This is a genomic window from Sphingomonas sp. BK345 (assembly GCF_014193845.1).
GTDB lineage: Bacteria > Pseudomonadota > Alphaproteobacteria > Sphingomonadales > Sphingomonadaceae > Sphingomonas.
Map to the genome: position 1 here is coordinate 793,763 of NZ_JACHZX010000003.1, position 55,353 is coordinate 849,115.

General features: G+C 70.4%; 55 protein-coding genes, 1 tRNA gene and 1 pseudogene (2 of these 57 only partly in view). 32 read left to right on the forward strand and 25 right to left on the reverse strand.

The annotated features are described in order from the left end of the window. The 3 genes in view from FHY03_RS12945 to FHY03_RS12955 are tightly spaced (each overlapping or abutting the next) and all read left to right on the forward strand, a layout consistent with a single transcriptional unit that may run on beyond the window. Positions 1–1,410 carry the 3' portion of a heme lyase CcmF/NrfE family subunit gene (locus tag FHY03_RS12945; RefSeq protein ID WP_183931225.1) on the forward strand. 546 nt of this gene lie to the left of the window's left edge, so 1,410 of the gene's 1,956 nt are visible here — the last part of the coding sequence; the start codon falls outside the window, past its left edge; its stop codon occupies positions 1,408–1,410. After that, complete coding sequence (locus FHY03_RS12950) at positions 1,407–2,000, forward strand: DsbE family thiol:disulfide interchange protein (protein WP_183931227.1); 594 nt, start codon at positions 1,407–1,409, stop codon at positions 1,998–2,000. Before FHY03_RS12945 ends, FHY03_RS12950 begins: the two co-directional genes overlap by 4 nt. Further along, the gene (locus tag FHY03_RS12955) at positions 1,997–2,395 is read left to right on the forward strand and encodes a cytochrome c-type biogenesis protein (protein WP_183924878.1); all 399 of its coding nucleotides are present in this window, start codon (positions 1,997–1,999) and stop codon (positions 2,393–2,395) included. Before FHY03_RS12950 ends, FHY03_RS12955 begins: the two co-directional genes overlap by 4 nt. Before the next feature lie 225 nt (positions 2,396–2,620). Here FHY03_RS12955 and FHY03_RS12960 read toward each other — a convergent pair whose 3' ends face one another. After that, entirely contained in the window at positions 2,621–3,331 is a 711-nt protein-coding gene (locus FHY03_RS12960; RefSeq protein ID WP_183931229.1) for a hypothetical protein, read from the reverse strand. A gap of 26 nt (positions 3,332–3,357) precedes the next feature. Continuing rightward, positions 3,358–3,783 carry a hypothetical protein gene (locus FHY03_RS12965; protein WP_183931231.1) on the reverse strand — a complete coding sequence of 142 codons (426 nt, stop codon included), beginning with the start codon at positions 3,781–3,783 and terminating at the stop codon, positions 3,358–3,360. A gap of 309 nt (positions 3,784–4,092) precedes the next feature. Between FHY03_RS12965 and cysQ the strand changes: the two genes are divergently transcribed. From cysQ to cysN, 3 genes are all read left to right on the forward strand, one after another. Further along, entirely contained in the window at positions 4,093–4,911 is an 819-nt protein-coding gene (gene cysQ / locus FHY03_RS12970) for a 3'(2'),5'-bisphosphate nucleotidase CysQ (protein ID WP_183924872.1), read from the forward strand. A 13-nt stretch (positions 4,912–4,924) separates the two neighbouring features. Continuing rightward, a complete protein-coding gene (gene cysD / locus FHY03_RS12975) occupies positions 4,925–5,821 on the forward strand; it encodes a sulfate adenylyltransferase subunit CysD (protein WP_219748009.1) in 897 nt (298 codons plus the stop codon). Positions 5,822–6,116: 295 nt separating this feature from the next. Continuing rightward, positions 6,117–8,024, forward strand: a complete 1,908-nt coding sequence (gene cysN, locus FHY03_RS12980) for a sulfate adenylyltransferase subunit CysN (protein ID WP_183924870.1) — start codon at positions 6,117–6,119, stop codon at positions 8,022–8,024. Here the strand turns inward: cysN and FHY03_RS21105 are convergent. Continuing rightward, positions 7,916–8,812, reverse strand: coding sequence for a TonB-dependent receptor plug domain-containing protein (locus FHY03_RS21105; RefSeq protein WP_183931235.1), 897 nt, complete (start codon positions 8,810–8,812; stop codon positions 7,916–7,918). The genes cysN and FHY03_RS21105 overlap by 109 nt on opposite strands. A 145-nt stretch (positions 8,813–8,957) precedes the next feature. Here FHY03_RS21105 and FHY03_RS12990 point away from each other — a divergent pair, with 145 nt between their 5' ends. Continuing rightward, on the forward strand, positions 8,958–11,018 hold the full coding sequence (locus tag FHY03_RS12990; RefSeq protein ID WP_183931237.1) for a TonB-dependent receptor: 2,061 nt from the start codon (positions 8,958–8,960) through the stop codon (positions 11,016–11,018). A 186-nt stretch (positions 11,019–11,204) separates the two neighbouring features. On the opposite strand, the gene FHY03_RS12995 is transcribed toward FHY03_RS12990, so the two are convergent. From FHY03_RS12995 to hppD, 3 genes are all read right to left on the reverse strand, one after another. Beyond that, entirely contained in the window at positions 11,205–11,573 is a 369-nt protein-coding gene (locus FHY03_RS12995; protein ID WP_183924866.1) for a Rieske (2Fe-2S) protein, read from the reverse strand. After that, positions 11,570–12,856 (reverse strand): homogentisate 1,2-dioxygenase, encoded by a 1,287-nt coding sequence (hmgA, locus tag FHY03_RS13000; RefSeq protein ID WP_183931239.1) that lies wholly within the window; start codon positions 12,854–12,856, stop codon positions 11,570–11,572. Before hmgA ends, FHY03_RS12995 begins: the two co-directional genes overlap by 4 nt. Positions 12,857–13,244: 388 nt before the next feature. After that, entirely contained in the window at positions 13,245–14,309 is a 1,065-nt protein-coding gene (hppD, locus tag FHY03_RS13005; RefSeq protein ID WP_183924862.1) for a 4-hydroxyphenylpyruvate dioxygenase, read from the reverse strand. A 457-nt stretch (positions 14,310–14,766) separates the two neighbouring features. Between hppD and FHY03_RS13010 the strand changes: the two genes are divergently transcribed. Both FHY03_RS13010 and FHY03_RS13015 read left to right on the forward strand, forming a co-directional pair. Beyond that, positions 14,767–15,882, forward strand: coding sequence for a mechanosensitive ion channel family protein (locus tag FHY03_RS13010; RefSeq protein ID WP_260158902.1), 1,116 nt, complete (start codon positions 14,767–14,769; stop codon positions 15,880–15,882). 206 nt (positions 15,883–16,088) lie between these two features. Continuing rightward, positions 16,089–16,376, forward strand: coding sequence for a hypothetical protein (locus tag FHY03_RS13015; protein ID WP_183931241.1), 288 nt, complete (start codon positions 16,089–16,091; stop codon positions 16,374–16,376). Between the two features lie 84 nt (positions 16,377–16,460). On the opposite strand, the gene FHY03_RS13020 is transcribed toward FHY03_RS13015, so the two are convergent. Further along, positions 16,461–16,534 (reverse strand) — tRNA-Gly (locus FHY03_RS13020). 125 nt (positions 16,535–16,659) lie between these two features. On the opposite strand from FHY03_RS13020, the gene FHY03_RS13025 reads away from it, so the two are divergent. Then, entirely contained in the window at positions 16,660–16,968 is a 309-nt protein-coding gene (locus tag FHY03_RS13025; RefSeq protein WP_183924858.1) for a chorismate mutase, read from the forward strand. A gap of 4 nt (positions 16,969–16,972) precedes the next feature. Here FHY03_RS13025 and FHY03_RS13030 read toward each other — a convergent pair whose 3' ends face one another. Then, positions 16,973–17,734, reverse strand: coding sequence for a murein L,D-transpeptidase catalytic domain family protein (locus tag FHY03_RS13030; RefSeq protein WP_260158903.1), 762 nt, complete (start codon positions 17,732–17,734; stop codon positions 16,973–16,975). A 220-nt stretch (positions 17,735–17,954) separates the two neighbouring features. Between FHY03_RS13030 and FHY03_RS13035 the strand changes: the two genes are divergently transcribed. Next, the gene (locus tag FHY03_RS13035) at positions 17,955–18,512 is read left to right on the forward strand and encodes a L,D-transpeptidase family protein (protein ID WP_183924856.1); all 558 of its coding nucleotides are present in this window, start codon (positions 17,955–17,957) and stop codon (positions 18,510–18,512) included. Positions 18,513–18,585: 73 nt separating this feature from the next. Here FHY03_RS13035 and FHY03_RS13040 read toward each other — a convergent pair whose 3' ends face one another. Together FHY03_RS13040 and FHY03_RS13045 are read right to left on the reverse strand one after the other, a co-directional pair. Then, the gene (locus FHY03_RS13040; RefSeq protein ID WP_183924854.1) at positions 18,586–19,332 is read right to left on the reverse strand and encodes an energy transducer TonB; all 747 of its coding nucleotides are present in this window, start codon (positions 19,330–19,332) and stop codon (positions 18,586–18,588) included. A 206-nt stretch (positions 19,333–19,538) separates the two neighbouring features. Then, entirely contained in the window at positions 19,539–20,429 is an 891-nt protein-coding gene (locus FHY03_RS13045) for a MipA/OmpV family protein (RefSeq protein ID WP_183924852.1), read from the reverse strand. 126 nt (positions 20,430–20,555) lie between these two features. Here FHY03_RS13045 and FHY03_RS13050 point away from each other — a divergent pair, with 126 nt between their 5' ends. The 6 genes from FHY03_RS13050 to tatC all read left to right on the forward strand — a co-directional run bounded on the left by FHY03_RS13050 (position 20,556) and on the right by tatC (position 24,592). Further along, positions 20,556–21,557 (forward strand): glycoside hydrolase family 3 protein, encoded by a 1,002-nt coding sequence (locus FHY03_RS13050; RefSeq protein WP_183931243.1) that lies wholly within the window; start codon positions 20,556–20,558, stop codon positions 21,555–21,557. A gap of 219 nt (positions 21,558–21,776) precedes the next feature. After that, positions 21,777–22,511, forward strand: a complete 735-nt coding sequence (locus FHY03_RS13055) for a ScpA family protein (RefSeq protein WP_311721578.1) — start codon at positions 21,777–21,779, stop codon at positions 22,509–22,511. After that, entirely contained in the window at positions 22,508–23,089 is a 582-nt protein-coding gene (scpB, locus tag FHY03_RS13060; protein ID WP_183924846.1) for an SMC-Scp complex subunit ScpB, read from the forward strand. The genes FHY03_RS13055 and scpB overlap by 4 nt, the downstream gene beginning before the upstream one ends. A gap of 26 nt (positions 23,090–23,115) precedes the next feature. Then, positions 23,116–23,355: a twin-arginine translocase TatA/TatE family subunit gene (locus FHY03_RS13065; RefSeq protein WP_132910323.1), complete on the forward strand. Its 240-nt coding sequence runs from the start codon at positions 23,116–23,118 to the stop codon at positions 23,353–23,355. A gap of 26 nt (positions 23,356–23,381) precedes the next feature. After that, positions 23,382–23,816 carry a Sec-independent protein translocase protein TatB gene (tatB, locus tag FHY03_RS13070; protein WP_183931245.1) on the forward strand — a complete coding sequence of 145 codons (435 nt, stop codon included), beginning with the start codon at positions 23,382–23,384 and terminating at the stop codon, positions 23,814–23,816. After that, positions 23,813–24,592 carry a twin-arginine translocase subunit TatC gene (gene tatC / locus FHY03_RS13075; RefSeq protein ID WP_183924842.1) on the forward strand — a complete coding sequence of 260 codons (780 nt, stop codon included), beginning with the start codon at positions 23,813–23,815 and terminating at the stop codon, positions 24,590–24,592. Before tatB ends, tatC begins: the two co-directional genes overlap by 4 nt. Before the next feature lie 268 nt (positions 24,593–24,860). Here tatC and FHY03_RS13080 read toward each other — a convergent pair whose 3' ends face one another. The 3 genes from FHY03_RS13080 to FHY03_RS21110 all read right to left on the reverse strand — a co-directional run bounded on the left by FHY03_RS13080 (position 24,861) and on the right by FHY03_RS21110 (position 27,041). Next, on the reverse strand, positions 24,861–24,995 hold the full coding sequence (locus FHY03_RS13080) for an entericidin A/B family lipoprotein (RefSeq protein ID WP_183924839.1): 135 nt from the start codon (positions 24,993–24,995) through the stop codon (positions 24,861–24,863). Positions 24,996–25,266: 271 nt separating this feature from the next. Beyond that, entirely contained in the window at positions 25,267–26,877 is a 1,611-nt protein-coding gene (locus FHY03_RS13085) for a sensor histidine kinase (RefSeq protein WP_183931247.1), read from the reverse strand. A gap of 5 nt (positions 26,878–26,882) precedes the next feature. After that, positions 26,883–27,041 carry a NepR family anti-sigma factor gene (locus FHY03_RS21110; RefSeq protein WP_258047785.1) on the reverse strand — a complete coding sequence of 53 codons (159 nt, stop codon included), beginning with the start codon at positions 27,039–27,041 and terminating at the stop codon, positions 26,883–26,885. Between the two features lie 258 nt (positions 27,042–27,299). Here FHY03_RS21110 and FHY03_RS13095 point away from each other — a divergent pair, with 258 nt between their 5' ends. The 3 genes from FHY03_RS13095 (at position 27,300) to FHY03_RS13105 (ending at position 29,311) form a co-directional block, all read left to right on the forward strand. Then, the gene (locus FHY03_RS13095) at positions 27,300–28,094 is read left to right on the forward strand and encodes a response regulator (protein ID WP_183924835.1); all 795 of its coding nucleotides are present in this window, start codon (positions 27,300–27,302) and stop codon (positions 28,092–28,094) included. A gap of 319 nt (positions 28,095–28,413) precedes the next feature. Next, positions 28,414–28,551: a hypothetical protein gene (locus tag FHY03_RS13100; protein WP_183924834.1), complete on the forward strand. Its 138-nt coding sequence runs from the start codon at positions 28,414–28,416 to the stop codon at positions 28,549–28,551. A gap of 112 nt (positions 28,552–28,663) precedes the next feature. Continuing rightward, a complete protein-coding gene (locus FHY03_RS13105) occupies positions 28,664–29,311 on the forward strand; it encodes a sigma-70 family RNA polymerase sigma factor (protein ID WP_183924975.1) in 648 nt (215 codons plus the stop codon). Positions 29,312–29,549: 238 nt separating this feature from the next. Here the strand turns inward: FHY03_RS13105 and FHY03_RS13110 are convergent, their stop codons facing one another. Continuing rightward, positions 29,550–29,723: a hypothetical protein gene (locus tag FHY03_RS13110; protein ID WP_183924833.1), complete on the reverse strand. Its 174-nt coding sequence runs from the start codon at positions 29,721–29,723 to the stop codon at positions 29,550–29,552. Positions 29,724–29,759: 36 nt separating this feature from the next. On the opposite strand from FHY03_RS13110, the gene FHY03_RS13115 reads away from it, so the two are divergent. From FHY03_RS13115 to FHY03_RS13140, 6 genes are all read left to right on the forward strand, one after another. Then, entirely contained in the window at positions 29,760–32,414 is a 2,655-nt protein-coding gene (locus tag FHY03_RS13115; RefSeq protein ID WP_260158904.1) for a bifunctional [glutamine synthetase] adenylyltransferase/[glutamine synthetase]-adenylyl-L-tyrosine phosphorylase, read from the forward strand. Next, a complete protein-coding gene (locus tag FHY03_RS13120) occupies positions 32,387–32,836 on the forward strand; it encodes a peroxiredoxin (RefSeq protein ID WP_311721588.1) in 450 nt (149 codons plus the stop codon). Before FHY03_RS13115 ends, FHY03_RS13120 begins: the two co-directional genes overlap by 28 nt. 466 nt (positions 32,837–33,302) lie before the next feature. Beyond that, entirely contained in the window at positions 33,303–34,436 is a 1,134-nt protein-coding gene (locus tag FHY03_RS13125; RefSeq protein ID WP_183924827.1) for a M23 family metallopeptidase, read from the forward strand. A gap of 388 nt (positions 34,437–34,824) precedes the next feature. Continuing rightward, positions 34,825–35,163, forward strand: coding sequence for an iron-sulfur cluster insertion protein ErpA (gene erpA, locus FHY03_RS13130; protein ID WP_183924825.1), 339 nt, complete (start codon positions 34,825–34,827; stop codon positions 35,161–35,163). Positions 35,164–35,213: 50 nt separating this feature from the next. Further along, the gene (xth, locus tag FHY03_RS13135; RefSeq protein WP_183924823.1) at positions 35,214–35,984 is read left to right on the forward strand and encodes an exodeoxyribonuclease III; all 771 of its coding nucleotides are present in this window, start codon (positions 35,214–35,216) and stop codon (positions 35,982–35,984) included. After that, entirely contained in the window at positions 35,981–36,790 is an 810-nt protein-coding gene (locus FHY03_RS13140; RefSeq protein WP_183931251.1) for a transporter, read from the forward strand. Before xth ends, FHY03_RS13140 begins: the two co-directional genes overlap by 4 nt. Before the next feature lie 281 nt (positions 36,791–37,071). Here the strand turns inward: FHY03_RS13140 and FHY03_RS13145 are convergent, their stop codons facing one another. Continuing rightward, complete coding sequence (locus FHY03_RS13145; protein WP_183924819.1) at positions 37,072–37,347, reverse strand: hypothetical protein; 276 nt, start codon at positions 37,345–37,347, stop codon at positions 37,072–37,074. Next, entirely contained in the window at positions 37,344–37,520 is a 177-nt protein-coding gene (locus FHY03_RS13150) for a hypothetical protein (RefSeq protein ID WP_183924817.1), read from the reverse strand. Before FHY03_RS13150 ends, FHY03_RS13145 begins: the two co-directional genes overlap by 4 nt. Before the next feature lie 275 nt (positions 37,521–37,795). Here FHY03_RS13150 and FHY03_RS13155 point away from each other — a divergent pair, with 275 nt between their 5' ends. Beyond that, positions 37,796–38,059 (forward strand): hypothetical protein, encoded by a 264-nt coding sequence (locus FHY03_RS13155; protein WP_183931253.1) that lies wholly within the window; start codon positions 37,796–37,798, stop codon positions 38,057–38,059. Between the two features lie 75 nt (positions 38,060–38,134). Here FHY03_RS13155 and FHY03_RS13160 read toward each other — a convergent pair whose 3' ends face one another. Beyond that, positions 38,135–39,286: an N-acetyltransferase gene (locus FHY03_RS13160; RefSeq protein WP_183931255.1), complete on the reverse strand. Its 1,152-nt coding sequence runs from the start codon at positions 39,284–39,286 to the stop codon at positions 38,135–38,137. Between the two features lie 108 nt (positions 39,287–39,394). Here FHY03_RS13160 and FHY03_RS13165 point away from each other — a divergent pair, with 108 nt between their 5' ends. Further along, a complete protein-coding gene (locus FHY03_RS13165) occupies positions 39,395–40,498 on the forward strand; it encodes a fatty acid desaturase (RefSeq protein WP_260158905.1) in 1,104 nt (367 codons plus the stop codon). Positions 40,499–40,771: 273 nt separating this feature from the next. On the opposite strand, the gene lptG is transcribed toward FHY03_RS13165, so the two are convergent. The 6 genes and pseudogenes from lptG to FHY03_RS13195 form a co-directional block, all read right to left on the reverse strand. Further along, complete coding sequence (gene lptG / locus FHY03_RS13170; protein WP_183931377.1) at positions 40,772–41,827, reverse strand: LPS export ABC transporter permease LptG; 1,056 nt, start codon at positions 41,825–41,827, stop codon at positions 40,772–40,774. Between the two features lie 35 nt (positions 41,828–41,862). Then, positions 41,863–43,041 carry an LPS export ABC transporter permease LptF gene (lptF, locus tag FHY03_RS13175; protein ID WP_183924969.1) on the reverse strand — a complete coding sequence of 393 codons (1,179 nt, stop codon included), beginning with the start codon at positions 43,039–43,041 and terminating at the stop codon, positions 41,863–41,865. Between the two features lie 303 nt (positions 43,042–43,344). Then, complete coding sequence (locus tag FHY03_RS13180) at positions 43,345–43,950, reverse strand: transposase (protein WP_183931257.1); 606 nt, start codon at positions 43,948–43,950, stop codon at positions 43,345–43,347. 31 nt (positions 43,951–43,981) lie between these two features. Next, positions 43,982–44,251, reverse strand: a pseudogene (locus FHY03_RS21425) (transposase); the annotation flags it as partial. 105 nt (positions 44,252–44,356) lie between these two features. Next, positions 44,357–45,535 carry an acetyl-CoA C-acyltransferase gene (locus FHY03_RS13190; protein WP_183931259.1) on the reverse strand — a complete coding sequence of 393 codons (1,179 nt, stop codon included), beginning with the start codon at positions 45,533–45,535 and terminating at the stop codon, positions 44,357–44,359. A 186-nt stretch (positions 45,536–45,721) separates the two neighbouring features. After that, positions 45,722–46,156 carry a MaoC family dehydratase gene (locus tag FHY03_RS13195; RefSeq protein ID WP_183924807.1) on the reverse strand — a complete coding sequence of 145 codons (435 nt, stop codon included), beginning with the start codon at positions 46,154–46,156 and terminating at the stop codon, positions 45,722–45,724. A gap of 113 nt (positions 46,157–46,269) precedes the next feature. Between FHY03_RS13195 and FHY03_RS13200 the strand changes: the two genes are divergently transcribed. Then, the gene (locus FHY03_RS13200; RefSeq protein WP_183931261.1) at positions 46,270–49,239 is read left to right on the forward strand and encodes an L-glutamate gamma-semialdehyde dehydrogenase; all 2,970 of its coding nucleotides are present in this window, start codon (positions 46,270–46,272) and stop codon (positions 49,237–49,239) included. A gap of 170 nt (positions 49,240–49,409) precedes the next feature. On the opposite strand, the gene FHY03_RS13205 is transcribed toward FHY03_RS13200, so the two are convergent. Beyond that, positions 49,410–49,796 carry a glycine zipper 2TM domain-containing protein gene (locus FHY03_RS13205; RefSeq protein ID WP_183924803.1) on the reverse strand — a complete coding sequence of 129 codons (387 nt, stop codon included), beginning with the start codon at positions 49,794–49,796 and terminating at the stop codon, positions 49,410–49,412. A gap of 58 nt (positions 49,797–49,854) precedes the next feature. Beyond that, entirely contained in the window at positions 49,855–51,135 is a 1,281-nt protein-coding gene (locus tag FHY03_RS13210) for a dicarboxylate/amino acid:cation symporter (protein WP_183924801.1), read from the reverse strand. A 138-nt stretch (positions 51,136–51,273) separates the two neighbouring features. Here FHY03_RS13210 and ptsP point away from each other — a divergent pair, with 138 nt between their 5' ends. The 3 genes from ptsP to FHY03_RS13225 all read left to right on the forward strand — a co-directional run. Beyond that, entirely contained in the window at positions 51,274–53,541 is a 2,268-nt protein-coding gene (ptsP, locus tag FHY03_RS13215; RefSeq protein ID WP_183924799.1) for a phosphoenolpyruvate--protein phosphotransferase, read from the forward strand. A 114-nt stretch (positions 53,542–53,655) separates the two neighbouring features. Continuing rightward, positions 53,656–54,537 (forward strand): helix-turn-helix domain-containing protein, encoded by an 882-nt coding sequence (locus FHY03_RS13220; protein ID WP_183931263.1) that lies wholly within the window; start codon positions 53,656–53,658, stop codon positions 54,535–54,537. A gap of 292 nt (positions 54,538–54,829) precedes the next feature. Continuing rightward, a protein-coding gene (locus FHY03_RS13225) for a YbgF trimerization domain-containing protein (RefSeq protein WP_183924795.1) crosses the window boundary here: on the forward strand, positions 54,830–55,353 show its 5' portion. 337 nt of this gene lie beyond the right edge of the window; only the first 524 of its 861 coding nucleotides appear in the window; its start codon is at positions 54,830–54,832; its stop codon lies beyond the right edge, outside the window.

The window sequence follows — 55,353 nt, forward strand, 5'->3', positions numbered from 1 at the left end:
GTCGGCCTCTCGGTCGCCTTCTCCTTCGCGGTGGGCGCGCTGGTGACGCGCGACGTCGGCGCCGCCTTCGCGCGCGCGATGCGCCCCTGGGTGCTCGGTGCCTGGATCTTCCTGACGCTCGGCATCACCGCGGGCAGCTACTGGGCCTATTACGAGCTCGGCTGGGGCGGCTGGTGGTTCTGGGACCCGGTTGAGAACGCCAGCCTCATGCCGTGGCTCGCCGCGACCGCGCTGCTCCACTCGGTGAGCGTACTGGCGACGCGCGACGGGCTGCGCGCCTGGACCGTGATGCTCGCGGTGGTGGCCTTCTCGATGAGCATGATCGGCACCTTCCTGGTGCGATCGGGCATCCTCACCAGCGTCCACGCCTTCGCGGTCGACCCGCGCCGCGGCGCCTTCATCCTGGCGCTGCTGGTGATCTATATCGGCGGTGCGCTGCTGCTGTTCGGCCTGCGGATCGGCACGGTGCGGCAGGGCAAGCTCTTCGAGGCGGTCAGCCGCGAGGGCTCGCTGGTGGCGAACAACCTGCTCCTCACCGTCATCCTCGGCATCGTGCTGATCGGCACCTTCTACCCGATCGTCGCCGCGGCGATGGGGGTGCAGCTCTCGGTCGGGCCGCCCTTCTTCGATTCGACCGCGGGGCCGGTGGCGCTGCTGCTCGTCGCGGTGCTCGCCGCCGGGCCGGTGATGCGCTGGCGCCGCGACGACCCCGGCGAGGTGGCGCAGCGGCTGTTCCCCGCGATCGCCGCCACCCTGTTCGCGGGAGTCGGCGCCTTCGTGCTGGGCGGCCCGATCGCGCCGCTGCCGCTGCTCGGCATCGCGCTCGGCGTCGGGCTGGCGGTGGCGAGCGTCGCGCCGCTGGCGAAGCGCAACCTGCGCCGCGCCCCGCTCCAGCTCTGGGGCATGGTGGTGGCGCATCTCGGCGTCGCGGTGTCGCTGATCGGCATGGCGGCGAGCACCGCCTATACGCAGGAGCGGCTGGTCGCGGTCGGCACCGGCGACCCCGCGCGCGTGGCGGGCTTCACCGTGCGGCTGGCGGGCGTGCGCCCGCTGGTGGGGGACAATTGGACCGCGCTAGAGGGTCGGCTGAACGTCACGCTCGACGACGAGGCGATCGCGGTGCTGCGCCCGCAGGTGCGCTACTTCACCACGCCGGTGACCACCACAAACGAGAGCGCGATCCTGACGCGCTGGGACGGGCAGCTCTACGCGGTGCTCGGCACGCTGGGCGAGGACGGGCGCTGGCAGCTGCGGCTGTGGTGGAAGCCGATGGTGACGCTGATCTGGTTCGGCGGCTTCCTGATCGCGCTGGGCGGCGCGCTCGCGCTGGTCGGGCACCAGTGGCGGCTGTGGCACCAGCGCCGTCGCGCCGACGCGCACGCCGAGACCGCCGCCTGGGGCGTGGCGTGAGCGCGGACACGGACGGGCAGGGCGCGGCCGGCGCCGGGCCGCGCCACGCGCGCTGGCTGCTGTGGCTGCCGCTCTGCGCCTTCGGCATCGTGCTGGCGGTGGTGCTGTGGGGCTTGTGGCGCCCGGCCGACCGCACCGTCTACTCGGCGATGGTCGGCAAGCCGCTGCCCGCGTTCACGCTGCCCGCGATCGCGCCGGGCAAGCCGGGGGTGACCGACGCCGACTTCCGGCGCGGCGCGCCGCGGCTGCTCAACGTGTTCGCCAGCTGGTGCGTGCCCTGCGTCGCGGAGGCGCCGCAGCTGCTGACGCTCAAGGCAGCGGGCGTGCCGATCGACGCGGTGGCGATCAAGGACACGCCCGCCGACGTCGCCGCCTTCCTCCAGCGCCACGGCGACCCTTATGCCAGCGTCGGCAGCGACCCGCACAGCCGGCTCCAGCTCGCGCTCGGCTCGTCGGGCGTGCCCGAGACCTTCGTGGTCGACGGGCAGGGCATCATCCGGCTCCAGCATGTCGGCGACATCCGCGCCGAGGACGTACCCGAGCTGCTCCAGGCGCTCGCGGCGGCGCGCACGCCGGGGACGGCGCGGTGAGGCGCGGCGCGGCGCTGCTGGCGCTGTGGTGCGCGGTGCCGGCGGTGGCACAGACCGCGCTGCCCCCGTTGGCTTACACCCAGCTGCGCGACCCCGAGCAGGAGCGCCAGGCGCGCGCGCTGATGGAGACGCTGCGCTGCCTCGTCTGCCAGGGCCAGTCGATCGCGGACAGCGACGCCGACATGGCGGGCGAGATGCGGGCGCTGGTGCGCCAGCGTGTCGCTTCCGGGGAGTCGCCGCGCGCGGTGCGCGACTGGCTGATCGCACGCTACGGCGACTACGTCAGCTACGACCCGCCGGTGTCGCGCGCGACGCTGCCGCTGTGGCTGGCGCCGCTGCTGCTGCTCGTCGTCGGCGTGGTGGTGGCGCGCGGCTCGTTCCGGCGGGGGCGATAGCGGCGAGGCGAGGCTGCGGGCAGCCGAGGAGGGCAAAAGTCGGCCACTTCGCATGGGTCGTGCATGTGAGCGCGCGCACGACATCGACGCCCTTCATCGTGTTCCCGCGCACGCGGGAACCCAGAGCCATGATGAACAACGGATCGATATGTCCATGACCCTGGTCTCCCGCGTGCGCGGGAGACCAGGGTCATGCAGCGGTGGGCCGTTCGGCCGCTGCCGTGATCACACCGAGATCGAGCGGCGCACCGCGGCGGGGCGGTGCGTGTCGCGCTCGCGGACATGCGCCAGCCCGCATTTCAGCCACTCCTCGGGGAACGGTTTGCCGTTCTTCTCGAAATCCTTGAACACGCCGCGCAAGTAGCTCTCGGTGATGTCGCCGACCAGAAGGCCGAGCGAACGATCGGTCTCGATGCGGTCGGCCAGCTTCATTATTATCTTAGAGACTTCATAAGGCGGTGGGTTGCCGTCATCGTCGAGGACCGTGGTTGTTCCATCCATGACGACGAAATTGTAGCCGGTGGCCGCCTTGATCGTGTCGATATCGTCCTGAGTGAAGCCGTTGAGAAAGCCGCGCCCAGTGGGCTGCAGGGGGTGAGAGATGGCTGCTTTCATGTGTTTCGCCATCCACTGCTCTTCGGTGAGAGGCGGGTTGGTGCCAGTGGGGACATCGATATTGAGAAAGCGCAGGAGCCGGGGCGCGTCCTGGGGGATCAGCAGATTGCCGAGCCGCCCCGCGCGTTCCTCCACGGGGGTTGTGAGGTTTCTCGCTGCCGAAGCGGCATCTTCTCTCTGACGTGCGAGCACGACGGGCGCAACTATCAGATTGGTTTTTTGATGTGAGGTGTCGTAAAGTCGGAGCGAAAGAGGCATAATTTGCATCGAAAACTCTTCCTTACTTTCCTTAGGGAATGTCATGCCGCGGGAAATAACCATCCCGCGGCATGATATAACAGAATAGATCAGTAGTAGATTTCAATGTGAGTACTTTGTCTGGATGTGTAGTTAGTCTGAAAACGCTGATAGGTGTCGGTCACTATCTGTATCTTAAGGTAGAACTTCGTTGTTGGTCTCCATCCGGCGAAAACGCTGGTATTTCCCTTATACCCAGTGTTATATGGAGAGCACTGCTCCTGCCCGTTGTCTTTGCTGCAAAGCTTCGCTTTGATTGAGTCGCTGCTTAGTCCGTAATTTCCAATGGACCAAGTCACGTGATCAATTGAGCCACTGCTTGGCACGCCACTTGGCGCGCTGGTGGTCTCGGTATCGAAATCGTCGTTCGAATCTCCGATAGGTGGTGTGCTAACATCCGAACCATAGCTGGCGGAGATACTTGCCATGGCCGGCGTCGCCGCCAGGGACAGGGCCGCTGCCATAACGATCATCATGCTGTGCTTCACGTGCGCCTTCGTTGCGAGAAGGGTGTGACATCGAGCGGGAGCGGCGGTGCCTCGTCCCACTCAGTCTCATTTTAGGGCGGGCGCGCGGTTCAGGGGGGGGCGCTCTTGAGAATAGCTCTCAGATCGGCGTAATCGACCTAACCCTCTGGCGCGAAGAGAGATCGCGCGCCGTCACTCGCGTGACTTCCCAAACGGCGTACCCCGCCCGCCCTATCGCGCGCGCCCAACCCCAACTTGCGGAGGATCGCGCTTATTCTTGCTGGTCGCGGCGCGCGCGCCACGCCACATAAGGCGCCCATGACCGACATCACCGACCGTCCCGCGCTGCTCGCCGCGATCGTCGCGCTCGCCGAGGCGGGGGGCGATATCGTATGGCGTCACTTCACCGCCGGCTGCGCGGTAATGCACAAGAGCGACGAGAGCCCCGTCACCGCCGCCGACCGTGACGCCGAGGCAGCGATCCTCGCCGGGCTCGCGACCGTCGCCCCCGCCATCCCGGTGGTGGCCGAGGAGCAGGCCGCGGCGGGTGACATCCCCGCGGTGGCGGACGCCTTCTTCCTGGTCGACCCGCTCGACGGCACCAAGGAGTTCGTCCGCCGCGGCGACGACTTCACGGTCAATATCGCGCTGGTCGAGCGCGGCGTGCCGACGATGGGCGTGGTCTATGCTCCCGCGCGCGACACGCTCTACTGGGGCGACGTCGCGCAGGGCGCCGCCTGGACCGCGACGCGCGCGCCGGGCGGCGACCGCGGCGCGGCACAGCCAATCCGCGTCCGCCGCTGCGGCGGCAAGCCCTGCGCGGTGGCGTCCAAGAGCCACGCCATGCCGGGGCTCGACGAGTGGCTCGACGCCGGCGGGGTGAGCGAGCGCGTCGCGGTGGGCTCCAGCCTCAAGTTCGCGCTGGTGGCGTGCGGCGAGGCCGACGTCTATCCGCGCACCGGGCCGACGATGGAATGGGACACCGCCGCGGGCGACGCGGTGCTGCGCGCCGCGGGCGGGCGCACGCTCGACGTCGACGGCGCGCCCTTCACTTATGGCAAGCCGGGCTATCGCAACGCCGGCTTCGTCGCCACCGGCGGCTATCAGCCCGCGCCGCTGCGCCCTTACCTCCGCTGAGAGCCGCCCGACGATGACGCTGACCCACCTCGACCGGCTCGAGGCCGAGAGCATCCATATCCTGCGCGAGGTGGTCGCGGTCGCGGAGCGGCCGGTGATGCTCTACTCGATCGGCAAGGACAGCGCGGTGATGCTCCATCTCGCGCGCAAGGCTTTCTATCCCGCGCCGCCGCCGTTCCCGCTGCTCCACGTCGACACGACGTGGAAGTTCCAGGCGATGTACGCGCTGCGCGACCGTGCCGCGCGCGAGGCGGGGATGGAGCTGATCGTCCACCGCAACCCCGAGGCGCTGGCGCGCGGGATCAACCCGTTCGATCACGGCGCGCTCCACACCGAATTGTGGAAGACCGAGGGGCTCAAGCAGGCGCTCGACCTCCACCGCTTCGACGCCGCGTTCGGCGGCGCGCGCCGCGACGAGGAGAAGAGCCGCGCCAAGGAGCGCATCTTCTCGTTCCGCAGCGCGACCCACCGCTGGGATCCGAAGGCGCAGCGTCCCGAACTCTGGCAGCTCTACAATGCGCGCCACGCCAAGGGGGAGAGCATGCGCGTCTTCCCGATCTCCAACTGGACCGAGCTCGACGTGTGGCAATATATCGCGCGCGAGAAGATCGAGATCGTGCCGCTCTATTTCGCCGCGCCGCGCCCGACGGTGGAGCGCGACGGGCTGCTGCTGATGGTCGACGACGAGCGCTTCCCGCTGGCGCCGGGCGAGGTGCCGGTGGAGCGCTCGATCCGCTTCCGCACGCTCGGCTGCTATCCGCTGAGCGGCGCGGTGGAGAGCGAGGCGGCGACGCTGCACGACGTGATCCGCGAGATGCTGCTCACCACCACCAGCGAGCGCCAGGGCCGCGCCATCGACCAGGACGCCGGCGCGAGCATGGAGCAGAAGAAGCAGCAGGGGTATTTCTGATGGGGCACGCCGAGATCTTCCCCGGAACGGGGAGGGGGCGTGCGGGCGAGATCGTGTCCCCCGGACACGATCTTGGCTTGCCGGGGGCAAGCCAAAGCCCGCGCGCCGCGCGAAGCGCGGTGGTGGAGGGGGGGCGCCACGAAGCGCTCGCTGCAAGGAAAGGTGAACAAGCGCGGCGCCCGTCTCTACTTCTCGTAGGCCACCGCCTGCGGAGGCCCCCCTCCACCACCCGGCTTCGCCGGGCGGTCCCCCTCCCCGTGCCGGGGAGGATCTTAGGCTCACCGGAACCCCGCGCATGACCAGCTACCAGCCCGACGCGCTGATCCGCGCCGACGTCGCCGCCTATCTCGCGCGGCACGAGGAGAAGTCGCTGCTGCGCTTCCTCACCTGCGGCTCGGTCGACGACGGCAAGTCGACGCTGATCGGCCGACTGCTCTACGATAGCAAGCACGTCTTCGAGGACCAGCTCGCCGCGCTCGAGGACGATTCGAGGCGCGTCGGCACGCAGGGCGGCAACATCGACTTCGCGCTGCTGGTGGACGGGCTCGCCGCCGAGCGCGAGCAGGGCATCACGATCGACGTCGCCTATCGCTTCTTCGCCACCGAAACGCGCAAGTTCATCGTCGCCGACACGCCCGGACACGAGCAGTACACGCGCAACATGGTCACCGGTGCCTCCACCGCCGATCTCGCGGTGATCCTGGTCGACGCGCGCAAGGGCGTGCTGACGCAGACGCGGCGCCACTCCTATCTCGCGCAGCTGCTCGGCATCCGCCACGTCGTGCTGGCGATCAACAAGATGGACCTGGTCCATTACGACCAGGGCGCGTTCGACCGCATCCGCCTGGCGTATCGCGCCTTCGCCAGCGAGATCGGCATCACCGATTTTCGCGCCATCCCGGTCTCGGGGCTGGGCGGCGACAATATCGCGACGCGCAGCACGCACATGGATTGGTATGACGGCCCGACGCTGATCGAGCACCTCGAGCAGGTGCCGGTCGACGCCGACCGCGCCGCGCGCGCGCCGTTCCGCCTGCCGGTGCAATGGGTCAACCGCCCCGACCTCGACTTCCGCGGCTTCGCGGGCACGATCGCGGGCGGCGCGGTGCGCCCCGGCGACGCGGTGCGGATCGTCCCGTCGGGGCGCACCACCACGGTCAAGCGCATCGTCGCGCTGGGCGGAGACCGCGACCGCGCCGAGGCGGGCGAGGCGGTGACGCTGACGCTCGCTGACGAGGTCGACTGCTCGCGCGGCGACGTCATCGCCGCCGCGGACGATCCCCCCGAAGTGGCGGACCAGTTCGAGGCGACCCTGGTGTGGATGGCGGAGGAGGCGATGCTGCCGGGACGCAGCTACGCCTTCCAGCTCGCCACGCAGGCCGCCTCGGCGGTGCTGCGCCAGCCCAAATACCAGGTCAACGTCAACACGCTGGAGCAGACCGCGGCGCGCACGCTCGAGCTCAACGCGATCGGCGTGGCGACCTTGTCGCTCGACCGGCCGATCGTGTTCCAGCCCTACGAGCAGAGCCGCGAGCTGGGCGGCTTCATCCTGATCGACAAGGCCACCAACGCCACCGTCGCGGCGGGGATGATCCGCTTCGCGCTGCGCCGCGCCAGCAACGTCCACCGCCAGCCGACCGACGTGACGCGCGAGAAGCGCGCGGCGCTCAAGAACCAGCGCCCCGCGGTGCTGTGGTTCACCGGCCTGTCCGGGGCGGGCAAGTCGACCATCGCCAATCTCGTCGAGAAGCGGCTGGCGCGGATGAACCGCCACACCTTCCTGCTCGACGGCGACAATGTGCGCCACGGGCTCAACCGCGACCTCGGCTTCACCGACGCCGACCGGGTGGAGAACATCCGCCGCATCGGCGAGGTGGCACGGCTGATGACCGACGCCGGGCTGATCGTGCTGACCGCCTTCATCTCGCCGTTCCGCGCCGAGCGCGACATGGTGCGCGCGATGCTGCCGGAGGGTGAGTTCGTCGAGGTCCATGTCGACACGTCGCTGGCGGCGGCGGAGGCGCGCGACGTCAAGGGGCTCTACGCCAAGGCGCGCGCCGGCCAGCTGGCCAACTTCACCGGGATCGACAGTCCCTATGAGCCGCCCGAGGCGCCCGAGCTGCGCGTCGACACCGCGGCGGAGAGCGCCGAAGCCGCGGCCGAGCGGATCGTGGCGTGGCTGCTGGAGCGCGAGGAGGCGTAGACGTACCTCGATCTCACCCCGTGATGCGTAGCGCCACACGGACGGTGCGCGGCGCGCCGGGGTAGATCCACACGCGGCTGTACGAGCTGGGGGCGTAGCGTGCGTCTAACAGATTGTCCGCCTCGGCGCGCACGCTCCACCGCGGCGACAACGCATATTCCGCCGCCGCCTTGGCCTTCACATAGGCCGGCAGCACGACATAGTCGCGCTCGAAACGAGCCAACCCCGAGGGTGGCGGAGGCGGCCGGGGAGAACGCCGGCGTCTTGCTGACGAGGTTGACGCGACCCGCGGGATCGATGTCGCCGAACAGCGCGCCGGCCGGGCCCTTGAGCAGTTCGACCCGCTCGGTAGTGGCGGGATCGCGGGGCGGCGCCATGCCGCGGTTGGCGAGGAAGCCGTCGACGTAATATTCGGCGCCGCCGTCGGGCGTGCCGAGGAAACCCCGGATCGCGAAATTGTCCATCACGCCGCCGCAGTTGTTCTGCTGGCTGACGCCGCTGACCAGCTCCAGCGCGTCGGACAGGCGGTAGGTGCCCGCCGCGGTGAGCAGGTCGCGCTCGATCGCGCGGCTGGCGGGCGACAGCCGCTCGGTCGCGGCGCCGGAGGAGAGCGCCGCGTCGGCGGGCGCGCGGCGCGTGCCGAGGACGACGATGTCGCCGGCGGGGGCATCCTCGGAGTCGTCGCGCTCGGCGTCGATCACTGCCGGCGGCTCGACGGCAGGTTCGGCGGTGGCGGGAGTGACGACGAGCAGGGCGGAGGAGAGGAGGGCGGCGGGACGAAAGGTCAAAGAACTGTCCCAATATGTTGTATCATATTCGTTACGGAAGCGGCCGCGGGTGTTAACCGGCCACCGCGAGACCCTGCCGCCGAACGATCCCGATCAACCAATACGCCCTCGCGCCCCACTGCTTGCTCCGCTACGTCCGGCGCCCATGCGCAAGCTCCTGATCCCCGCCGCCTTTCTCGCCTCCGTCCCGGCCGCGGCGCAGGATGCCCCCGCCGACGCTACTCCCGACGTGGTCGTTACCGGTCGCGGGCTCGACGAGCGCGCCGGCGACCGCGCCTTCTCGATCGTCACGATCAACCAGGACCGGCTCCGCGCCAACGCCAGCGACCGGCTCGAGAGCGTGCTCGCCGACGTCGCCGGTCTCCAGCAGTTCCGCCGCTCCGACTCGCGCTCGGCCAACCCGACCAGCCAAGGGATCAGCCTGCGCGGGATCGGCGGTAACGCCTCGAGCCGCGCGCTGCTGCTGCTCGACGGCGTGCCGCAGACCGACCCGTTCGGCGGCTGGGTGCCGTTCCCGGCCTATGCCACCGACCGGCTCGGCCGCGTGCGTGTGACGCGCGGCGGCGGCAGCGGCTATCTCGGCGCGGGCGCGCTGGCGGGGACGGTCGAGCTGGAGAGCGCCGACCCGCGCCAGCTCGCCCCGGTGATGGCGTCGGTCGCTTATGGCAGCCGCGATTCAGTCGACGCCAGCGCCTCGGCGACGCTCACCAGCGGCGTGGGCTTCGCCACGATCTCGGGCGCGTACCAGCGCGGCGATGGCTTCACCCCGACGGTACGCGAAGACCGCGGAGCGGCCGACCGGCCCGCGCCCTATGAGCAGGCCTCCGGTGCGGTGCGCGGCGTGATCGCGCTGGCGCCCGCGATCGAGCTCCAGGCCAATGTCTCCGCCTTCACCGACACGCGCGAGCGCGGCACCGCCTTCACCGACAATCGCAGCGAGGGCGCCGACGCCAGCCTGCGCCTGGTCGGGCGTGGGCGATGGGGCTTCACCGCGCTGGCCTATCTCCAGACGCGCGCCTTTGCCTCGCGCTTCGCCAGCGTCGACGCCGCGCGCACCCGCGCCACCGAGACGCTCAACCAATATAATACGCCCGCGACCGGCACCGGCGCGCGGCTCGAGATCGTGCCGCCGGTGGGCGAGGGGCGCGAGCTGCGGCTCGGCGCGGAGTGGCGCGACGTCAGCGGGCGGACGCAGGAGCTGTACACCTTCGTCAACGCCGCGCCGACGCGCCGCCGCGTCGCCGGCGGCGACCAGCGCACGCTCGGCGCCTTCGCCGACGCCAGCGCGACGCTCGGCACGCTGACGCTCACCGCTGGCGGGCGGGTCGACTGGTGGACGATCGACAATGGCTTCCTGCGCGAGACCCCGCTGGCGGCGGGCGCGGCGCTGACCGACGCGCGCTTCGCCGACCGCAGCGGCAGCGAGGCCACCGGGCGCGTCGGCGCCGCCTGGGCGCCGGTGAGCGCGGTGACGTTCCGCGCGGCGGGCTATCGTGGCTGGCGGCTGCCGACGCTCAACGAACTCTACCGCCCGTTCCGCGTCGGCGCCGACGCCACCGCGGCCAATGCCGCGCTGTCGCCCGAGACGCTCACCGGCGTCGACGGCGGCGTGACGGTGACGCCGCTCGGCGGCGTGGCGCTGACCGCCACCGTCTTCTGGAACCGGCTCGACGACGCCATCGCCAACGTCACCGCTGGCAACGGCCCGGGGACCTTCCCCGGGGTCGGCTTCGTCGCGGGAGCGTATCGCGTGCGCCAGAACCTCGACTCGATCCGCTCGCGCGGGGTGGAGCTCGACGCGCGCTGGACGCTCGGTGAGGTGACCGCCTCGGGCTCATGGAGCCACGTCGACCCGCGCGTGTCGGCGAGCGGCGCAGCGGCCGCGCTCGACGGGCTGCGCCCGGCACAGACGCCGCTCGACCAGCTTTCCGCGACGCTCGGCTGGCGGCGCGACCGGCTCGCCGCGTCGGCGACACTACGCCATGTCGCGCGCCAGTTCGAGGACGACCAGAACCTGCGCGCGCTGGCGCCGGCGACCACGCTCGACGGCTATCTCGCGCTGCCGCTGACGCGGGCGATCGCGGTGGAGGCGCGCGCGGAGAACCTCTTCGACGAGCGTGTCGAGGCCGGGATCAGCGGCGCCGACGTGGTCGAGCGTGCGGCGCCGCGGACCTTATGGCTGGGGCTGCGCTTCCGCGGGGGATGAGGCGGTTCTCCGAGGAGCAGGTGACGCAATCCTCGCGCCGTGTCCTCGGACAGGACCCATTTTCACGCTCCCCTTCCCTTCAGGGGAAGGGCTGGAGGTGGGGCCTACCCGCGGACGGTCGCTCGCGGCGACGCCCCCCGACTCTCCCCTGAAGGGGAGGAAGAGCAATCCCCCTCCGCGCACGCCTCACCCCGTCACGATCATCCCGTCGCGCACCGTCACCGGCCAGGTGGCCAGCCGCGCGCCCACGCACGGCCCCGCGACGCAGACGCCGTCCTCCACGCCGAACAGCGCGCCGTGCCACGCACAGCGCACGTGTCCCGCGGCGACATAATCGTCGAGCCGCTGCGCCAGCGGCAGCCCGGCATGCGGGCAACGGTCGACATAGCCGAACACCGCGTCGCCGCGTCGCACCACGAAGCCGTGGAACCGCCCCGCGCGCAGCTGGAGCACGAAGTTGCGCGCGGCGCCGTCCTTGATCGCGGTGAGCGGCGCGAGCGTCACCCCCGGCGGCGTCGCCTCTACGCGCGCGCCCGCTGGCGCTCCCTCGCTCATCCGCGCGGCGGCACCTGCGCCTTGGGGAAGTCCTTCCACACCGCGTCATAGTCGAGCTGCGCGTGCGCCAGCGCGTGCGACGTCGGACGGTACGGCCAGCAGCTCTCCAGCATGAACGCCATCGTGCCCTCGATCCTGTGCGGTCTGAGGTCGGCCTCGGAGGCGCCGCGCCAGCTCGCCAGATCGGGGCCGTGGCCCGCCATCATGTTGTGGAGCGAGAGGCCGCCGGGCCGGAAGCCCTCCGCCTTGGCGTCATAGGCGCCGGTGATCAGCCCCATCGCCTCGCTCATCACGTTGCGGTGGAACCATGGCGGGCGGAACGTGTCCTCCGCCACCATCCAGCGCGGCGGGAAGATCACGAAGTCGGCGTTGGCGCGGCCGGGCACGTCGCTCGGGCTGGTGAGGACGGTGAAGATCGACGGATCGGGATGGTCGAAGCTGACCGTGTTGATCGTCATGAACCGCGCGAGGTCGTAGCGCCAGGGCGCGAGGTTGCCGTGCCATGCCACCACGTCGAGCGGGCTGTGGTCGAGCGTGGTGGTCCACAACGTGCCGAGGAACTTCTGCACCACCTCGGTCGGCCGATCCTCGTCCTCGTAGCGCGCCACCGGCGTCTCGACGTCGCGCGGGTTGGCGAGGCCGTTGGCACCGATCGGGCCGAGATCGGGCAGGCGGAAGAGGGCGCCGTGATTCTCCGCGACATAGCCGCTGGCCCGGCCGTCGGGCAGCATCGCGCGGAAGCGCACCCCGCGCGGTACCAGCGCGACCTGCCCGGGCGCGACCTCGACGCGGCCGAGCTCGGTGTCGAGCCGCAGCCGCCCGCTCTGCGGGATGAACAGCAGCTCGCCATCCGAGTCCATGAAGACGCGGTCGGTCATGTCGCGGTTCGCGGCATAGACGTGGAGCGCGACCCCCTCCAGCTCGGCGGGGTCGCGGTTGGCGAGCATCGTCATCATGCCGTCGACGAGGTCGGTCGGTGCGTCGGGGGCGGGGAGCGGGTCCCAGCGCAGCCGGTTGGGCGCGAGCGGCGCGGCCTCGGTGCCGGCGGCGAACAGTGCCGCGCCATGGTAGCGCTGATAGGGCGGGTGCTCGGCGGTGGGGCGAAGCCGGTACAGCCAGGAGCGGCGGTTCTCATGGCGCGGCGCGGTGAAGGCGGTGCCGGAGAGCTGCTCGGCATAGAGGCCGAAGGCGGGCTTCTGCGGCGAGTTGCGCCCGATCGGCAGCGCGCCGGGCACCGCCTCGGTCGAGACGTGATTGCCGAAGCCGGGAATGTAGTCGCTCATGCGCCGCTCTCCTGTCGAACTTGGTCGCCGCGTGATGGGCGGGGCCGATCGCCGTCGACGACGTTGGTCATGGCGCACGGCTCGGCCTTCCGCATCCTTCGTCGCTCGATCACGATGTTCCTCTTTGCACCGTCATCTCGCCTTCCACCGTCGTCTTCCCCTTTTCTCCGTCATCCCCCACTTTCTCCGTCATCCCGCGGAGGCGGGGATCCATAAACGCTGACATCGGTGTAAGAGGGGCCACGTCAGCGCGTCTGGATCCCCGCCTTCGCGGGGATGACGGAAGAGAGATGGGTCGTGGCGACGATGCAGGGGGCCGTTCCGTTGCTCGCCAGTTCGTTGCCCGCCTGCCGCCTGCCGCCTGCCGCCACCCGCGCGGTGCTCGCGCTCACGCGTCCACGGTGATCACCCCGCGGCGGATCTGGTCGAGCTCGATCGACTCGTACAGCGCCTGGAAATTGCCGTTGCCGAAGCCCTGGTTGCCCTTGCGCTGGATGATCTCGAAGAAAATCGGCCCCACCATCGTCTCGGTGAAGATCTGGAGCAGCAGCCCCTCCTCGCCGACGTTGCCGTCGATCAGGATGCGGTTCTTGCGCAGCCGCTCGAGGTCCTCGCCGTGGTTCGGCACGCGCTGGTCGACCAGCTCGTAATAGGTCTCGATCGTGTCCTGCAGCTTCACGCCGCGCGCACGCAGCTTCTCGACCGTCGCGTAGATGTCGTCGGTGGTGAGCGCGAGATGCTGGATGCCCTCGCCGTTGTAATCGCGGATGAACTCCTCGATCTGGCTTTTGTCGTCCTGGCTCTCGTTAAGCGGGATGCGGATCGCGCGATCGGGCGCGATCATCGCCTGGCTGAACAGCCCGGTCGCCTTGCCCTTGATGTCGAAGTACTTCTGCTCCTCGAAGCCGAAGATCTGGCCGTAGAACTCGGCCCAGACGCGCATCTGCCCACGACGGACATTGTGGGTGAGATGATCGAGCAGGTCGAGCCCGACGTCGTTCGCCGCCATCGCCGCGGCGGCGCCGGGGACCTGGTCCCAGCCGTCGTAGATCGAGCCCGCCGCGCCGTGGCGGTCGACGAGGTACAGCAGCGAGCCGCCGATCCCCTCCAGCGCGGGGAGCTCGTCGAGCGCCTGGCCCGCCGGCGCCGGTTTGGCGCCGCGCGCGATCGCGGCGTCATAGGCGGCGCGCGCGTCGTGGACGCGGAACGCCATCGCGCTCGCCGAGGGGCCGTGCGCGGCGCGGAAGTCGGCGGCGTGGCCGCTGGCCTCGCGGTTGATCAGCAGCGTGATGCGACCCTGCTGATAGCGCGTCAGCGCGCGCGTGGGATGGGTCGCGGTGGCGACGAAGCCGAGCGCCTCGAACTGCGCCGCCAGCGCGTCCGCGTCGGGCGCGGTGAACTCGCAGAACTCGAAGCCGTCGAGGCCCATCGGATTGACGTCGATATGCTGCATGATCGGCCTCGTTATGGTATCGAGTGAGACGATATCAGGTGAGACCAGGTGCGGTCAACGCGGTCGCGGCGATAGGGCGTTCCCGCGTCGTGCCCCGGCGAAGGCCGAAGCCTCGCTGGATGACGTCGATCGGAGCCACGCCAGCCTTCCCACCTGGGGCCCCGCCTTCGCCGGGGCACGGAACAGGAGGAACCTTGGCGCTACCTCCCTCACCAAGCTGGCGTCATCCTGAGCTTGTCTCAGGATCCACCCCGCCGCGCACCCCAACCGGGCGCGGAGGCTACGGATCGGTGCATCCTGAAACGAGTTCAGGATGACGCCAAGTGGAGGGCACAGCGCGCTGCCTCTGTGCCCCGCCTCGACCGCGTCGGTCGACAGCTCAGCGCGACGACAAGGGAACGTCGGCCCATGCGCCCTCGTTGCGCCGCCGGAACACGACGCATCTCAGGGAGCACCGATGACTGCGCTGACCCGAACGCTGCGCGCGTGGACGCGCGAGATGCCGGACTGGCTGCTCGGTCTCTCCTATGTCGTGGGTGCGGTGGCGCTGGCGCTGGTGGCGCATCGCGTGATCGTCTGGGTGGCCCGGCGCGCCACCCGCGCGCGCCCCGAGAGCACCGCGGCGGTGTTCGTCGAACGGGTGCGCAAGCTGCTGCGCTGGCTGCTGATCGCGATCGCGCTGGCAGCGGTGCAGCCCGCGCTCGACCTGACGCGCGGCGCCGCGACCCTGTGGGCGCGGCTCTCCGCGCTGCTCGTCCCTGGCCTGATGGGCTGGTGCGCGATCGTCGCGATCGGGACGGTGATCGACGTGATGATGCGCCGCGCCGACATCAGCGTGGAGGACAATCTGCGCGCGCGGCGGCGCCGTACCCGGCTCGGCATCCTGCGCCAGATCATCGTCTCGCTTATCCTGCTGGTGACGATCTGCACGATGCTGATGACGATTCCGAGCGTGCGCAGCCTGGGCGTGACGCTGGCGGCCTCGGCGGGGCTCGCCGGTCTGGCGGTGGGCGCCGCCGCGCAGCCGGCGCTGAAGAATCTGATCGCGGGCTTCCAGATGATCTTCACCGAGCCGATCCGCATCGACGACGTGGTGATCATGGACGGCGAATGGGGGCGGATCGAGGAGATCCGGCTGACTTATGTCGTCGTCAAGATCTGGGACGAGCGCCGGCTGGTGGTGCCCGTCTCCAAGTTCCTCGAGCAGAGCTTTCAAAACTGGACGCGCCAGTCGAGCGCGCTATTGGGGAGCGTGTTCTGGTATCTCGACCCGGCGGTGGACGTCGAGCGGCTGCGCGGGAAGCTCGGCGAGATCGTCACGGGCAATCCGCGCTGGGACAAGCGCTTCTGGAACCTGCAGGTGACCGACACCAAGCCCGACGGCTCGATCGAGTTGCGCGGGCTGATGACCGCGCGCGACGCCTCCACCGCGTTCGACCTGCGCTGCGACGTGCGCGAGGCGCTGCTCGCCTACATCCGCGCCGAGATGCCCGAGGCGCTGCTGCGGCGTCGGGTGCTGGTGGAGGGCGAGACAGCAGCCGTGCCTGACCCGGAACGGCTGCCAGGGCGCTAAGGCCCTGTCGAAAGGCGGTTCAATAGAGAACAGATCGCCCGCGTGCCGACCTGCAATGAGGGTCCACGCTCGCAGGGCCGATGTTCTCAGACTAGAGTGCAGCATCAGTCCGCGACGCTGCGCTCGCCCTAGAAGAATGCTCTTAGTGAATATGTTGTCGTTAGCTGTGATCGGCAAAGTATTGAGCTTGCTAGCTGCGTGTAGCGGTGAACCAAGTCCGACGCGGGCTCAAGGACGTGGCGGGGGCGGCACACGAGCGGCGTACCCAGGCACGTGTGATGGCCGCGACAATGATCGTCGACGGTGCGCTGGCGCGCTACGAGGTGCTGTCGAGCGACGAGCTGCCCGCTTCGATGGGCGAGGAGACCGATTCGCGCCCGCTCGCACGGATGCGCGGCGAGCTGCGCGCGTCGGGCGTGACCTACTCCGACGATCGACGCGGCGCCGCGGGGTGGTGCGGTGACGTTCGACCCGCACTTCCGCTTCTACGCTGACGACCGGGCGCTGCTCACGGCGATTCCAAGTCGCCAGAGTTGGAATGGAGGTCGCCCGCGAAGCGGAAAGCCGAGCGATTACAATGGAGCGGGTGAAGGGAATCGAACCCTCGTCGTAAGCTTGGGAAGCTTCTGCTCTACCATTGAGCTACACCCGCATCCCGGCGCGCCGGAAGGCCCAGCGCGCCTAACCGATTCGTGACGCGCGGGCAAGCGTCATCCCCGCTGCCACGGCAGAGCGCCGCTCTGGACAGCATCGCCCCACGCGGGCAGGCAGCGCGGCATGACCGAGATCCTGGCAGGCCCCGATTGCACCAACATGGCGGAGGTGCGCGCGGGCGTCGACTCGCTCGACCGCGAGCTGGTCGCGCTACTGCGCCGCCGCTTCGATTACATGGACGCCGCGGCGCGCATCAAACCCGAGCGCGGTCACGTCCGCGACGAGGCGCGCAAGGCGCAGGTGATCGCGCAGGCGCGCGCAGCGGCGGAAGCGCAGGGGCTGCCCGGCGACGTGATCGCGGCGCTGTGGGAGCGATTGGTCGAGGCGTCGATCGCCTATGAGCTGGCCGCGTTCGACCGCCGGGGCGCGTGACGCCTCACACCTTGGCGGCGTAGATCATCCGGCCTGGCCCGAGCCGCTCGAACACCTCCGCCAGCTCACTCTCGCCCACCGCGAAACAGCCCTGGCTGCGCCCCAACATGCCGCGCTGCCGGATCATCTCGGGGTTGGCGTACCAAGCGGCGTGCACCACGATCGCGCGCGACAGCGCATTGTCGTTGGTGCGGTCGAGACCGATCAGCCGCTGCGACTTGCCGTGCTTGCCGACATAATAGTCGGCCGCGAGGAAGGCGCCCTCGCACGAGGCGTTCGAACCGTCGGTATTGGAGAAATGCTGGAGATAACCGGTGTGCGTCGGGTCTGAGCCGCTGCCGTGCGCGACGAGCTTGGAGACGGTGCGACCGCTCTCCAGGTTGATCAGGTGGAAGCGCGGCTCGCTGGAGCCCGTGCTGAAGTCGGCCACGGCGATACGATCGCGCTGGGCGATCCGGTCGCCATGACGCTCGAGCGCCGCCATCGCGCGCTGCAGCAGCCGCGGGTTGACCCCGGGCGCCGAGATCGCCGTCGGCCGTGCCGGCGCGGCCATCACCGGGCGCGGTGCCGGGGCGTGCGGCGTCTGGAAGAAATCATGCGGTACCAGGCTTTCAGGGTTGCCACGCGCGCGATCGCGCATCCCTGCCGACACCGCGCCCGGGATCATCAGAGCACCCGCGAACAGTCCGCCGGTCTTCAACAAAGCACGGCGCGAATGCACCCGGTCGTGCGTGTCCATCATCACTTCGGTTAATCCCCGCTCCATTGGCTGGGGTATAGCATGGACCTGGTTAACGATTGTCAACGTTTGCGGCGTGTCGTGCGCTCGTTCCGATCACTTGCCGTGAAAGCGCAACGCTTCGTCGCTGGCACCAAAAGGCTAACGGCGCGTTTGTTGCAGCGACTGGCCCGGGCGCGAGCGCGTGACGGGCGATAATTCGATCGTGATGGAGGCCTTGATGCGGCGATTCGCTGCTCGTGGAACCATGAGTTCCGTGCTGCCGCTGGTCGGTGCGATCGCGCTTGTCGTCGGTGCGACGCCGGCCGCGCGGGCGGAGACGATGGACGACCGCGCGATCACCGAGGCGGCGGCGGTGATGGCGCCCGGCCGTTACCTCTGGGCCGACGACGCCGCTGCCACCGGCCCGGTGAGCGTGCTGATCTCTCTGCCCGACCAGCGCGCCTATGTGTTTCGCGGGAGCAAGATGATCGCGGCCTCGTCGGTGTCGACCGGCTCGGACGAGAAGCCGACGCCGCTCGGCCGCTTCACGATCCTCGAGAAGAAAGCGATGCATCGCTCGAACCTCTACGACGACGCACCGATGCCGTTCATGCAGCGGCTGACCTGGGACGGCGTCGCGCTCCATGCCGGACGCAACCCCGGTTTCCCGGCGTCGCACGGCTGTGTGCGATTGCCTGCCGCCTTCGCCAAGAAGCTGTTCGCCGCGACCGCGCTGGGCGCCACGGTCGAGGTGACCGACGAGGCGTATGTCGCCGGCGCCATGATGGAGCCGGGCGGCGGACGCGAACTCGCGCGGCGGTAGCGTCACCGCCGATACGCTTCACGAGGAGCGCGCGCCGAGGGGGCGCCGCGCGGGCAGCACGTCGCGACGACGGTCAGCGCGTCGCGGGTTCCGCCTCGATCACCCACTCGTGATTCTCAAGGATCCACGCCGGCACCGGCCGGCCGGCCGCGTCACGCGAGGGGTCGTAGCGGAAGCGGCGCTGGATCAGGCGGCAGGTCGTCGCGTCGAGCGCCGCGCTGCCGCTCGATCGCATCACCTCGCAGTCGCGGACGCGCCCGTCGGTCCACACCAGGAACTTGACCGTGACGGTGCCCTGGAAGCCCGCCTCGCCGACCTCCCGGGGATAATCGGCGTCGGTCAGCCGGCCGCGCTTCCACAGCGGGGCACGATCACCGCCGCCGCCGCCGTCCCCGTCACCCCAGCCACCGCTGCCGGTCCCGTCGCCCGCCCCGCCCGCGCCGGTGCCGGGGCCGACCCGCTCGGTCGCGCCCTGCGTCGGCGCGCTGCCGGCGAACGGCTGGAGCGCGACGGTGATCGGCGGGGGCGGCACCGGCACGACCACGATCGGGCGCGGCGCCGCCACCTGGGTCGCCTGGCTGCGGATGTTGGGCGGGGCAGCGCGGCCCGAGCGGCGCGGGCTCGTCGCGCGCTGCGGCGCCACCTTGGTCTCGGGGCGCGGCGGCGGTGGCGTGGGCTGGAACAAGGCGAGTCCCTGGTCGACCCGCTCGCGCGCCGCGCCGCCGGCGAGCCCGACCAGCAGCGCCCAGCCGAGCAGCAGCGTCAGCGCCGCCGAGGCGAGCGCCGCGCCGTACCGATCCTGCCGAGCTGCCGCGTACATAGGCGCTATATAGAGCGTCCGCGATGAATTGCGCGTGAGCGGGTGAGGCGCGCACGGCGGTCGTCGCGGCATCCCACGACGGCGCCGGGCACTACACTGTCATTTTAACCAGTATCATCAGGTCGACCCCCTTGAAGTAAAAGGACAGAAGATGGTCACTCCGACGGGTAAGGCGCGCGCGACACCTCACCGAGCGCGCCCCAGCATCACCGTCGGATCGAGAAGGTATAGGTAAGCGCGATCCCCGCCGAGAGCTGGTCCTGCGAGTTCACTCGCCGGATCACCGGCGAGCGCGCGGCGTCGTCGATCAGCCGCTGGTACACCGCCTGTGCCTGCACGCCCCAGCGCGGCGTCAGCGCGTAGATCACGCGGCTGGTCGCGCCCAACGACTGGATCCCGCCTCCGGGGGAGTAGGCCGCCAGTCCGGTCCGCCCCGCCGCCTCGGGGGAGACGCCGAACCAGGCGCGCTGGTAGCGTGAGTCGGTCACCACCACGCGCGGGCCGAGCGAGACGAGCCAGGCGTCACGGTCGCGGCGGACGTAATCGACCCCGAGCTGGCTGATCCAGCCCTCGTGCCCGCCCAGGCCCTTGCGTACCTCGCCGTGCCAGCGCCAGCGGTCGTCGGTCCAGGTCTGCGCATAGCCGCCCAGCTCGACGGTGCGGCCGACCGCGGGGAGGCCGGGCACGATGTCGTCGGTACGGCGCCGGCCCTGCAGCTCCACCGTCGGGCCGAACTCGGTGCGGCCGCGCCGGATCAGCGCGATCGTCGTGCCGTCGTCGGGCGCGCCATAGCCGAACGGCGTGTCGCCGCGCGCGCGTGCGACGCTGATCATCGGGGTAAGCCGCAGCGCGTCGTTGCCCGGAAAGCCGGGTACCAGCTGCGGCCCAAGCCCGAGGCGCACGCGCAGCGGCTCGCGTCGCTTTTCCTGCCCCGGCTCGGTCGGGATCAGCGGCTGGTCGGCGAGCACGTCGGGGGTGGCCTGCTTGGGCGCGGTACCGTCCGGCGGTCCGGCGGGCTGTTGCGCGACGGCGCGCGGCGCGTCGATCGCTGCTACCGTCGTAGCGAGAACGAGCCCGGCCAGTGTGCGGTACGACATGCGACCCCCCTCAGCGCCGCGGTTGACCCCGATCAACGCGCGATCGGCGCGCCGGCTCCGGCGCCAGCCGCGCCTGCCTATCATAGAGGATTTCCCACGTCCGCCCGCGCGCTCTACAAGCCGCGCATGAAGCCCGTCATCTTCGGCCTGTCCGGCCTCGAGCTCAGCGCGTCCGAGCGCGACTTCTTCCGCGCCGCGCGCCCCGCGGGCTATATCCTGTTCAAGCGCAACGTGGCGGATCGTGCCCAGCTGCGCGCGCTGACCGACTCGCTGCGCGCGCTCGAGGGGCGCGACGACGTGCCGATCCTGGTCGATCAGGAGGGCGGGCGCGTGGCGCGGCTGGGGCCGCCCGAGTGGCCCGCTTTTCCCGCCGGCCCCGCGTTCGACCGGCTGTACGATCTCGCCCCGATCTCCGCGATCGAGGCGGCACGCGCCAACGCGCACGCGTTGGGGCTGATGCTCGCCGAGGTGGGGATCACGGTCGATTGCCATCCGATTGTCGACGTGGCGCGCCCCGACACGACCGAGGCGATCGCGTCGCGCGCCTTCGGGGGCGAGCCGATGCGAGTCGCCGCCATGGGACGGGCCACGCTGGAGGGGCTGGCCGCGGGCGGCGTCGTCGGCGTGGTCAAGCACATGCCGGGGCACGGCCGCGCGCTGCTCGACACGCACTACCACCTGCCGACCGTCACCGCCTCGGCCGAGGAACTGGAGGACGATCTCGCCCCCTTCCGCGCGCTGGCGCACGCGCCGATGGGGATGACGAGCCATATCGTCTTCGAGGCCTGGGATCGCGAGCGGCCGGCGACGCTGTCGCCGGTGGTGATCGAGCAGGTGATCCGCGGGCGGATCGGCTTCGACGGGCTGCTGATGACCGACGACATCGACATGAAGGCGCTCTCGGGCACCGCGGGCGAGAAAGCGGCAGGCGCGATCGCGGCGGGCTGCGACCTGGTGCTCGACTGCTGGGCGCGCATGCCCGAGATGGAGGAGATCGTCGCGCGGCTCGACGACATCGCGCCGGTGTCGCTGGCGCGGCTGGAGCGCGCGATGGCGACGCTGACCCCACCCGCGGGCGACATGGCGGCGCTGCTCGACACGCGCGACCGGTTGCTGGCGCTGGTGTAGGCTTCGGCGGGGGGCTGAGCCGCTCGATGCGGCTGTTCCCCGGCGAAAGCCGGGGTCCAGTTGGGAAGGCCGTCGTGGGTCTCACCATCGTCCCCAACTGGGCTCCGGCTTCCGCCGGGGAACAGGAGTGTGGCCCCTCTAGCCCCGGTCCGAGTGACGTGCCACGGTATGGCGCATGTGCCGCGTCAGCACCTTGCCCTCTCGCGTCGGCCGCACCCGGTGAGCGACGCGCCCGAGCAGCTGACGCTCGATCTCGAGGGCTGGGAAGGTCCGCTCGACCTGCTGCTGTCGCTCGCGCGCGCGCAGAAGGTGGACCTGCGCGAGATCTCGATCCTCGCGCTCGTCGAGCAGTATCTGCGCTACGTCGAGCGCGCGCGCGTGCTCCAGCTCGAGCTCGCCGCCGACTATCTCGTGATGGCGGCGTGGCTGGCCTATCTCAAATCGGCGCTGCTGCTGCCGCGCGACCCCGAGGTGGAGCCCGACGCCGACGAGCTGGCGATGCGGCTGCAGCTGCGGCTCGAGCGGCTCGACGCGATGCGCGACGCCGGCGCGCGGCTGATGGCGCGCGACCGGCTGGGGCGCGACGTGTTCCGTCGCGCGGCACCCGAAGGATTGCGGGTGGTGCGCAAGGCGCAGTGGACCGCCGATCTGTACGAGCTGATGACCGCATACGGCCGCGTTTCGGCGCGCTCGCGCCCGGTCATGCACGTCGTCCACGACCGCGAGGTGATGACGCTGGAGGCGGCGATCGCGCGAGTCGCGGCGCTGGTCGGCAGCGCGATCGACTGGCGCGCGATCGAGGCCTTCCTGCCCGAGCAGGCGAGCATCGCGCTGCGCCGCTCGGCGCTGGCGTCGAGCTTCCTCGCCGCGCTGGAGCTGGCGCGGCAGGGGCGGGTCGAGCTGCGGCAGGAGGCGCCGTTCGCGCCGCTCTACCTGCGGCGGCCGGCGGCGTGAGCGCGGCGATCGAGCGCGCGGTCGAGGCGGTGCTGTTCGCCAGCGCCGAGCCGCTGTCGATCGACTCGCTGCGCGCCTATGTCGGCGACGGTGACGGCAGCAGCGACCTGCGCGCCGCGCTCGCCGCGGTGGCGGCGCGCTACCGCGGCGGCGGGGTCGAGCTGGTCGAGCGCGGCGGGCGCTGGCATTTCCAGACCGCGCCCGATCTCGCCCACCTGCTGCGGCGCGATCGCGAGGAGGTGCGCCGGCTCAGCCGCGCCGGGATCGAGACGCTCGCGATCATCGCCTATCACGAGCCGGTCAGCCGCGCCGAGATCGAGGCGATCCGCGGCGTCCAGGTCGCCAAGGGGACGCTCGACGTGCTGATGGAGGCGGGCTGGGTGCGCCCCGCCGGGCGGCGCGAGGTGCCGGGGCGCCCGCTCACCTATGCGACCACCCCCGAGTTCCTGTCCCATTTCGGGTTGGCGAGCCGGCGCGACCTGCCCGGGCTCGACGATCTGCGCGCCGCCGGGCTGCTCGATCCGGTCGATCTCGCCTTCGAGCAACTCGCGGTGGAAAAAGACGCCGACGACGACTAGATGACACGTAATTAGGAGATTCCGTGATGGGCAGCTTCAGTCTTCCGCATATCCTCATCCTCGCGATCGTCGCGGTCCTGCTGCTCGGTGGCGGGCGCTTCTCGAACCTGATGGGGGACGTCGCCAAGGGCGTGAAGAACTTCAAGAAGGGCATGGCCGAGGAGGACGCCGAGGATCGTGCGCCCAAGCCGCGCATCGAGGCGCAGTCGAGCGCCGAGCCTGCGTTCGATCGCGACGCCGACCGAGTCCGCGAGGAGCGGCGCTGATCCCTCGCATCCGGCCGGCACGCTGAATGTTCAACATCGATTCGTCCGAGTTCCTGCTGGTCGCGCTGGTCGCGCTGGTGGTGATCGGCCCCAAGGACCTGCCCAAGGCGATGCGGGTGGTCGGCTATTGGGTCGGCCGCGCGCGCGCGGTCGGGCGCCAGTTCCGCGCCGGCTTCGACGAGATGGTGCGCGAGGCCGAGCTGGAGGAGATGGAGAAGAAGTGGAAGGCGGAGAACGAGCGGATCATGCGTGAGCACCCGATGATCCCGCCGCCCCCACCCGAGCCAGCGTCCGGCGAGCACGCGCCCGCGCAGATCGAGCACGCGCCCTCTGACGCGTCGCTGGCGCCGTCGTACGATCACGCGCAGGACGATCACCCGCCGGTGATGGTGGAGCAGCCGCGCGTCGTGCCGGGCGGGCCGCACGAGGCTCCGGCGGCCGACAGCAAGGCGCCGTCGTGAGCGAGGTCGTGGACGAGCTGGAAGATAGCCGCGCGCCGCTGCTCGACCATCTGCTCGAGCTGCGCCGCCGCCTCCTCTACTGCATCGCCGCGGTGGTGCTGTCGTTCGGCGTCTGCTGGTATTTCGCCGAGGATATCTTCGCCTTTCTTGTCCAGCCGCTGCTGAGCGCGGGGCAGAAGACGCTGATCTACACCCAGCTGTTCGAGGCGTTCTTCGTTCAGGTGAAGGTCGCCTTCTTCGCCGCGATGATGATCTCCTTCCCGGTGATCGCGATGCAGCTGTGGCAGTTCGTCGCGCCCGGCCTGTACCGCAAGGAGAAGCGTGCGCTGCTGCCCTTCCTGCTGGCGACGCCGCTGCTGTTCCTGCTGGGCGCGTCGATGGCCTATTACGTCGCCATCCCGATGGCACTGCACTTCCTGCTCGGCTTCTCCGGCACGGTCGGCGGCGTGCACCAGCAGGCACTGCCGGCGATGGGCTATTACCTCAGCTTCGTCATGCAGTTCCTGTTCGGCTTCGGCGCGGCCTTCCTGCTGCCGGTATTGCTGATGCTGCTGGAGCGGGCCGGGATCGTCACCCGCAAGCAGCTGATCGGTGCGCGGCGCTACGCGATCGTCGGCGCCTTCGCCATCGCCGCGGTGCTGACCCCGCCCGATGTCGGCTCGCAGCTGCTGCTCGCGATCCCGCTCGTCATCCTCTACGAGCTGGCGATCGTCGGCATCTGGTTCACCGAGCGAAAGCGCGCGCGTGAGACGGCGGCCGCGCTCGAGGCGGAGTAGGGCGGTCTAAAAGCCTCCCCTGCAAGGAGTAGTCGCGGCGCGTAGCGCCGACGGAGGGATGTCGCGGGTGGTGAGTTCACTGACCCTGACGGGCCGGGTCACCCCTCCGTCAGGTCCGTGGCCTGCCACCTCGCCTCCCATGGAAGGAAGAGGCACGAGCATCGCCGCCGCACCATGCCGCCCCGCGACTGCACCCTACGCCACCCCATAGCAAAAGGCGGGCCGCGTCGCCGCGACCCGCCTCCCGTGCGACCCCGAAGGGATCCCGTTACTTCGACTTATCCGCCGCGGTGCTGACCGCGTCGCCGGCGGACGAGACGTCCTTGCCGACGCCACCGACCGTGTTGCACGCCGCCACCAGCATCACACCGGCCAGTGCCGCGACCGTCATCACCTTACGCATCGAACCGCCTCCTAGAAGATCATGCCAACAATGCGCGGCCGCCACGATCGTTCCGCCGCTGCAATAGCTTGCGGGCGAGATCGGCGATGTCGGTGAGACGATAAAGGCCCGGAAGCGTCACCGGGGGGGGAGGGGTGGACGCTTCCGGGCCTATGTCGCGGACAGCGAGAGCGGGGGGGCATAAGGTCGCTGTCCGATCTGCTCAACGGACCTTCCCTTGAACGGTTCCGCTGCCTCGGCATTATTTTCCAAAGCGATGCGGATCGCGGATTCACTCGCTGCCGGTCACCGCCACCGCAATCTCATAGGCACCTGAAAGCGGGTCGTGCTGCAGCGACGAGCGCAGCTGGCGGGTCAGCCCCTCGATCACGCGGCCGTAGCGGTGGCCGAGCCCGTCGCGCAGGATGTCGCTGTCGACGAGTGCGCGCGAGGAAAGCCGCAGCATCGCCTTCTCCGCCGTGCCCGCGACGGGCTTGAGCGAGATGCGCAACTGCGCCTCGGGCGCGCAGGTCATCGCCAATTCTACCAACTCGGTGACGAGGAAGGCGACGGCCACTGCCACGTCCTGTGTGACGTAGAAGGGGTCGATGTCGAGCACGATGCCGATCCGCGTGCCCTCGGGCGCTGTGGCGCGGATGCTCGAGGCCAGCTCACCCAACACCGAGCGCAGCCCGACCCCGCGATTCTCCTCCATCTCGGCGAAGTGATACCGGTGGACCACCGCGAGCGCGTCGACGCGGCGCTGGATCGAGGCATAGGCCTGGGTCGCCTCCGCGCTGCGCGCGCCGCGCGCGTGGAAGTTGATCAGGCTCGAGATCACCTGGAGGTTGTTCTTGACGCGATGGTGCACCTCGCGCGTCAGCTTGGTCTGGCGCACCAACCCCTCGGCGAGGCCGGCCTCGTGCAGCGCCACGGTGCGGCTGAGCGCGCGGAACGTGTCGCCGAGGTCGCGGATCTCCTGCGCCGGCAGCGCGCGCAGCATCGCGGGGTCGGGCTGGTCGCCGGGCGCGTAGGCGGCGATGCTGCCGCGCAGGGCGCGCAGCGGCGCGATCAGCAGGCGATCGACCACGAACCAGCTGATCGCCGCGGCCAGCGCCCACATCAGCAGCGGCAGCGCCAGCGCGATCAGCAGCGGCGAGCTGATCGGTGCGCTGCGCACCTGCATCTCCAGCGCCAGCCCGGCGACGGCGAGATCGTTGCGCGCCGCCTCGCGCCGCTCGAACGCGCTCTCGCGCTTCAGCGGGTCGAGTTCCAGCCGCTGGTTGCCGAGTGTCAGCGTCGAGCCATAGTCGAGCGCAAAGCCGCTGGGCCGGCTGAGTTGCTGGAGGAAGGCGGCAGGAAAATAGGCGGCCGCGCTGATCCCATTGGCACGGCCAGCGATGCGCAGCATCAGCCCACGCCGACCGCCCGCCGCACCGTCGATCAGCCGCGCACTGACCACCGCCGGATCGGACTGGCGCGCGAAGGCGGCGGCGCCGGGGAAGGGCTCGCCGCAGATCGGCCGGCCGAGGCGATCGAGGATGACGAAGCCGGTGCCCGCCGCCGACTGTTGCGCGAACACGCCCTGTGCGCGTGCGCAGCTCGGCGCGTCGCCGCGATCGGCGGTGAGCGCGTCGACCGCGACGCGCAGCGCGGTCATGTCGCCGACTAGCTCGATGGCGATCGCGCGGCTCGACTCAGCCGCCGCGACGCGCAGGTGCGAGCGCAGCTCGGTGTCGGCGATCTGGGTGACGCGCAGCGTGGCGAAGATCGCGATCAGTGCCAGCGGCAGGAGCGCGATGCTGAGAATCAGGAAAAGCTTGGCGCCCGTCGGCCAACGACCGACGAGCTCGCCCCGCCCCGCGGGCGGGCGCGGGACGTCAGCGGCTTCGGTCGCCGCCACCTCGGTCAGTCAAGCTTGCCGAGCAGGGAAAGGAGATCGTCCGGCACGCTTTCCTCGACGGTCTTCTGATAGACGGAGCGCAACGCCGAACCCATGTCCCGATTCTTCGAGTGCGCGACGGTGCCCTTCTTCGGCTTCTCCGGCGCTTTCTTGTCCGACGTCAACGCTTACCCCCCAAGACAACCCGGCCCCAGCGACCGCTGGGCGGGTCGAGCGGAACACGATGGAACATCCATATGCTGCTGGCACGGTTGGCCGCGCTCGGCGGATGAAACCAAATAGCCCCTCGATGGTTCCCCCGCCGTGCGACGAAAATCGCCGGCCGGGGGGAACTTATTGCCACGGTTGCGCACCGTCCACGACCGGTATCACGACGCACGGCGGCGCCCACGCGCCATGCCGTGAGGGAGGGCTTTCTACACATGTCGCTCGGACAACAACTCGCGCCGCATCTTCCGTTCCTGCGCCGCTACGGCCGCGCGTTGACGGGGAGCCAGGCGCAGGGCGACCGCTACGTCCGCGCGACGCTGGAGGCGATCGTCGCCGCACCCGATCAGTTCCCGCGCGACGTCGACCCGCGGCTCGGTCTCTACCGCACCTTCCAGGCGATCTGGAACTCGGCCAATTTCGACGAGGTCGAGAGCAGCGAGCCGGCCGAGGAGCAGGAGGCGGTGGCCCGCGCGCGGCTCTCGCGCATGACGCCGCTGTCGCGCCAGGCGCTGCTGCTCACCGCGATGGAGGGCTTCACGCCCGAGGACGCGGCCTATCTGATCGAGGTCGAGCCGTCCGAGGTCGACTCGCTGGTGGCCGAGGCACTCGCCGAGATCGAGAAGCAGACCCGCGCGCGCGTGCTGATCATCGAGGACGAGCCGATCATCGCGATGGACATCGAGTCGATCGTGCGCGACCTCGGCCATGAGGTCACCGGCGTGGCGGTGACCCGCGACGAGGCGGTGGCGCTGGCGATGGAGGATCGCCCCGGCCTGGTGCTGGCCGACATCCAGCTCGCCGACGACAGCTCGGGCATCGACGCGGTGAAGGACATCCTCGCCGAGTTCAACGTGCCGGTGATCTTCATCACTGCCTTCCCGGAGCGGCTGCTCACCGGCGAGCGGCCCGAGCCGACCTTCCTGATCACCAAGCCGTTCCAGCGCTCGACGGTGAAGGCGGCGATCAGCCAGGCGTTGTTCTTCGACGAGACCACCGTCCCGGCGTGAGCGTGGGGCGAGAGGTTTCGTCCTCTTGCTGGCGTCTCCCCATTCACCACCGTCATCCCTGCGAAGGCAGGGATCCAGACGCGCTGTCGTGGCGATTTCGTCGCTGACGTCAGCGCGTCTGGATTCCCGCCTTTGCGGGAATGACGGGAGAGAGGCGGATGTGGGATCTGCAACGAGACCTTCGGCCGGCAGCGCGTCGTAGACGAAGACGGATAACACTGACGGCCAACCGCAACCCGTCGCCTAACAAACCCCCGTCGCCTCCGCGGCTTGTTCCCATCCTTACGGACCCAAAACGGTCGATGCGCGTTTGAGCCTCATGGCAGACGACAACAATCGAGTTCATCTCGAGACCGACGAGGCCCGCGCCGGCAGTACGCCGGGCATGACTCGCTACATCCTCGCGGCGTCGCTGGTGCTGATCGTCGTGGCCTTCGCCGCCATCCTCCTGTCCTGACGCGATGCTCGAACAAGTGGTGCGTGACGGGCTGGCCAACCGGCCGGCCGATACCTATCTTCCAGCCTCGGACGAGCGCCAGGACGGCGCCGCGCCAGCACGACGGAGCGGCATGACCCAATCACCCTCGCAAGCGAACGAGGCGTCGGCCCCGGCGCCGACGGAATATGTCGCGCTGTCGGATCCCGAGTTCAAGAAACAGCTCGCGCTGGTGATCCCGCATCTGCGTGCGTTCGGTCGCTCGCTCTCGGGCAACCGCGACCTCGCCGACGATCTGGTGCAGGAAACGCTGCTCAAGGCCTGGGCGGCGCGCAAGCGCTTCCAGGCGGGCACCAACATGCGGGCCTGGACCTTCATCATCCTGCGCAACCTCTTTCTCAGCCAGATGCGTCGCGCGCGCTTCAAGGGCGAGTGGGACGATCTGGTCGCCGACCGTGTGCTCGCCGCGCCCGCCAGCCAGGACAAGCACGTCGAGCTCGCCGACATGCAGCGTGCGCTGATGCACCTGCCGCAGCCGCAGCGCGAGGCGCTGATCCTCGTCGGCGCGGGCGGCTTCGCCTATGAGGAAGCCGCCGAGATCTGCGGCGTGGCGGTCGGCACGATCAAGAGCCGCGTCGCGCGCGGCCGCGTCGCGCTGGAGGCGCTGATGACCGATGGCGCGCTCTCGTCGCGTCGCGATCATGAGGTGAGCGGCGATCGCACGACGCTCGATTCGATCATGAACGAGGTAGACGAGCTGAGCCGCGACCGCGACGCCTGAGGCTTTGGCGTAGGGCTCGATCCCGGCGTCGTGCTGAATTTGTGTCAGGATCCACTTCGCCGCATGGGCCCGCCACCCCGCCGCGCGCGACGCTCTGTCTCACGCCTCACTTGAATTAGCCGGCGATTGGCCCGCCCGCGTTTCAGTGACGCTCATTCGGACACGTGGATCCTGAAACAACTTCAGGACGACGCCATGATGACCCAGGGGCTAAGCGTCGCCGCCCCCGCCCCGCTCGTCAGTGCCCGCCGCCACCCAGCTTCGACAGCAAGCGCGCCATGTCGCTCGGCAACGCCTTGTCGCGGCGATAGGCCGCGCGCAGCGACCCTGCGAGCACGTCCCCGGCCTGCGGCGCGCGCACGATATAATCGCCGCGCGGGCCGCTGAATGGGGAAGGAAGGTCTGCTACCATGTTGCGGCAACGTGCGACCCCGGCTTAGGTTTCGATATGATGACTCCCCGGTTCGACGAGGCGCGCCGGCGGGCGGAACGATTTGCGCCTTTCCTGCACACGCTGCTCCAGCGCGAGACCGCTACCGCCGCCGCACTCTCGCTTCCTGACCTGCCGCTCGCCCGGCAGCTTCGGCTCGAGCGACGCGCGCTCGCGCTAGAAGTGGCGCTGGGCGACCTCGCCGGCGCGTTCGACCTCACCGCCGTTACCGCGCGGCTCACCGACTTCGCGGACTCAGCCCTGGACCGCGCCATCGCCGGCGCGATCGCCGAACGCACGCCGGACGCCGCGCCGCGCGGCTTCGTCGCGATCGCACTCGGCAAGCAGGGCAGCCGCGAGCTCAACTATTCATCCGACATCGACCCGATCTTCCTCTACGACCCAGCGACCCTGCCGTGCCGCGCGCGCGAGGACGTCGCCGACGCGGCGGTACGGGTTGGCCGGCGCGTGCTCGAGCTGCTCCAGGCACGCGACGCCGACGGCTATGTGCTGCGCGTCGACCTCCGGCTGCGCCCCTCGCCCGAGGCGACGCCGATCGCGATCCCGATCGAGGCGGCGATGAGTTACTATGAGTCGCAGGCGCTGCCGTGGGAGCGCGCCGCCTTCATCCGCGCGCGCGTGGCTGCCGGCGACCGCGCGCTGGGCGCCCGCTTCATCGAAGCGGTGCGGCCGTTCGTGTGGCGACGCAGCCTCGATTTCGGCGCGGTCGGCGAGATCCTCGACATCACCCGCCGCATTCGCGACCATCACGCGCAGGGTCAGGGGTTCGGTCCCGGCTACGACCTCAAGCGCGGCCGCGGCGGCATCCGCGAGATCGAGTTCTTCGCGCAGATCCACCAGCTGATTCACGGCGGCCGCGACGCGTCGCTGCGCGCGCCGGCGACCCGCGACGCGCTCGCCGCGCTCGCCGCCGCGGGACGGATCGACGCCGCCGATGCCACCGCGCTGGCGGAGGCCTATACGCTGCTGCGCACGATCGAACATCGCGTGCAGATGATCGACGACCGCCAGACCCATGCGCTGCCCGCGGGAGAGGCGCTTGACCGGGTCGCGCGGCTGCACGGGCTCGACGACGGCGCGGCGTTGCTCGCGCTGCTCGCGCCGCAGGTCGAGCGGGTCGCGGCGGCGTTCGACCGGCTCGCCCCCGTCTCCGCGGCGGGTCTGCCGTTCGACTCCGCACGGCTGGGCGGCACGCTGAGCGAGGCCGGTTTCGCCGACGCCGAGGACGCGGTGCGCCGCGTCGCCGCCTGGCGTGAGGGACGTTACCCCGCGCTGCGCTCCGCGGCGGCGCAGAGCGCGCTGGAGGCGGTGCTGCCGGCGCTGGTCGGCGCGCTGGCGCAGGCGCCGGTGCCCGCGGTCGCGCTCAACCGCCTCGACCGGCTGTTCGAGCGATTGCCGAGCGCGGTCAACGTTTTCCGCCTGCTCGAGGCGCGCCCGGCGCTGACCTCGCTGCTCGCCGAACTGCTCAGCCACGCGCCGACCCTGGCCGACGAGCTGGCGCGCCGGCCGAACCTGCTCGACGGGCTGATCGACGCGAGCGCCTTCGCGCCCGTCGGCGGGATCGCGGCGCTGGCGGCGGAGATGCGCGCGGTGGAGGAGGGGGCGGATTATCAGGCGCTGCTCGATCACGTGCGGCGGGTCGTCGGCGAAAAGCGATTCGCGCTCGGCGCGCAGATCGTCGCCGGCGCGGCCGACCCGCTCGACGTCGCGGCCGGCTATGCGCGCGTGGCCGAGGCGGCGATCGAGACGCTGGCGAGCGCCGCCGCGGCCGAGTTCGAGCGCGCGCACGGTCGCGTGCCGGGCGGCGAGCTGGTCATCCTCGCGCTCGGCCGGATGGGCGGGATGGCGCTGACCCACGCCTCCGACCTCGACCTGATCTACCTGTTCACCGGCGACTTCACCGCCGAGTCGGACGGCGCCAAGCCGCTCGGCGCGACGCTCTATTTCACGCGACTGGCGCAGCGGGTCACCGCGGCGCTGTCGGTGCCGACCGCGGCGGGGCCGCTCTACCCGGTCGATACGCGGCTGCGGCCCTCCGGCGCGCAGGGTCCGCTGGTGGTCAGCCTCGACAGCTTCGCGCGCTACCAGCGCGAGGAAGCGTGGACCTGGGAGCATATGGCGCTGACCCGCGCGCGCGCCGTCTTCGGCTCGCCCGATGCGCGGGCCGCGGTGGAGGCGATCGTCGCCGCGGTGCTGGCGGGCGATCGGCCGGTGCGCGACGTGCCCGCCGAGGCGGCCGAGATGCGCGCCGAGATGGCACGGCACAAGCCGCCGCAGGGGCCGCTCGACGCCAAGCTGCTGCCGGGCGGGCTGGTCGACCTGGAGTTTGCGGTGCACGTCACCCAACTGACTCGGCGGCGCGGCTTCGACCCGCGGCTTAGCGTCGCGATCGACGCGTTGGTGGCCGAGGGCGCGCTCGCGCCGGCGATGCGCGACGCTTATGCGCTGCTCGCCCGGCTGCTGGTGACCGGCCGCTTGGTCGCGCCCGACGCGCAGGAGCCCGGCGCGGCGGCGACGCGCGCGCTGATCGCGCGCGCGGTGATGCTGCCCGACTGGGAAACGCTGCTTGCCACGCTGGACCGGGTGCGCGAGAGCGTCGCCGCCCAGTGGCAGGAGAGTATCGCGTGGACACCATCCCCGACGTCACCGTGACCGGCACCGACGGCGCGCCGCTGCGGCTGCGCGACCTGCCGCGACCGCTGATCGTCTATTTCTATCCCAAGGACGACACGCCCGGCTGCACCCATGAGGCGCTCGACTTCTCCGCGCTGGCGAGCCGCTTCGCCGCGGCGGGCGCGGCGATCATCGGCATCTCGCGCGACACGATCGCCAAGCACAACAAGTTCATCGCGCGCCACGGGCTCGGCATTCCGCTCGGCAGCGACCTCGACGGCAGCGTCACCGAGGCGTTCGGCGTATGGGGCGAGCGACAGATGTACGGCCGCACCTATATGGGGATCGAGCGCGCCACCTTCCTCTACGGCGCCGACGGGCGATTGGTGCGCGCGTGGCGCAAGGTGAAGGTGCCCGGCCACGCCGAGGAGGTGCTGGAGGCGGCGCGCGCGCTGGGCTGACGCAGGAGCCCGAGCGGACGCGCGTCGCTAGCGCGATCAGGGCGCCGCTGCGTGATGCGTAGTCGTCAATAGCTCCACCGTCATCCCGGACCAAGTCCGGGATGACGGAGGCTTGTCTTGCCTCTGCTACGCCCAATCGTCTCAGAAATCGAACTTGCTCCATCGCTCCACATCGGAGCAAACCCTGGCCGCGTGCCAGTCACTCGCGCCGATCCGCCACCAAGAATCGATTTCAACTCACGCAAAACACGCGCTCACTGGCTACTCGACTCGGCGAATTGCAACGACTCGCCGCGTCTCTCCGTCGATCGGGCGCGCTCCGGCGCCGCTGCTCTTGCCCGATTAACCCTGCTCAGGTCACAAACCTTTGGGCCTGGGAGGCTTCGTCTCCGGGGTGACAGTACGAGAAAAGGGGAAGACCGCGCGGCAGCCCGCCGCCCGGTCGCAGTCTTTGATCTGGGGTTCGATGAACGACACCGCTCTCACGCCGGCCGCGCGCCCGCTCGATCGCCTGCGCGCCGCTTACGGCACGCGCCGCCTGATGGCACGCGGCGGCGCCGCGATGGTCCTCGGCCTCGCCAGCTATGGCGCGGTCGCCGCCAGCCAGCAGGTCGCGGTCGCGACCGGGCTCAAGGCGGCGCCGACCAGTGAGCGCAAGCTGGCCAAGATGGAGCAGAAGGTCACCCAGCTCCAGACCCGTGTCGCCACCATTCGTCGCACCGCCGAGCTCCACGCCAGCCGTATCGAGCAGCGCCAGGCGCTGCTCGCCGCCGCGCTGACCGGCGAGGGCGAGAGCCGCGAGCTGGCACGCGCGACGCTGGCGATCGATCCCGACGCCACCCGCCTCGCCGCCGACACGATCAAGCCCTTCCTGCGCGTCGAGACGCGCCAGGCCGAGCTCGCCGCGGTGGCGCAGCGCGAGCTCGACCAGCGCTATGCCGTGACCGCCAAGACGGTGCGCAAGCTCGGCATTTCCACCGCGCGCCTCGCTAAGGGCGGCAGCGCGATGGGCGGCCCGCTGGTCGAGGCCAACAGCGCCGAGGCGCGCGCCGATCTCGCCGCCGACCAGCAGTTCCGCTCGCTGTTCATGAGCTGGAAGAAGCTCGACCGGCTTGAGCAGGGCGTGATCGCGATCCCCTCGGTGCAGCCGGTGCAGAAGCTGCAGTTCACCAGCAATTTCGGCATCCGCAGCGACCCGTTCCGCGGTACCGCGGCGATGCACGCCGGCGTCGACATCCCCGGCCCGAGCGGCACGCCGATCTACGCCACCGCCGACGGTGTGATCAGCCACGCCGGTCGCCAGGGCGGCTATGGCAACATGGTCGAGATCAATCACGGCAAGGGCATCGCGACGCGATACGGCCATCTGTCGAAGATCCTCGTCTCCGACAACACGCGCGTGAAGCGCGGCCAGCTGATCGCGCTGATGGGCTCGACGGGGCGCTCGACCGGCCCGCACCTCCATTACGAGGTCCGGATCGACGGCCACGCGGTGAACCCGGTACCGTTCCTGACCACCGCCGATTACCTGATGGCCGCGCAGGACCGCGCCGTCGGCCAGATCCCGGTGTCGACCTCGGGTCCCGCGCCGCAGGACTGATCGCTTCGCTTTAGGAGGGGAGGGCCGGCGCCGCGCCGAGCGGGCCGGCCCTTTCTCGTTGAGGTAAGTGGCTATAGTCGCGACCGTTGTTCCGTGTCAGCCCGGCGAAGGCGAGACCTTTGCGAGGCTCGCGCAACGCTCCTCGTCTTCCGTCATCCCGGACGTGTTCCGGGATCCACGCCTCCTCGAGAACAACGCGCCGTCGGTTTGCGGCACGGTGGATCCCGGACCAAGTCCGGGATGACGGGGAGGCTGCAAAGGTCTCGCGAAGGCCGGAGTGACGGCAGGCAAGCGAGGGCGCCATACGCCCGCAGTGATCCATCGGCGGTGCGCTCTCCTGTATCAAGCGCCCCTTTCCCCCGCCGCTCCTCACGCCTATCTTGACCGCATGGCCACGCTCGCACCCGCTATCGCGCTCACCCCTGCCGCCGCCGCGCGCGTCGCGGCGATCGCGGCGCGGCAGAACAAGCCCGCGATCCTGCGCCTGGCGGTCGAGGGCGGCGGCTGCTCGGGGTTCCAGTACCGCTTCGGCTTCGCCGACGCGCCCGAGGCGAGCGACCTTGTGGTAGAGACCGACGGCGTGCGGCTGGTGGTCGACGACATGAGCCTCGATCTCGTCCGCGGCGCCAGCGTCGACTATGTCGAGTCGCTCGGCGGCGCTTCGTTCAAGGTGGAGAACCCGCAGGCTGCCAGCGGCTGCGGCTGCGGCACCAGCTTCTCGGTCTGAGGCGCGCGCGGGGCGAGACAAAGCGCACGCGGCGCGGTAGATCGTCGCGCGTGAAGATCGTCACCTACAACGTCAACGGCATCAAGGCGCGGCTGCCCCGGCTGCTCGAGTATCTTGAGGAGGCGCAGCCCGACGTGGTGTGCCTCCAGGAGCTCAAGTCGAGCGACGAGACCTTCCCCGAGGCGGAGGTGCGCGCGGCCGGCTACGGCGCGGTGTGGCACGGCCAGAAGGGCTTCAACGGCGTCGCGGTGCTCGCGCGCGGGGCCGACCCGGTCGAGCGCCAGCGCGGGCTGGAGGGCGAGCCCGAGGACGAGCACAGCCGCTACCTCGAGTGCGACGTCGCCGGGCTGACCGTGGCGTCGATCTACCTGCCCAACGGCAATCCCCAGCCCGGCCCCAAGTTCGATTACAAGCTGCGCTGGATCGAGCGGCTGCGCGCGCGCGCGGCGCAGCTTCTCGCCAGCGAAGTGCCCGCGGTGCTGGCGGGCGACTATAATGTCATACCCAATGACGACGACGTCTTCTCCGTGCGCGCGATGGCGAGCGACGCGCTGATGCAGCCCGAGAGCCGCCAGGGCTATCGCGCGCTGGTCGCGCAGGGCTGGACCGACGCGCTGCGCGCCCGCCACCCGCGCGGCGGCGTCTGGACCTTCTGGGACTATCAGGCGGGTGCGTGGCAGCGCGACGCGGGCTTCCGCATCGATCACCTGCTGCTCAGCCCGGCGGTGGCCGACCGGCTGGTCGAAGCCGGCGTCGACAAGGAGTATCGCGGCCGCGAGAAGGCGAGCGACCACGCGCCGACCTGGGCGCGGCTGCGATGATTCGCGCCGGCCTGCTTGCCGCCGGGCTGCTGCTCGTGGCCGCTCCCGCGACCGCGCAGGACGAGCCGGTCACCGAACGATTCTGTCCCAACCGGCCGTCACTCGGCGCGAGCGGCTGCGTCACCATGCCAGGGCAGGTGCAGGTCGAGCTATCGGGCGTGGATTGGCAGCGCGACGACAGCGGCGACTCGCGCGAGGACCTCACGTTGTTCGGCGACGTCACCGCGCGGATCGGCGTGACGCGCGACAGCGAACTGCAAGTCGAGTTCACACCGTTGGGCACGCTGCGGACGCGCGACAAGGTCACCGGCGCTGTCTCACGAAAGTGGGGGGCGGGCGATACGACGATCGGCTATCGCTACGCGCTGAGCCATCCCGACGGGCGGGCTCTGTCGTCCGCGATACAGCCCTATGTCACTCTCCCGACCGGCCGCAGCGGGATCGGCGACGGCGACTGGTCGGCCGGGGTGATCGCGCCGGTCTATTGGCAGATGAACGACAAGTGGAGCCTCGACTTTACCGGTCGCGCCACCGCGGCGGCCAACGAGGAGGGCGGGGGCCAGCATTTCGACGCGAGCGGCGTCGTCGGCCTGGGCTACGCGCTGACCGACAGCCTCACCGCGGTCGCGGAGTTCTCGCTCGAGCGCGACGACGATCCCTCGGGCCATGTCACGCAGACGCTCGCGGCAGGGTCGTTGGCGTGGCAGCCGACCAAGCGGACGCAGATCGACCTGCTCGCCGTGGCGGGGCTGAACCATGACTCGCCCGACATGCGCCTGGTGCTGGGCGGCGCGTTCCTGTTCTGAGCGGGGGCGGACCGCTCCGCTCCTCCTCCTCCGGCGTCATCCCGAGCTCGTCCCAGGATATATTGATCCGCACACCTCGCGACCGCTGTTCGACCGGCGCGATGGTCGCTGAAACGGGTTCAGGATGACGCTACGAGAAGTAGAGGGGCACGCTCAACCGAGGAACACTCCCACCCGATCTGAACCACCGGCGTGCTCCGGCGAACGCCGGAGCCCAGGGCTACCAACGGAGCCACCTACCGCTCCAGGCTCCCGCGTGTGCGAAGCCGATGGATCAGTCGCTAGGCAGCCCCATCAGGCTGCTGCACCGCGATCAGCTCGAGCACCTGACGCGCGCCCTCGTCGCTCGCCGCGGCGAGCTTGAGCGGGCGAGCCCCCAACCCGACATCGGCGTTGAGAAAGGCCATCGCGCCGGCGAGGCCGAGCCGCTCGGTCGCGGCGCGGACCACCTGACTCTCGCGCGCCGCGCTCTCGGGCGACAATTTGGGGACGCTGCTGGCCGGGCGGAAATAAGGGCGGCGCGGCGGGCGCGGGGCGGGCTGCGGCTGGTCGCTCACGCGGCGACCACCAGGGTCGGGCGAACGACGCCGGCGAGCCACTGCACGTCGGCGATCCGCGCGGCATAGCCCTTCGCGCAGATCCGGTAAGCGTCCCGACCGCTCGCGTTGGCCGCGTCGGACGCGCGCGCGATCGATATCTGATGGCGGGAGTAGAGTTCGTTGAGGTCCATGTCGGTCTCCCTGCGTGCAAGCGGGAGCGCGGTCGGTCTCTCAGCTATCCAGGCTCGCGTGGTCAAATCTGGACAGTGGCTATGAGATGGGGTCCCCGCGCCTATCCACAAGGGCTCGCCATCTTCTGGCGAAATCCGCCGGATGTCGGCGGCCACGCTGCTGCCGCAGAACGAGTGAAGGGCGTAAGTCCCTCAGAAAAAGTCAAATCGTCGGACTGGCACGGTGTCTGCAAAGCACCTGGCGTCCCCGATCAACGGGGCAGGGAGACACTGCCATGAACGCCACCATCGTCGCCGCTCTCACCAGCCTGATCCTCGTCGCGCCCGCGCAGGCCGAGCCGACCAGCCCCGCGGCGGCCGCCACCACCACGAGCGCCACCACCGCCGCGACCCGGGCCGAGGGCGGCGTCAAGGCACGCAACCCCAACACGCGCTACTGCTACAACACCGAGGCGACCGGGTCACACATCATCCAGCGTGCCTGCCACACGCGCGCCGAGTGGAAGGAACTGGGCGTCAAGGTTCCCGAGAAGCTGTGACGGCCGCCACCGGGCGGACGGGAGGGAGCGGCGCCGCGCCGGCCGAGGCGCGCGGCGCCGCCGGCTCCCCCCGGATCAGAGCGTCCGCTCGTAGACCTGATAGACCTTGTTGACCTGGCTCTCGATCGCGGTGGCGATCGAGTTCATCCCCTGATTGTCGTCGAGGATCCAGCCGATCTCGCCCCGCGAGGCACCGTAGTTCGCCACCGACGCCTTGCGGATTGCCTCGATCATCATGAAGGCGAGCTGGCTGGCCAGCCGCGAGGACTGCAGCTCCTTGCGCACCCCCATCAGCGGCACGCGCATCGTGCGAACGCGCGGCTTGCGCAGCCACAGCAGCAATTTGGCCCAGCCGAACGGGAGCAGGCTGCCGTTCAGCGGGCGGATCGCCTCGTTGAGGTCCGGCAGCGTGATCATGAACGCCACCGGCCGGCCGTCGACCTCGGCGATGCGGATCAGGTCGTTGAACACGATCGGCTTGAGCTTGACGCCGACGTCCTTGATTTCCGGCGGGGTGAGCGGGACGAAGCCCCAGTTGTCCGACCAGGCGTCATTGAGGATCTCGAGGATGATCGCGGCTTCCTCGTCGAAGCGCTTCTTGTTCACCTCGCGCACGACGATGCTCTTGTTGTTCTCGCCCGAACGGATGATCCGCTTCACGATCGGGGGGAACTCCTGCGTGATGTCGAGCTCGTAGGTGACCAGCTGCTTCGCGGGCTGGTAGCCGGCGCGCTCGATCCATTCGCGATAGACCGGCTTGTGGTGCCCCATCATCACCGTGGGCGCCTGATCGAAGCCCTGGATCAGCAGCCCCGGCTCTTCCCAGATCGACATGCTGATCGGCCCGAGCGCGCGCACCATGCCCTGCTCGCGCAGCCACGCCTCGGCGCGTGCCAGCAGGGCGCGGAAGATGTCCTCGTCCTCGGCATCCATCAGCCCCCACTGCCCGACACCGGGGCCGAAGCCCTGCGCCGCTGGCATCTCGAGCGCGAGCGTGTCGATATGCGCCGAGATGCGCCCGACCACGCGGCCGTCACGCCGCGCCAGGAAGAGCTGCGCCTTGGCATGGCTGAACCAGCCGTTCTTCTCCGGCGTGATCAGCCCCAGCGCCTCGCCCTTGAGCGGCGGGACCCAATAAGGATCGTCGGCGTAGAGGCGGAAGGGAAGGTCGACGAACGCCTTGCGCTCGCTCTTGGTGGTGACCGGGGTGATGGAGAGATCGGACATGGCGCTCGCCCGTAAACGGAGAAACCGATCATAGCGAGCGAGCTTTTACTGGCAACGGGGAGCGCGCGCGTCCTGTAAAGGTCACGCTGTCGCCACTATGTTGGGGCAATGAACAGCGCCATGAACACGATGACCTTCGAGAGCCGGGGCGAGAACGCGGCCACCGCGCCTGTGGCGACACGGGCGGCGGTCGCGGACGACAAGGCGATGCTGCGCGCCGCCGCCGAGCTCACCCGCGACCTCGTGCAGCCGCGCCCCGCGCTCTACTGGGCCGACCTGATCGGGTCCGCGGTGGTCGGCTATGCCGCGCTCGCCGTCGCGGTGACCGTCGCCTCCACCGGCTGGGCGGTCCTCGCCGGGGTCGTCGCGGTGCTCGCCCTGTATCGCGGGATGAGCATGATCCACGAGATCAGCCACATCAAGCATGCCGCGGTGCCGGGCTTCCGCGCCGGCTGGAACGCGCTGATCGGCGTGCCGATGATGATCCCTTCGTTCATGTACGAGGGCGTCCATAACCTGCACCATGCCAAGACGCGCTACGGCACCTCGGAGGATCCCGAATACCTCCCGCTGGCGCTGATGCGCCCATGGACCCTGCCGGTCTTCATCCTGGTGTCGGCGCTGGCACCGATCGGCCTGCTGATCCGCTACGCGCTGCTCGCGCCGGTGTCGGCGCTGTCGCCGCGGCTGCGCGAGGCGGTGGTGGCGCGCTACTCGGCGCTGTCGATCAACCCGCACTTCCGTCGTCGTGCGCCGCAGGGCGAGGAGAAGGCCCGGTGGACCCGCTGGGAGATCGGCACCTCGCTGTGGGCGATCGCTCTGCTGACGCTGACCGCCACGGGCGCGGTGTCGGTCAAGGCGTTCGCGATCTTCCTGGCGGTCGGCTCAGGGGTCGCGCTGATCAACCAGGTGCGCACCTTGGTGGCGCATCTGTGGGAGAATGAGGGCGAGCCGATGAGCGTCACCGCCCAGTATCTCGATACGGTCAACGTGCCGCCGCCCGCGATGCTGCCGGTGCTGTGGGCGCCGGTGGGGCTGCGGTACCACGCGCTACACCACCTGCTGCCGGGGTTGCCGTATCACGCGCTGGCAGAGGCGCACCGCCGTATTTCCGGCGTGCTGGAGCAGGATTCGCCTTATCACAGGGCGAACTACGCCGGCCTGCCGGGGCTGGTGGGCAAGCTCGCCGCGGCGACGATGCGGGGGCGGTGAGCGGGGGCAGCAGCGAGACCTGCCGCCTTTTTCCCGGTCCCCCGCCTAGCGTCATCCTGAACTTGTTTCAGGATCCACCCAGCCCTAGCATCACCGATCGCGGCACCTGCGGGACGGTTGATCCTGAAACAAGTTCAGGATGACGGCAGTGTGAGATGACGGCCTCGCTGCCCTCGGCCGTGTTCCTGCGGACGCAGGAACCCAGCGCCATGAAGGTCACCGTCCTCCGCCCCCGACTCCAGCGTGCACAGGAGAACGGGCACGACCACGTCTCTACTCTTCCGTCCGCAACAGCACCGCCTCGCCGATCAGCAGGAACAGCAGGAACGGTGCCCAGGCGGCGAGAAAGGGCGGGTAGGCGCCGAGATTGCCCATCGCCAGGGCGAACTTGTCCGCCATGAAATAGGCGAAGCCGAGCGCCATGCCGATCACCGCGCGGACGAACAGCGCGCCCGATCGCGCGATGCCGAACGCCGCCACCGCGCCGAGCAGCGGCATCAGCACCGAGGACAGCGGCCCCGAGAGCTTGTGCCACAGCACGCCCTCGAGCGACTTGGTGGGCCTCCCCGCTTCCTCCAGGTCGGAGATCGCGGCGCGCAGCCCGGCGAAGGACAGCGCGTCCCCGTCGACGTTGGCGAGCGTGAACTGGTCGGGGGTGACGCCGCGCGCCACCACCACCGCGCCGAGCGGGGTGAGCGCCCCAGAGGCGACGTCGAAGCGCTTGGCCGGCCACACCTTCCAGCCGTCGCCCTGGCGCAGGCCGTTGGGCGCGGTGATCAGCCCGCGCAGCCCGCCGTCGGGGTTGCGCTCGTAGACGGTGACGCCACCCAGCCGCGCCGCCTCGCCGCGCCCGCTGATCCGGTCCGCCGAGATCAAATTGTTGTCGGCGCGTACCCAGACGTTGGCGCGATCGCCGCGGTCGAGCGGCATCGCGCCGTAATTGACCTTCTGCCACGCGCTCAGCTCGGCGGTGGCGCGGCTGACGACGCGATCGTTGAAGGCGAAGGTGACGAGCGCGATGCCGACGCTGGCGATCACCAGCGGCGCCAGCACCTGATGCGCCGAGAGGCCCGAGGCCTTGAGCGCCACCACCTCGCTGTTGGCGTTCATCGTGATCAGCGTCAGCACCGTGCCGAGCAGCACCGAGAAGGGCAGGAAGGTCGAGATGATCTGCGGTGCGCGCAGCGAGACGTAGCGCCACACCTCGGCATCGCCGTTGCCCGCGGTGGCGAGGATCCGCCCGCTTTCGCTCAGCAGGTCGAGCGTCTGCAACACCAGCACCAGCCCGAACAGGATGCCGAAGGTGCGCGTCAGGAACAGCCGCGCCATGTAGACGGCGACGGTGCGCGAGGGGAAGAAGGCGCTCACGCGCGCGCCTCCTTGCGGCGGCGGCCGGGCAGGTAGCGCGCCACCATCGCCCAGGCCTTGCCGAAGAAGCGCTCCAGCGCGCCGATGGGCTGGCCGCCCGGGACATAGGCGAGCGTGTAATACATCCACAGGATCAGCGCGCCGAACAGCAGGAACGGCACCCAGAGCGCGATCAGCGGGTCGACCGCGCCGCGCTCGCCCACCGCCGCGGCATATTGATTGATCTTGTGATAGGTCACCACCATCACGATCGACAGGAACACGCCCAGCGCCGAGCTGGATCGCTTCGGCGGCACACCGAGCGACACCGCGAGCAGCGGCAGCAGGAACATCATCGCCACCTCGACGACGCGGAAGTGGAACTCGGCGCGGCTGCCGTCGCGCTGCGCCTCGCTCGCGTTGCGCGCGTGGCCGAGCTGGGCGAGCTGGGGCAGCGTATATTCCAGGTTCTTGCCGCCGCGCGTGCGGAAGCTCTCGAAGCGCGGCAGGTTGATGGGCAGGTCGTGCGAGCTGAAGGTCAGCACGCGCGGCGTCGGGAAGTCGGGGCGATTGTGGATCAGCGTGCCGTCGGTGAGGCGGAAGATGATCACGTTCGGATCGTCGGTGGCCAGGAACTGCCCGGTCTCGGCGGTGACGCCGGCCCAGTCGTTGCGCGGGGTCAGCGCGTGGAGGAAGATGCCCGAGAGCCGCCGACCGCTGTCCTGGCTGCGCTCGATCCGCAGCGTGATGCGATCGCCCAGATGGGTGAACTCGCCCACCTTGATCGAGGCGCCGAGCGCGCCGGTGCGCAGCTCGAAGCGCAGCTTCTCGTAATTGTAGCGCGCCAGCGGCTGGACATAGCCGACAATGGCGATGTTCAGCGCGGCGAGGATGATCGCGTACATATAGGGCACGCGCAGCAGCCGCGAGTAGCTCATGCCGACGCCGCGCATCACGTCGAGCTCGCTCGAGGTGGCGATGCGGCGGAACGCGAGCAGCACGCCCAGCATCAACCCGATCGGGATGCCCAGCCCGAGATACTCGGGCAGCAGGTTGGCCAGCATCTTCCACACCACGCTCACCGGGCCGCCCTGGGTGATGACGAAGTCGAACAGGCGGCCGATCCGGTCGAGGATCAGCAGCATGGAGGCGATCAGCAAGGTGGCGAACAGCGGCAGCGCGATCAGCCGGGCCATGTAGCGGTCGATCGAGGTGAACAAGGTGCGGCGCTGCCCCGTGGCGTCGGGCGGTGAAGGCCCTGGTGAGGCTGCGGCTATACGGGCCCGCGGCGCGCGCGTCAGCAGCGAAAAGCGTGGCGGTGCACGGGAATGTGGGGCGAGTCGGGCCCAGCTCCTCCCCTTGAAGGATTCCGTTGCGGAGCGAGGGTACCGCGGCGGATATCAAGGTAATCGGCGATGGATGAGACAAGCCGCGGCCTATGAGGCGACTGGCTGAGCGCTGCGCGGGGGCGGTGCGGGTGCGGTGTCGCGCCGGATCAGTCAGCGGTGAGGATGGCGGCGCGCCTGAGATTGTAGATGGTGGCAAAAGCGAGAAAGTCTGCGGTGTTGCCTTGTAGGGAGAGGCATCGGGTGCTGGCCTTGCCATAAAGACGCTTCATCGCGCTGAAGGACGGCTTCGACGGGCGCGCGTCGGCGGGCGATGAGGTTGCTTCGCCGGGCCTGCCAGGGTGGCAGCACGGGCTTGTAGCGGTGGCGGCGCGCCTGCCCTTCATAGGCGCGGTCGGCATGGACCACCGCCTCGTCGCCCGTGACAAGCGCATCGGCCCGCTCGACATCCTGGACCCTGGCCGAGGTGAAGGCGAGCGTGCGGATGAGGCCCGAGCCTTCGTCGATGCCGATGTGGAAGCGATATCCGAACACCGGTTTGCCGTCCTTGCGGGTCCAGTCGGCGCCTGGCTCGCCGGGATGCGGGTCGCCCGGCGCGATCCCGTCTCCACGCAAGGGCCAGCGTATCCTCTTGACCACCGATGCATCGAGGATCGAGCCCCGGCGCAGACACTGTCCTTGCGCAGCGAGCTGCCGGTTGATCTCGGCAAGCAGCCCTCCGATACCCCCGACGCGGCCGCTGCGGTACCGAACCGGCACAGCGTCGCCTGTACGGCGTCCCTGCGTCCAGCGCGAGGCCGCAGAACCGCCGGAACGACAACCGGTCGAGCAGCGGTTCCTCCAGATCCGGGTCTGGCAGGTCATGCAACGCCTGCAGATACAGCGCCTTCAGCATCGCCAGCGCCGCATGAGGCGGACGACTTGTCCGTCCTGGCCGCGGTGACGAGACCAACGGCTCCAGCTGGCTCCAGTCGACCAGACGCTCAATCCCCGCCAGCTTCGCATTTGACCCCAGGCGCGGATCGATCAATGCATCCACCAACGATCGCTGCTCGACCATCGCCCGTACTCCCTTTCCCACAGGGGATCCCGTCACCTCGCATCATGCCAGAGGTTTCGCCGAGGAATCCCCCCAGGCGGAGGAGCAGATGCAGCGCCGGCGACCTCACAGCACCTCGAACAACCCCGCCGCGCCCATGCCGCCGCCGACGCACATCGTCACCACGACGTACTTCGCACCGCGGCGCTTGCCCTCGATCAGCGCATGGCCGGTCATGCGCGCGCCCGACATGCCATAGGGATGGCCGATCGAGATCGCGCCGCCGTTCACGTTGAGGAGCTCGTTGGGGATGCCAAGCTTGTCGCGGCAGTAGAGCACCTGCACCGCGAACGCCTCGTTGAGCTCCCACAGCCCGATGTCGTCCATCGTCAGCCCGTTCTTCTCGAGCAGCTTGGGGATGGCATAGACCGGGCCGATCCCCATCTCGTCGGGCTTGGTGCCCGCCACCGCCATGCCGACGTAGCGGCCGAGCGGGGTGAGCCCGCGCCGTTCGGCGAGCCGTTCCTCCATCAGCACGCTGGCCGAGGCGCCGTCGGACAGCTGCGAGGCGTTGCCGGCGGTGACGTGGCGGTCCGGCCCCACCACCGGCTTGAGTGCGCGCAGCCCCTCGATCGTGGTGTCGGCGCGGTTGCCCTCGTCGCGCGACAGCGTCACCTGCTCGTGGCTGACCTCCTTGGTCTCCTTGTTCACGTTGGCCTTGGTGGCGGTGACCGCGACGATCTCGTCGTCGAACCGGCCCGCCGCCTGCGCCGCCGCGGTGCGCTGCTGCGACTGGAGCCCGTATTGGTCCTGCGCCTCGCGATCGATGCCGTAGCGATCGGCGACGATCTCGGCGGTCTGGAGCATCGGCATGTAGATGTCATTGTGCATCGCCAGTAGCTCCTTGTCGGGCGCGACACGCATCTCGGGAGTCTGGACGAGGCTGATGCTCTCGACCCCGCCGCCGATCGTCACGTCCATCCCGTCGACGACGATCTGCTTGGCCGCGATCGCGATCGCCATCAGTCCGCTGGCGCACTGGCGGTCGACCGACATGCCGGGCACGCTGGTCGGCAACCCGGCGCGCAGCAGGCTGGTGCGCGCGATGTTGCTCGCCTGATGCCCCTGCTGGAGCGCGGCGCCAAGGATCACGTCCTCGATCTCGGCACGGTCGACCCCGGCGCGCTCGACCGCGGCGGCGATGGCGTGGTGCGCAAGCGTCGGCGAGGGCGTGTTGTTGAACGCGCCGCGATAGGCGCGGCCGATCGGGGTGCGGGCGGTGGAGACGATGACGGCGGAGCGCATGGGTGAGGTCCTTGAGTGAGGGTCGGGCAGGGGGTGAGGTTCGAGGCAGCCGTTGCACTCACTGCCGTCATCCCGGACTTGGTCCGGGATCCACCCGTCCGCGCGCCAGACGGCGGATGAGTATGGGGCCCGGTGGATCCCGGACCAAGTCCGGGATGACGGAAGGGGGAAGGCAGGGCACTTCCCTCACACGAACACCTGCGTGATCCACTCCGCCACCATCGCTGGCTTGTCCTGCCCCTCAATCTCGACCGTGGTGGCGGTGGTGTACTGGTAAACCCCCTGCCGCTTCTCGGCGAAGTCGGCCAGTACCGAGCGCGCGCGCACCCGCGATCCCGACGGCACCGGCGCGAGGAAGCGCACCTTGTTGCCCCCGTAGTTCACCCCCATGGTGACACCGTCGAGCCGCGGCGCGTCGGGGGTGCGTGCCGCCAGCAGCGGCAGCAGCGACAGCGTCAGGAAACCGTGCGCGATCGTCGTGCCGAACGGCGTCTGCGCCGCGCGTTCGGGATCGACGTGGATGAACTGGTGGTCGCCGGTCGCCTCGGCGAAGCGATCGATCATCGCCTGCGTCACCTCGACCCAGTCGGAGACGCTCTCGCGCCCGACCGCCTGGCTCATCTCCTCGGCCGTCACCGCGATTCCCCTCCGCCATGCGACGCGCTACAGCGCGCGCATCTGTCTAGGCCCGGCCCTGCCGTGCCCGCAAGACACAACGAACCGAAAGCACGAAGATGGCCGCTGCCGTACCGTCATCCACTCTCGCCCAGCTGCGCTCGCTCCACCGCGCGAGCGAACCCGATGTTCTAAAGCCGCTGCTGGAGCGCGCTGCGGCGGGCGCCGACTCGCGCGCGCGCATCGTCGACACCGCCTCGGGGCTGCTCGCCGACCTGCGCGCGGCGCAGGCGCGCGGCTGGGTCAACCAGTTCCTTCAGGAATATCGCCTCAACTCGTCCGAGGGCGTCGCGCTGCTCAGCCTCGCCGAGGCGTTCCTGCGCGTGCCCGACCCCGAGACCGCCGACCTGCTGATCGCGGACAAGCTCGGCGACGCCGACTGGCGCGCGCACGCCGGCCAGTCCAACTCGCGCCTCGTCAACACCGCCACCTGGGGGCTGGTGGTCGGCCGCGCGCTGGTGGGGGAGGGCGAGACCGGCCCGCTCAAGCGGCTGCTGAGCCGCGCCGGCGAGCCGTTCGTGCGCCAGGCGGTGGGCGCGGCGATGCGGATGATGGGCGAGATCTTCGTGATGGGCCGCACCATCGACGAGGCGATGAAGCGGATGCGCCGTCCCGAGCACCGCGGCTTCACTGCCAGCTTTGACATGCTCGGCGAGGCGGCGCGCACCAGCGCCGACGCCGAGCGGTATTTCCAGGCCTATGTCGACGCGATCGACGCGGTCGGCAGCGACCCGCGCGCGGGCCACTCGGTCTCGGTCAAGCTCTCCGCGCTCCACCCGCGCTACGAGGTGGCGCGCTGGGACGAGTGCGTCCCCGCGCTGACCGGGATGCTCGAAGCGCTCGCGCTTCAGGCGGCGGCGCGCGGCATCGCGCTCACCGTCGACGCCGAGGAGAGCGAGCGGCTCGAGATGAGCCTCGACATCATCGGCGCGGTCGCCGCTCTCCCGCGCTTACGCGACTGGGACGGGTTCGGCATGGCGGTGCAGGCCTATGGCAAGCGTGCGCGGCCGGTGGTGGCCTGGGCCGGCTCGCTCGGCCGGCTGATGAACGTCCGCCTCGTGAAGGGCGCCTATTGGGACAGCGAGATTAAGCGCACCCAAGTCGAGGGGCTCGACGATTATCCGTTGTTCACGCGCAAGGCCGCGACCGACGTGAGCTACCTCGCGGTGGCGCGTGACATGCTCGACGCGCGCTACATCCGCCCCGCCTTCGCCAGCCACAACGCGCTGACCGTCGCGACCATCGTCGAATGGGCGGGCAACGGCCGCGACTTCGAGTTCCAGCGGCTCCACGGCATGGGCGACGGGCTGTACGAGCGGCTGGTGCGCGATCAGGGGTATCACTGCCGCATCTACGCGCCGGTCGGCGGCCATCGCGACCTGCTCGCCTATCTCGTCCGTCGGCTGCTCGAGAACGGCGCCAACTCCAGCTTCGTCCACCAGCTCGCCGACGCGCGGCTGAGCGAGGCCGACATCCTTGCCGACCCGGTTGCCAAGATCGAGTCGGTGGGCGGCACGCGCCACCCGAGCATCCCGCTGCCGGCCGAGCTGTTCGGTGCCGAGCGGCGCAACTCGCGCGGGCTCGACCTCGGCGACCGCGTCGTGCTGGAGGACACGAGTGCCGCGGTGAACCGGCCGATGACCGAGCCGGCGCCGGCGCCCGCCGCCGACGTCGCCGCCGCGGTGTCGCGCGCGCGCGCGGCCTTCCCCGCGTGGCAGACGACCCCGGTCGCGGCGCGCGCCGCCTGTCTGGACCGACTCGCCGACCTGCTCGAACGCGACCGCGACCGGCTGATGGCGATCTGCGTGCAGGAGGCGTTCAAGACCATCCCCGACGCGATCGGCGAGGTGCGCGAGGCGGCGGACTTCTGCCGCTATTATGCGGCGCGGGCGCGCGCGACGCTCGGCTCGGTCGAGCTGCCCGGGCCGACCGGCGAGCGCAACACGCTCCACCTGGAGGGGCGCGGCGTGTGGGCGACGATCGCGCCGTGGAACTTCCCGCTCGCGATCTTCCTCGGCCAGACCGTCGCCGCGCTGGTGACGGGGAACACCGTGGTCGCCAAGCCCGCGCCGCAGACGCCGCGCATCGCCGCCGCGGCGGTGGCGCTGGCGTATGAGGCGGGCGTGCCGCGCGACGCGCTCGTGCTGGTGCCGGGCGGGCCCGAGGTGGGCGCGGCGCTGGTCGGCGACGCGCGCGTCCAGGGCGTCGCCTTCACCGGCTCGACCGCGACCGCGCGGTCGATCGCGCGCGCGCTGCTGGCGAACGACGACCGCCCGATCGTGCCGCTGATCGCCGAGACCGGCGGGATCAACGCGATGATCGTCGACTCGACCGCGCTGCCCGAGCAGGTGGTGGCGGACGTGGTCACCAGCGCGTTCCGCTCGGCCGGGCAGCGCTGCTCGGCGCTGCGGCTTCTGCTGGTGCAGGAGGATATCGCCGAGGGGCTGATCGAGATGCTCGCGGGCGCGATGGACTTGCTGACGCTCGGTGACGCGGGCGACCCGCGCACCGACGTCGGCCCGGTGATCGACCGCGCCGCCTATGACCGGCTGATGGCGTATCGCGAGCAGGCGCGCGCGCGCTGGGTGAAGACGGTGGCGGCGCCCGCGGACGGGCTGTTCGTGCCGCCGACGCTGATCCGGCTCGACTCGGTCGAGGCGCTCGACCGCGAGTGGTTCGGGCCGCTGCTTCACGTCGCGACGTGGAAGGCGGGCGCGCTGGAGGAGACGATCGCGCGGGTCAACGCCAAGGGCTACGGCCTGACGATGGGGCTGCACAGCCGCATCGCACGCGCGGCCGAGGTGACCGAGGCCGCCGCGGCGGTCGGCAACCTCTACATAAATCGCTCGATGATCGGCGCCGTCGTGGGGTCGCAGCCGTTCGGCGGCGAGGGCTTGTCGGGGACCGGACCGAAGGCCGGCGGGCCGCTGTACCTGTACCGTTTCTGCGCGGAGCGCGCGGTGTCGGTGGATACGACCAGCGCGGGCGGCAACGCGACGCTGCTGAGCCTGGAGGAAGGCGGGATCTAAGGGGCACGCGACCGCGGCGTCGCGAGAGAGTCCCTCCCCTTCAGGGAAGGGGTTGGGGCGGAGCCTCTCCGCAGACGCCGCGCTCGGGGCACCGGCCCACCCCTAATCCCTCCCCTGAAGGGGAGGGGAGAGTCGAGAAACGCCGCCTCACCGAAGCCGCGCCCCTCACCTCAGCGGCACTTCACCTTGCCGCGATCGATCGAACGGCCGAGCAGCGCGCCGCCGCCCGCGCCCAGCAGCGTGCCGAGGGTGCCGCCGCCGACCAGGTTACCGAGCACGCCGCCGCCGACGCCGCCGATCACCAGACCGGTGGTGCCGTCGTTGCGCTTGCAATAAGCGCGGCCGTCGCGCCCGCGGTAGATTTGATCGTCGCGGCCGAGCGCGCGCTCGCGCCGGCTGCTGCCGCGGCGATAGTCGCGCGAGGGCTCCCAGTTCTTGTCGTCGCCGTGCCAGCGATAGTCACGGTCGCGATCGCTGCGCTGCGCCTGCGCGGCGGGGGCGAGCATCGGGGTAGTGGCGGTGGCGAGCGCCAGCGCGGCGAGCAGGGCCTTCTTCATGGCATGTGTCTCCTTCTGCCGCCCACGAACGTCGCAGGCGGCGAGGAGTTCACTTCGATCAGGCCGGCACCGTATCGTGCCGGGGCAGCGGCGCCATCGTGCCGCCGGGCGCGAGCAGGTGCTCGCGCTTGGCGACGATCAGCGGCACCAGCACCTGCCCCGCGACGTTCACCGCGGTGCGGCCCATGTCGATGATCGGGTCGACCGCGAGCAGCAGACCCGCGCCCTCGAGCGGCAGGCCGAGCGTGGTAAGCGTCAGCGTCAGCATCACCAAGGCGCCCGTCAGCCCGGCCGTCGCCGCCGAGCCGATCACCGAGACCAGCGCCACCAGCACATAGTCCGAGGCGTGCAGCGCGATGCCGTAATATTGCGCGACGAACAGCGCCGCCACGGCGGGGTAGACCGCGGCGCAGCCGTCCATCTTGGTGGTCGCGGCGAAGGGCACCGCGAAGGCGGCATAGTCGCGCGGCACGCCGGCGCGCTCGGCGGCGTCCTCGGTGACGGGCAGCGTCGCGATCGACGAGCGCGACACGAAGCCGAGCTGGATCGCCGGCCAGGCGGTGGCGAAGAAGCGCGTCACCGACAGCCGGTTGAGCGCGAGCAGCGCGGGGTAGACGAGGAACAGCACCAGCGCGAGCCCGAGGTACACCGCGCCGGCGAAGCTGCCGAGCGCCGCGAGCGAGGACCAGCCGTAGCGCACGATCGCGGTACCGATCAGCCCGGCGGTGCCGATCGGGGTGAGCTTCACCACCCAGCGCAGCAGCCGGCGGAAGATCGCGAGCAGCGAGGCGTTCGCGGCGAGGAAGGCGCTCCCCGCCTCGCCGACGTTCACCGCCGCCGCGCCGACCGCGATCGCGACGACGATCAGCTGGAGCACGTTGAACCCCAGCTTGGTGGTGGCGCCGCCATCGGCGAGCTTGGTGCTCGCCTCGATTCCCAGGAAGTTGCCCGGGATGAGTCCGCGCAGGAAGTCGAGCCACGAGCCGGTGGTGGCGGGCAGCGCGGCGGCGGACGGATCGACCCCGCTGCGAACGCCCGGCTCGAGCAGCGTGCCGAGCGTGAGCCCGATCGTCACCGCGATCAGCGCGGTGACCGCGAACCACAGCAGGGTCTGCCCGACCAGCCGCGCGGCATTGCCGAGATCGCGCAGTGCCGCGATCGAGGCGACGATCGCGGTGAACACGAGCGGCACGACCAGCGCCTTGAGCAGCTGGACGAAGCTGTCGCCGGTGAGGCGCAGCGCCTCGGCCAGCGCGGGCAGATCGCGCGCCGCGAAGCCGAGCGCGACGCCGATCGCCATGCCGGCGAACACCTGCACGGTGAAGGAGGGGATCTTCATCGCGCAGAGGTGCGATCGCGCACCGCGCTTCGCCAGCAACTTTCCGTTTCAAACGGGCGAGCCGGGCTTGGGCGCGCTGCGTCGCACCCAAGAAAATGCTGCGTGGCACCCAGGCCACTGGTCTGTTAGCCCCTCGGCATGCCCGTCTCTGCCGCCCGCTCCGCCCGCGAGATCCTGGTCAACCTGCACGATGTGATGGCGGCGCGATCGAACGCGCAGGCCAAGCTCAACTCGGTGGTCGAGATCATCGGCGAGGCGCTGGATAGCGAGGTGTGCTCGATCTACCTGCTGCGCGAGGGCGTGCTCGAGCTGTTCGCCACCCGCGGCCTGGCGCCCGAGGCGGTGCACGTCACCAAGCTGGCGCTGGGTGAAGGTCTCGTCGGCACGATCGCCAAGAACAACGAGGTGCTCAACCTCGACGAGGCCGCGAGCCACCCCGACTTCGCCTACAAGCCCGAGACCGGCGAGGATCGCTACCACAGTTTCGCGGGCGTGCCGATCATCCGCCGCGAGCGCGCGGTCGGCGTGCTCGCGGTGCAGCATGCCGATCCGCGCAAGTACGAGGACGTCGAGATCGAGGCGCTGCAGACGGTGGCGATGGTGCTGTCCGAGCTGATCGCCAACGCCGGGCTGATCGACCAGGGCGGCCCGAGCGACCGTCCCCAGTCGACCGGCTCGACGCGGATCGGCGGGCAGAAACTGGTCGACGGCATGGCGGTGGGCTGCGCGGTGTTCCACCAGCCGCGGATCCACATCGAGCATACCGTCGCGGAGGATACCGAGGCCGAGCGCCACCGCGTCTATGCCGCCTTCGACAAGATGCGCGAGCAGATCGACCGGATCGCGCGCGAGGCGGAGTTCGGCGTCGGCGACGAGCATCAGGAGGTGATCGCCACCTACAAGATGTTCGCCTATGACGAGGGCTGGGCGCGCCGGATCAACGAGGCGATCGACAGCGGGCTCACCGCGGAAGCCGCGATCGAGCGCGTGCAGCAGCGCACCCGCCAGCGCATGCGCGAGATCGACGATCCGTTGCTCGCCGACCGCATGCACGACCTGGAGGACCTGTCCAACCGGCTGCTCCGCATCGTCTCGGGGCAGATGGGCACCGCGGCGCAACTCGGGCTGCGGCAGGACACGATCCTGATCGCGCGCAATCTCGGGCCGGCCGAGCTGCTCGAATATGATCGCCGCCGGCTCAAGGGCGTGGTGCTGGAGGAGGGGTCGCTCACCGCGCATGTCACGATCGTGGCGCGTGCGATGGGCGTGCCGGTGCTCGGGCGCGTGCGCGACGTGCGCCGGCTGATCGCCGAGGGCGACGCGCTGCTGCTCGACGTCACCGAGGGCACGCTGACGGTGCGCCCGACCGCGGCGATGGAGGAGGTGTTCGAGGCCAAGGTAGCCACGCGGCAGAAGCGCAAGGCGGCCTATGCCGCACTGCGCGACCTCGCCCCCGAGACGCTTGACGGGCACCGCGTCACGGTGATGGTCAACGCCGGGCTGCGCGACGACGTCGCGGTGCTCGACCTGACGGGCGCGGACGGGATCGGGCTGTTCCGCACCGAGTTCCAGTTCCTCGTGTCGGCGACGCTGCCGCAGCGCGAGCGCCAGCAGCGGCTGTACCGCGAGGTGCTCGACGCCTCGGGATCGCGCCCGGTGATCTTCCGCACCGTCGACATCGGCGGCGACAAGGCGTTGCCCTATCTCACGCACACCGGCGAGGAAGAGAATCCGGCGATGGGCTGGCGCGCGCTGCGGCTCGCGCTGGAGCGCGACGGGCTGATGAAGGCGCAGGCGCGCGCGCTGCTGGAGGCGGGCGCGGGGCGGACGCTCAACGTGATGTTCCCGATGGTGTCCGAACCGTGGGAGTTCGACGAGGCCAAGGCGCTGTTTGAGGCGCAGCGCGCCTTCCTCCACCAGCGCAACAAGCGCCTTCCGCTGGAGGTGCGCTACGGCGCAATGCTGGAGGTGCCCGCGCTCGCCTATCAGCTCGACGTGCTGCTGCCCAACATCGACTTTTTGTCGATCGGCACCAACGACCTCACCCAGTTCCTCTTCGCCGCCGACCGCGCCAACCCCAAGCTGGCGGACCGCTATGACTGGCTCTCCAGCTCGATCATGCGCTTCCTGCGCCGGGTGATCGTGCCCGCGCGCGAGGCCGGGGTGCCGGTGGCCGTGTGCGGCGAGATGGGCGGGCGGCCGCTGGAAGCGATGGCGCTGATCGGGATCGGGCTCGACCGGCTCTCGATCACCCCGGCCGCGGTGGGGCCGGTCAAGGCGATGATCCGCACGCTCGATCGCGCCGCCTTGACCGCCTTCATGGACGAGCTGCTGGTCCGCCCGCCGCGCGACATGCGCGGCGCGCTCGCCGCCTGGGCGACCGAGCACGGGGTCGAGCTGGCGTGAGGTCGCGACGAACCGAGTCGAATCGTGTGAAGCCCCTCTGTTGACACTGTTGCTCGTGTTTGGAACACGAACGCACGCCCGCATGAACGCGGTGGGCGCGGGGCGGAGAGAAGAATGAGCGACGGCGAGCTACCCGCACAGGCACCGACGCCCGGCTCCGTCGGCGCGCGACTGCGCGCGGCGCGCGAGGCGCAGGGGCTGTCGCTGGCCGAGGTCGCTGCGCGCACGCGCGTGACCCAGCGCTTCCTCGAGGCGCTCGAGATGGACCGGCTCGACCTGCTGCCCTCGCCCACCTACGCCTCGGGCTTCGCACGCGCCTATGCCCGCGCAGTGGGGATCGACCAGGCCGACGTCGGCCGCGCCATCCGCGGCGAGCTCGCGCGCGGCGCGATGCCGCTGCGCCAGCACCATATCGAGGAGATCGCCGACCCGTCGCGCGCGCCCTCGCGCGGGCTGGTGATCGTCGCCGCCGGGCTCGCGCTGGCGGTGCTCGTGCTGGGCGTGCTGTGGCTCTCCACCGGCATGTTCCGCGGCACCACCGAGCAGGCGCCCGAGGCGGCGCCGAGCGCGCAGGTCGCCTCCAGCAAGGAGGTGCCGCCGCCCGCGCCGACCCCGGCCGCCACCGGCAAGGTGGTGCTGACCGCGCGCAACGACGTGTGGATGCGCGTCTACGACGGTGCCAAGCAGCGCCTGTTCGAGGGCACGATGAAGCCGGGCCAGTCGTTCGAGGTGCCCGCGGGTACCGATCGGCCGATGATCAACGTCGGCCGCCCCGACCAGCTCACCGTAACGGTCGACGGCCGCGAGGTCGCGCCGCTGGGCGACGGCAAGCGCGCGATCAAGGATGTCGGCATCAGCGCCGAGGCGCTCGCCGCACGCGGGCTGCCCGCGCCGGCGCCGAGCGCGAGCACCACGCCGCCCGCGACCGCGGCGAACACGACGGCGGCGCCGGGAGACGCGGGGCAGCTCGCCGCGTTCCGCGACGTGGCGCGGTGAGGGCGGGGCGGATCTCACCGTCACGACAGGGCCGGACGCGGGGCCTTCGGGAGGGCTTCCGTCATCCCGGACGTGTTCCGGGATCCACCCCACCGCGAGAGCCACGCCTGCGGAGTCTGCGGAATGGTGGATCCCGGACCAAGTCCGGGATGACGGCGGGATGGTAGCGGTGAATGCGCGTCGAGGTCGCGTCGGGCGGCGCTCTCGCGACTCAGACCACGCCGCGCTTCACCGTGGCGACAGCTCGCTTCTATAGAGAGGTGCGACAGGTGCGCACCGGGGACGGACGATGATGACCAAGTGGATGGCAGGCGCCGCGCTGGCGCTGGTGGTGGCGACGCCGGCAGCGGCGCAGATCGAGGGCCGCGTCGGCAAGCTCGAGGCGGAGATGCGCGCGGTGCAGCGCAAGGTGTTCCCCGGCGGCGCCGGCGCGATGGTGGAGCCACAGATCGCGCCCTCGACCGCGCCGGTCGACGCCGCTGGCGTCCCGGCCACCAGCGCGCTGACCGACATCACCGCGCGGGTCACCTCGCTCGAGCAGCAGATGGCGAGCATGACCGGGCAGATCGAGCAGACCCAGTACAAGCTGCGCCAGCTCGAGCAGCAGTTCGAGGATTATCGCAAGGCGACCGACGCCAAGCTGACCCAGCCGGTCGCGCCCGTGCCGGCGCCGGGCGCGGACGCCGCCGGTGGTCCCGACGTCACCGTCCCGCAGGCGCCGGAGCCGGTGAACAGCACGCCGGCCGCCGCGCCGAGCAGCGGCGATCCCGCCGAGGACGCCTATCTCGCCGGCTATCGCCTGTGGCAGGCGAAGGA

Coding starts and splice junctions, on each gene's coding strand:
- FHY03_RS12960 (WP_183931229.1), bottom strand. CDS start 3,331: ATGGTTATTTCCCGCGGCATGACATTCCCTAAGGAAAGTAAGGAAGAG.
- FHY03_RS12965 (WP_183931231.1), bottom strand. CDS start 3,783: ATGATGATCGTTATGGCAGCGGCCCTGTCCCTGGCGGCGACGCCGGCC.
- cysQ (WP_183924872.1), top strand. CDS start 4,093: ATGACCGACATCACCGACCGTCCCGCGCTGCTCGCCGCGATCGTCGCG.
- cysD (WP_219748009.1), top strand. CDS start 4,925: ATGACGCTGACCCACCTCGACCGGCTCGAGGCCGAGAGCATCCATATC.
- cysN (WP_183924870.1), top strand. CDS start 6,117: ATGACCAGCTACCAGCCCGACGCGCTGATCCGCGCCGACGTCGCCGCC.
- FHY03_RS12990 (WP_183931237.1), top strand. CDS start 8,958: ATGCGCAAGCTCCTGATCCCCGCCGCCTTTCTCGCCTCCGTCCCGGCC.
- FHY03_RS12995 (WP_183924866.1), bottom strand. CDS start 11,573: ATGAGCGAGGGAGCGCCAGCGGGCGCGCGCGTAGAGGCGACGCCGCCG.
- hmgA (WP_183931239.1), bottom strand. CDS start 12,856: ATGAGCGACTACATTCCCGGCTTCGGCAATCACGTCTCGACCGAGGCG.
- hppD (WP_183924862.1), bottom strand. CDS start 14,309: ATGCAGCATATCGACGTCAATCCGATGGGCCTCGACGGCTTCGAGTTC.
- FHY03_RS13010 (WP_260158902.1), top strand. CDS start 14,767: ATGACTGCGCTGACCCGAACGCTGCGCGCGTGGACGCGCGAGATGCCG.
- FHY03_RS13025 (WP_183924858.1), top strand. CDS start 16,660: ATGACCGAGATCCTGGCAGGCCCCGATTGCACCAACATGGCGGAGGTG.
- FHY03_RS13030 (WP_260158903.1), bottom strand. CDS start 17,734: ATGGAGCGGGGATTAACCGAAGTGATGATGGACACGCACGACCGGGTG.
- FHY03_RS13035 (WP_183924856.1), top strand. CDS start 17,955: ATGAGTTCCGTGCTGCCGCTGGTCGGTGCGATCGCGCTTGTCGTCGGT.
- FHY03_RS13040 (WP_183924854.1), bottom strand. CDS start 19,332: ATGTACGCGGCAGCTCGGCAGGATCGGTACGGCGCGGCGCTCGCCTCG.
- FHY03_RS13045 (WP_183924852.1), bottom strand. CDS start 20,429: ATGTCGTACCGCACACTGGCCGGGCTCGTTCTCGCTACGACGGTAGCA.
- FHY03_RS13050 (WP_183931243.1), top strand. CDS start 20,556: ATGAAGCCCGTCATCTTCGGCCTGTCCGGCCTCGAGCTCAGCGCGTCC.
- FHY03_RS13065 (WP_132910323.1), top strand. CDS start 23,116: ATGGGCAGCTTCAGTCTTCCGCATATCCTCATCCTCGCGATCGTCGCG.
- tatB (WP_183931245.1), top strand. CDS start 23,382: ATGTTCAACATCGATTCGTCCGAGTTCCTGCTGGTCGCGCTGGTCGCG.
- FHY03_RS13080 (WP_183924839.1), bottom strand. CDS start 24,995: ATGCGTAAGGTGATGACGGTCGCGGCACTGGCCGGTGTGATGCTGGTG.
- FHY03_RS13095 (WP_183924835.1), top strand. CDS start 27,300: ATGTCGCTCGGACAACAACTCGCGCCGCATCTTCCGTTCCTGCGCCGC.
- FHY03_RS13100 (WP_183924834.1), top strand. CDS start 28,414: ATGGCAGACGACAACAATCGAGTTCATCTCGAGACCGACGAGGCCCGC.
- FHY03_RS13105 (WP_183924975.1), top strand. CDS start 28,664: ATGACCCAATCACCCTCGCAAGCGAACGAGGCGTCGGCCCCGGCGCCG.
- FHY03_RS13110 (WP_183924833.1), bottom strand. CDS start 29,723: ATGGTAGCAGACCTTCCTTCCCCATTCAGCGGCCCGCGCGGCGATTAT.
- FHY03_RS13115 (WP_260158904.1), top strand. CDS start 29,760: ATGATGACTCCCCGGTTCGACGAGGCGCGCCGGCGGGCGGAACGATTT.
- FHY03_RS13125 (WP_183924827.1), top strand. CDS start 33,303: ATGAACGACACCGCTCTCACGCCGGCCGCGCGCCCGCTCGATCGCCTG.
- erpA (WP_183924825.1), top strand. CDS start 34,825: ATGGCCACGCTCGCACCCGCTATCGCGCTCACCCCTGCCGCCGCCGCG.
- FHY03_RS13140 (WP_183931251.1), top strand. CDS start 35,981: ATGATTCGCGCCGGCCTGCTTGCCGCCGGGCTGCTGCTCGTGGCCGCT.
- FHY03_RS13150 (WP_183924817.1), bottom strand. CDS start 37,520: ATGGACCTCAACGAACTCTACTCCCGCCATCAGATATCGATCGCGCGC.
- FHY03_RS13155 (WP_183931253.1), top strand. CDS start 37,796: ATGAACGCCACCATCGTCGCCGCTCTCACCAGCCTGATCCTCGTCGCG.
- FHY03_RS13160 (WP_183931255.1), bottom strand. CDS start 39,286: ATGTCCGATCTCTCCATCACCCCGGTCACCACCAAGAGCGAGCGCAAG.
- FHY03_RS13165 (WP_260158905.1), top strand. CDS start 39,395: ATGAACAGCGCCATGAACACGATGACCTTCGAGAGCCGGGGCGAGAAC.
- lptG (WP_183931377.1), bottom strand. CDS start 41,827: ATGGCGCGGCTGTTCCTGACGCGCACCTTCGGCATCCTGTTCGGGCTG.
- lptF (WP_183924969.1), bottom strand. CDS start 43,041: ATGGCCCGGCTGATCGCGCTGCCGCTGTTCGCCACCTTGCTGATCGCC.
- FHY03_RS13190 (WP_183931259.1), bottom strand. CDS start 45,535: ATGCGCTCCGCCGTCATCGTCTCCACCGCCCGCACCCCGATCGGCCGC.
- FHY03_RS13195 (WP_183924807.1), bottom strand. CDS start 46,156: ATGAGCCAGGCGGTCGGGCGCGAGAGCGTCTCCGACTGGGTCGAGGTG.
- FHY03_RS13200 (WP_183931261.1), top strand. CDS start 46,270: ATGGCCGCTGCCGTACCGTCATCCACTCTCGCCCAGCTGCGCTCGCTC.
- FHY03_RS13205 (WP_183924803.1), bottom strand. CDS start 49,796: ATGAAGAAGGCCCTGCTCGCCGCGCTGGCGCTCGCCACCGCCACTACC.
- FHY03_RS13210 (WP_183924801.1), bottom strand. CDS start 51,135: ATGAAGATCCCCTCCTTCACCGTGCAGGTGTTCGCCGGCATGGCGATC.
- ptsP (WP_183924799.1), top strand. CDS start 51,274: ATGCCCGTCTCTGCCGCCCGCTCCGCCCGCGAGATCCTGGTCAACCTG.
- FHY03_RS13220 (WP_183931263.1), top strand. CDS start 53,656: ATGAGCGACGGCGAGCTACCCGCACAGGCACCGACGCCCGGCTCCGTC.